This window comes from Luteolibacter pohnpeiensis, assembly GCF_016595435.1.
In the GTDB taxonomy this organism is placed as follows: domain Bacteria; phylum Verrucomicrobiota; class Verrucomicrobiia; order Verrucomicrobiales; family Akkermansiaceae; genus Luteolibacter; species Luteolibacter pohnpeiensis.
The window spans coordinates 1-57,671 of sequence record NZ_JAENIJ010000011.1 but is presented as its reverse complement, the minus strand read 5'-3'; the positions used below and the strand labels follow the sequence as shown (position 1 = coordinate 57,671).

The 57,671-nt window shown below is 51.3% G+C and carries 55 protein-coding genes (1 of these 55 running past the window's edge); 12 read left to right on the top strand and 43 right to left on the bottom strand.

All coding sequences use genetic code 11. The features are described from left to right. Both JIN85_RS08805 and JIN85_RS08800 read right to left on the bottom strand, forming a co-directional pair. Positions 1-147 carry the 5' portion of a hypothetical protein gene (locus JIN85_RS08805; RefSeq protein WP_200269739.1) on the bottom strand. It extends 741 nt beyond the left edge of the window, so the window shows 147 of its 888 coding nt (coding positions 1-147); it begins with the start codon at positions 145-147; its stop codon lies beyond the left edge, outside the window. Further along, entirely contained in the window at positions 140-685 is a 546-nt protein-coding gene (locus JIN85_RS08800) for an RNA polymerase sigma factor (RefSeq protein ID WP_200269737.1), read from the bottom strand. Before JIN85_RS08800 ends, JIN85_RS08805 begins: the two co-directional genes overlap by 8 nt. Positions 686-773: 88 nt before the next feature. Here JIN85_RS08800 and JIN85_RS08795 point away from each other — a divergent pair, with 88 nt between their 5' ends. Both JIN85_RS08795 and JIN85_RS08790 read left to right on the top strand, forming a co-directional pair. Next, positions 774-1,709 (top strand): DUF6807 domain-containing protein, encoded by a 936-nt coding sequence (locus JIN85_RS08795; protein ID WP_200269734.1) that lies wholly within the window; start codon positions 774-776, stop codon positions 1,707-1,709. Positions 1,710-1,724: 15 nt separating this feature from the next. Then, complete coding sequence (locus tag JIN85_RS08790) at positions 1,725-3,140, top strand: Gfo/Idh/MocA family protein (RefSeq protein ID WP_200269732.1); 1,416 nt, start codon at positions 1,725-1,727, stop codon at positions 3,138-3,140. Positions 3,141-3,201: 61 nt separating this feature from the next. On the opposite strand, the gene JIN85_RS08785 is transcribed toward JIN85_RS08790, so the two are convergent. Then, positions 3,202-6,618: an autotransporter-associated beta strand repeat-containing protein gene (locus tag JIN85_RS08785; RefSeq protein WP_200269731.1), complete on the bottom strand. Its 3,417-nt coding sequence runs from the start codon at positions 6,616-6,618 to the stop codon at positions 3,202-3,204. Positions 6,619-7,512: 894 nt separating this feature from the next. Here JIN85_RS08785 and JIN85_RS08780 point away from each other — a divergent pair. The 6 genes from JIN85_RS08780 (at position 7,513) to JIN85_RS08755 (ending at position 12,322) form a co-directional block, all read left to right on the top strand. Next, positions 7,513-8,535 (top strand): permease, encoded by a 1,023-nt coding sequence (locus JIN85_RS08780; protein ID WP_200269729.1) that lies wholly within the window; start codon positions 7,513-7,515, stop codon positions 8,533-8,535. Further along, positions 8,532-9,356 carry a TIGR03943 family putative permease subunit gene (locus JIN85_RS08775; protein ID WP_200269727.1) on the top strand — a complete coding sequence of 275 codons (825 nt, stop codon included), beginning with the start codon at positions 8,532-8,534 and terminating at the stop codon, positions 9,354-9,356. The genes JIN85_RS08780 and JIN85_RS08775 overlap by 4 nt, the downstream gene beginning before the upstream one ends. Positions 9,357-9,442: 86 nt before the next feature. Continuing rightward, the gene (locus tag JIN85_RS08770; RefSeq protein ID WP_200269725.1) at positions 9,443-10,363 is read left to right on the top strand and encodes an ABC transporter ATP-binding protein; all 921 of its coding nucleotides are present in this window, start codon (positions 9,443-9,445) and stop codon (positions 10,361-10,363) included. Then, positions 10,356-11,132 carry an ABC transporter permease gene (locus tag JIN85_RS08765; RefSeq protein ID WP_200269723.1) on the top strand — a complete coding sequence of 259 codons (777 nt, stop codon included), beginning with the start codon at positions 10,356-10,358 and terminating at the stop codon, positions 11,130-11,132. Before JIN85_RS08770 ends, JIN85_RS08765 begins: the two co-directional genes overlap by 8 nt. Positions 11,133-11,309: 177 nt before the next feature. Further along, positions 11,310-11,819 (top strand): gamma carbonic anhydrase family protein, encoded by a 510-nt coding sequence (locus JIN85_RS08760; protein WP_200269721.1) that lies wholly within the window; start codon positions 11,310-11,312, stop codon positions 11,817-11,819. A 35-nt stretch (positions 11,820-11,854) separates the two neighbouring features. Next, a complete protein-coding gene (locus JIN85_RS08755; protein ID WP_200269719.1) occupies positions 11,855-12,322 on the top strand; it encodes a bifunctional nuclease family protein in 468 nt (155 codons plus the stop codon). Positions 12,323-12,328: 6 nt separating this feature from the next. On the opposite strand, the gene JIN85_RS08750 is transcribed toward JIN85_RS08755, so the two are convergent. Next, complete coding sequence (locus JIN85_RS08750; RefSeq protein WP_200269717.1) at positions 12,329-13,039, bottom strand: C40 family peptidase; 711 nt, start codon at positions 13,037-13,039, stop codon at positions 12,329-12,331. 69 nt (positions 13,040-13,108) lie between these two features. Further along, positions 13,109-14,083, bottom strand: a complete 975-nt coding sequence (locus tag JIN85_RS08745; protein WP_200269715.1) for a glycosyltransferase family 9 protein — start codon at positions 14,081-14,083, stop codon at positions 13,109-13,111. A 59-nt stretch (positions 14,084-14,142) separates the two neighbouring features. On the opposite strand from JIN85_RS08745, the gene JIN85_RS08740 reads away from it, so the two are divergent. Then, positions 14,143-14,730, top strand: coding sequence for a DUF4254 domain-containing protein (locus JIN85_RS08740; RefSeq protein ID WP_200269713.1), 588 nt, complete (start codon positions 14,143-14,145; stop codon positions 14,728-14,730). A gap of 29 nt (positions 14,731-14,759) precedes the next feature. On the opposite strand, the gene JIN85_RS08735 is transcribed toward JIN85_RS08740, so the two are convergent. The 8 genes from JIN85_RS08735 to JIN85_RS08700 all read right to left on the bottom strand — a co-directional run bounded on the left by JIN85_RS08735 (position 14,760) and on the right by JIN85_RS08700 (position 22,778). Further along, entirely contained in the window at positions 14,760-15,680 is a 921-nt protein-coding gene (locus JIN85_RS08735) for a glycosyltransferase family protein (RefSeq protein WP_200269711.1), read from the bottom strand. Between the two features lie 118 nt (positions 15,681-15,798). Then, the gene (locus JIN85_RS08730) at positions 15,799-16,758 is read right to left on the bottom strand and encodes a motility associated factor glycosyltransferase family protein (protein ID WP_200269709.1); all 960 of its coding nucleotides are present in this window, start codon (positions 16,756-16,758) and stop codon (positions 15,799-15,801) included. A gap of 25 nt (positions 16,759-16,783) precedes the next feature. Next, on the bottom strand, positions 16,784-17,800 hold the full coding sequence (locus tag JIN85_RS08725) for a hypothetical protein (protein WP_200269707.1): 1,017 nt from the start codon (positions 17,798-17,800) through the stop codon (positions 16,784-16,786). Continuing rightward, complete coding sequence (locus JIN85_RS08720; RefSeq protein ID WP_200269705.1) at positions 17,793-18,815, bottom strand: ELM1/GtrOC1 family putative glycosyltransferase; 1,023 nt, start codon at positions 18,813-18,815, stop codon at positions 17,793-17,795. Before JIN85_RS08720 ends, JIN85_RS08725 begins: the two co-directional genes overlap by 8 nt. Then, positions 18,812-19,927 (bottom strand): hypothetical protein, encoded by a 1,116-nt coding sequence (locus JIN85_RS08715; RefSeq protein ID WP_200269703.1) that lies wholly within the window; start codon positions 19,925-19,927, stop codon positions 18,812-18,814. Before JIN85_RS08715 ends, JIN85_RS08720 begins: the two co-directional genes overlap by 4 nt. Continuing rightward, positions 19,924-20,745 (bottom strand): glycosyltransferase family 2 protein, encoded by an 822-nt coding sequence (locus JIN85_RS08710; RefSeq protein ID WP_200269701.1) that lies wholly within the window; start codon positions 20,743-20,745, stop codon positions 19,924-19,926. Before JIN85_RS08710 ends, JIN85_RS08715 begins: the two co-directional genes overlap by 4 nt. 85 nt (positions 20,746-20,830) lie before the next feature. Further along, a complete protein-coding gene (locus tag JIN85_RS08705) occupies positions 20,831-22,087 on the bottom strand; it encodes a lysophospholipid acyltransferase family protein (protein WP_200269699.1) in 1,257 nt (418 codons plus the stop codon). Between the two features lie 52 nt (positions 22,088-22,139). Then, positions 22,140-22,778 (bottom strand): hypothetical protein, encoded by a 639-nt coding sequence (locus tag JIN85_RS08700; protein ID WP_200269697.1) that lies wholly within the window; start codon positions 22,776-22,778, stop codon positions 22,140-22,142. Positions 22,779-22,933: 155 nt separating this feature from the next. Here JIN85_RS08700 and JIN85_RS08695 point away from each other — a divergent pair, with 155 nt between their 5' ends. Then, entirely contained in the window at positions 22,934-24,499 is a 1,566-nt protein-coding gene (locus JIN85_RS08695; RefSeq protein ID WP_200269695.1) for a tetratricopeptide repeat protein, read from the top strand. An 83-nt stretch (positions 24,500-24,582) separates the two neighbouring features. Here JIN85_RS08695 and JIN85_RS08690 read toward each other — a convergent pair whose 3' ends face one another. The 5 genes from JIN85_RS08690 to JIN85_RS08670 all read right to left on the bottom strand — a co-directional run bounded on the left by JIN85_RS08690 (position 24,583) and on the right by JIN85_RS08670 (position 27,755). Continuing rightward, positions 24,583-25,047, bottom strand: a complete 465-nt coding sequence (locus JIN85_RS08690) for a single-stranded DNA-binding protein (RefSeq protein WP_200269693.1) — start codon at positions 25,045-25,047, stop codon at positions 24,583-24,585. A 75-nt stretch (positions 25,048-25,122) separates the two neighbouring features. Continuing rightward, complete coding sequence (rpsF, locus tag JIN85_RS08685) at positions 25,123-25,410, bottom strand: 30S ribosomal protein S6 (protein ID WP_200269691.1); 288 nt, start codon at positions 25,408-25,410, stop codon at positions 25,123-25,125. After that, entirely contained in the window at positions 25,400-25,996 is a 597-nt protein-coding gene (pth, locus tag JIN85_RS08680; protein WP_200269689.1) for an aminoacyl-tRNA hydrolase, read from the bottom strand. The genes rpsF and pth overlap by 11 nt, the downstream gene beginning before the upstream one ends. Before the next feature lie 110 nt (positions 25,997-26,106). Continuing rightward, positions 26,107-26,706 carry a 50S ribosomal protein L25 gene (locus JIN85_RS08675; protein WP_200269687.1) on the bottom strand — a complete coding sequence of 200 codons (600 nt, stop codon included), beginning with the start codon at positions 26,704-26,706 and terminating at the stop codon, positions 26,107-26,109. A 122-nt stretch (positions 26,707-26,828) separates the two neighbouring features. Further along, the gene (locus tag JIN85_RS08670; RefSeq protein WP_200269685.1) at positions 26,829-27,755 is read right to left on the bottom strand and encodes a ribose-phosphate diphosphokinase; all 927 of its coding nucleotides are present in this window, start codon (positions 27,753-27,755) and stop codon (positions 26,829-26,831) included. A gap of 237 nt (positions 27,756-27,992) precedes the next feature. On the opposite strand from JIN85_RS08670, the gene JIN85_RS08665 reads away from it, so the two are divergent. Both JIN85_RS08665 and JIN85_RS08660 read left to right on the top strand, forming a co-directional pair. Then, positions 27,993-28,874, top strand: a complete 882-nt coding sequence (locus JIN85_RS08665; protein ID WP_200269683.1) for an exosortase/archaeosortase family protein — start codon at positions 27,993-27,995, stop codon at positions 28,872-28,874. After that, entirely contained in the window at positions 28,871-29,605 is a 735-nt protein-coding gene (locus JIN85_RS08660; protein ID WP_200269681.1) for an exosortase-associated EpsI family protein, read from the top strand. The genes JIN85_RS08665 and JIN85_RS08660 overlap by 4 nt, the downstream gene beginning before the upstream one ends. A 54-nt stretch (positions 29,606-29,659) precedes the next feature. On the opposite strand, the gene JIN85_RS08655 is transcribed toward JIN85_RS08660, so the two are convergent. The 25 genes from JIN85_RS08655 to JIN85_RS08535 form a co-directional block, all read right to left on the bottom strand. After that, positions 29,660-31,864, bottom strand: coding sequence for an O-antigen ligase family protein (locus JIN85_RS08655; protein ID WP_200269679.1), 2,205 nt, complete (start codon positions 31,862-31,864; stop codon positions 29,660-29,662). 34 nt (positions 31,865-31,898) lie between these two features. Continuing rightward, on the bottom strand, positions 31,899-33,305 hold the full coding sequence (locus JIN85_RS08650; protein ID WP_200269677.1) for a sugar transferase: 1,407 nt from the start codon (positions 33,303-33,305) through the stop codon (positions 31,899-31,901). A gap of 93 nt (positions 33,306-33,398) precedes the next feature. After that, on the bottom strand, positions 33,399-34,328 hold the full coding sequence (locus JIN85_RS08645) for a glycosyltransferase (RefSeq protein WP_267906640.1): 930 nt from the start codon (positions 34,326-34,328) through the stop codon (positions 33,399-33,401). Beyond that, positions 34,325-35,086 carry a PAS domain-containing protein gene (locus tag JIN85_RS08640; RefSeq protein WP_200269673.1) on the bottom strand — a complete coding sequence of 254 codons (762 nt, stop codon included), beginning with the start codon at positions 35,084-35,086 and terminating at the stop codon, positions 34,325-34,327. Before JIN85_RS08640 ends, JIN85_RS08645 begins: the two co-directional genes overlap by 4 nt. Beyond that, positions 35,055-36,245, bottom strand: coding sequence for a glycosyltransferase family 4 protein (locus tag JIN85_RS08635; RefSeq protein ID WP_200269671.1), 1,191 nt, complete (start codon positions 36,243-36,245; stop codon positions 35,055-35,057). Before JIN85_RS08635 ends, JIN85_RS08640 begins: the two co-directional genes overlap by 32 nt. Positions 36,246-36,279: 34 nt before the next feature. After that, positions 36,280-37,413 (bottom strand): glycosyltransferase family 4 protein, encoded by a 1,134-nt coding sequence (locus tag JIN85_RS08630; protein WP_200269669.1) that lies wholly within the window; start codon positions 37,411-37,413, stop codon positions 36,280-36,282. Beyond that, positions 37,410-38,378 carry a glycosyltransferase gene (locus JIN85_RS08625; protein WP_200269667.1) on the bottom strand — a complete coding sequence of 323 codons (969 nt, stop codon included), beginning with the start codon at positions 38,376-38,378 and terminating at the stop codon, positions 37,410-37,412. Before JIN85_RS08625 ends, JIN85_RS08630 begins: the two co-directional genes overlap by 4 nt. Positions 38,379-38,628: 250 nt before the next feature. Further along, the gene (locus JIN85_RS08620) at positions 38,629-39,675 is read right to left on the bottom strand and encodes a glycosyltransferase family 4 protein (RefSeq protein ID WP_200269665.1); all 1,047 of its coding nucleotides are present in this window, start codon (positions 39,673-39,675) and stop codon (positions 38,629-38,631) included. 23 nt (positions 39,676-39,698) lie between these two features. Beyond that, positions 39,699-40,508, bottom strand: coding sequence for a class I SAM-dependent methyltransferase (locus JIN85_RS08615; RefSeq protein WP_200269663.1), 810 nt, complete (start codon positions 40,506-40,508; stop codon positions 39,699-39,701). A 114-nt stretch (positions 40,509-40,622) separates the two neighbouring features. Further along, positions 40,623-42,152, bottom strand: coding sequence for a hypothetical protein (locus JIN85_RS08610; protein WP_200269661.1), 1,530 nt, complete (start codon positions 42,150-42,152; stop codon positions 40,623-40,625). Positions 42,153-42,284: 132 nt separating this feature from the next. Then, entirely contained in the window at positions 42,285-43,559 is a 1,275-nt protein-coding gene (locus tag JIN85_RS08605) for a glycosyltransferase family 4 protein (RefSeq protein ID WP_200269659.1), read from the bottom strand. Between the two features lie 12 nt (positions 43,560-43,571). After that, positions 43,572-44,564, bottom strand: a complete 993-nt coding sequence (locus JIN85_RS08600; protein ID WP_200269657.1) for a glycosyltransferase family A protein — start codon at positions 44,562-44,564, stop codon at positions 43,572-43,574. 5 nt (positions 44,565-44,569) lie between these two features. Continuing rightward, positions 44,570-45,994, bottom strand: coding sequence for an oligosaccharide flippase family protein (locus JIN85_RS08595; RefSeq protein ID WP_200269655.1), 1,425 nt, complete (start codon positions 45,992-45,994; stop codon positions 44,570-44,572). A gap of 2 nt (positions 45,995-45,996) precedes the next feature. Beyond that, positions 45,997-47,130 carry a glycosyltransferase gene (locus tag JIN85_RS08590; RefSeq protein ID WP_200269653.1) on the bottom strand — a complete coding sequence of 378 codons (1,134 nt, stop codon included), beginning with the start codon at positions 47,128-47,130 and terminating at the stop codon, positions 45,997-45,999. Positions 47,131-47,507: 377 nt separating this feature from the next. Further along, complete coding sequence (locus JIN85_RS08585; RefSeq protein WP_200269651.1) at positions 47,508-48,338, bottom strand: NAD-dependent epimerase/dehydratase family protein; 831 nt, start codon at positions 48,336-48,338, stop codon at positions 47,508-47,510. Between the two features lie 11 nt (positions 48,339-48,349). Then, the gene (rfbC, locus tag JIN85_RS08580) at positions 48,350-48,895 is read right to left on the bottom strand and encodes a dTDP-4-dehydrorhamnose 3,5-epimerase (RefSeq protein ID WP_200269649.1); all 546 of its coding nucleotides are present in this window, start codon (positions 48,893-48,895) and stop codon (positions 48,350-48,352) included. A gap of 3 nt (positions 48,896-48,898) precedes the next feature. Then, positions 48,899-50,446 carry a lipopolysaccharide biosynthesis protein RfbH gene (rfbH, locus tag JIN85_RS08575; protein ID WP_200269647.1) on the bottom strand — a complete coding sequence of 516 codons (1,548 nt, stop codon included), beginning with the start codon at positions 50,444-50,446 and terminating at the stop codon, positions 48,899-48,901. Positions 50,447-50,473: 27 nt separating this feature from the next. Continuing rightward, on the bottom strand, positions 50,474-51,592 hold the full coding sequence (rfbG, locus tag JIN85_RS08570) for a CDP-glucose 4,6-dehydratase (protein WP_200269645.1): 1,119 nt from the start codon (positions 51,590-51,592) through the stop codon (positions 50,474-50,476). Positions 51,593-51,618: 26 nt separating this feature from the next. Continuing rightward, positions 51,619-52,383 (bottom strand): glucose-1-phosphate cytidylyltransferase, encoded by a 765-nt coding sequence (gene rfbF / locus JIN85_RS08565; RefSeq protein ID WP_200269643.1) that lies wholly within the window; start codon positions 52,381-52,383, stop codon positions 51,619-51,621. Between the two features lie 38 nt (positions 52,384-52,421). Then, positions 52,422-53,231: an FkbM family methyltransferase gene (locus JIN85_RS08560; protein WP_200269641.1), complete on the bottom strand. Its 810-nt coding sequence runs from the start codon at positions 53,229-53,231 to the stop codon at positions 52,422-52,424. A gap of 127 nt (positions 53,232-53,358) precedes the next feature. Beyond that, complete coding sequence (locus tag JIN85_RS08555) at positions 53,359-54,366, bottom strand: GDP-mannose 4,6-dehydratase (RefSeq protein WP_200269639.1); 1,008 nt, start codon at positions 54,364-54,366, stop codon at positions 53,359-53,361. Positions 54,367-54,412: 46 nt separating this feature from the next. Beyond that, the gene (cysN, locus tag JIN85_RS08550; RefSeq protein ID WP_200269638.1) at positions 54,413-55,657 is read right to left on the bottom strand and encodes a sulfate adenylyltransferase subunit CysN; all 1,245 of its coding nucleotides are present in this window, start codon (positions 55,655-55,657) and stop codon (positions 54,413-54,415) included. Positions 55,658-55,713: 56 nt separating this feature from the next. Then, a complete protein-coding gene (cysD, locus tag JIN85_RS08545) occupies positions 55,714-56,619 on the bottom strand; it encodes a sulfate adenylyltransferase subunit CysD (protein ID WP_200269636.1) in 906 nt (301 codons plus the stop codon). Positions 56,620-56,732: 113 nt separating this feature from the next. After that, complete coding sequence (gene cysC, locus JIN85_RS08540) at positions 56,733-57,329, bottom strand: adenylyl-sulfate kinase (protein ID WP_200269634.1); 597 nt, start codon at positions 57,327-57,329, stop codon at positions 56,733-56,735. Between the two features lie 69 nt (positions 57,330-57,398). After that, positions 57,399-57,671: UDP binding domain-containing protein (locus tag JIN85_RS08535; RefSeq protein WP_325108781.1), on the bottom strand; the 273-nt coding region annotated here is incomplete at its 5' end.

Below are 57,671 nucleotides of genomic sequence, written 5' to 3'. Positions count from 1 at the left end.
GTCAAAAGCGCGTTCCTTGGCGAACCAATCGCCAAGCTCACGATCTTCGTTTGCGAATTGGAGCGCTTCTACAAAATCTTCGTCAGCCACATCCGCGCCATCTGGGCGGAAGCTGCGGAGAATGAATTTCGCCTGTTCTCTATCCACGTCGTTTCAGTGCCTCCGGTTCGAGTTGTAGGATATTTTTAGGAGCACTGGATGGCTCCGCCGTCATTTGCTTGCGGAGCATTTCCTTGCCCCTGGATAGCCGCGACATGACCGTGCCAATCGGCACATCGAGAATCGCTGCAATTTCTTTATAACTATGCTGTTGGAGGTAAAAGAGGGCGAGCGGAGCGCGGTAGGTTTCTTCGAGTGAGCTCAAAATATCCAGGGCGCGCTGACCGTCCATTTGGCGTTCGGCATCGTCCTCCGGGGCGGCGATGCTGGCCGTGGCGTTTTCGTCCAATTCTTCGTCGGAGAATTTCGCGGCACGCCGTCTCTGGCTGAGGAATTCGCGATGGAGCGTGGTAAAGAGCCAGGTTTTGGCCTTGGAGCGATCCCGCAATTGATCGCCTTTTTCAGCCCAGATGCAGAAGGTTTCCTGCACCAGATCTGCCGCACGATCCGAATCGCGCGTGAGCGAGATTCCGAATCGGAACAACGCTTGGTAATAAGCATCAACTAGATCTGCGAATTCACTCATCCGTTTCTTTGGGAGCAGTTGGGCGCGAGCTTATTCCTAAAATCGAAAAAATGGACAGGAATTCCGATTGGTGACCGTTTGAATGTGAATGAAATGGATGATTTTGCTGTGGGGATTGGCCTCGGGATTCGCTGGTGCGGAGCTCAAGGTGGAGAAATCAGAGGGAACACTGAAGATTTTTGACGATGGCAGCTTGCTCACCGCTTACCGGACCGATTGGAAAGTTCCTTACCTTTACCCGCTGCTTTCGCCCTCCGGGGCCAATGTCACCCGCCATTGGCCGACCGATCCAGGAGTGGAAGGCGAGGAGCATGATCACCCGCATCACCGGTCGCTCTGGTTGTCGCACGGTTCGGTGAATGGCTACGATTTTTGGGCGTTTGAAGATGGTAAGGGAGCGCAAATCGTTCATCAGAAGTTCATTGCGCAAGGCGTTGATGAACAAGGCGCGGCCTACTGCTCGGTGGAGCTGGCATGGCAAGCGGGTGGGAAAACCCAGCTGAAAGAAAAGCGCGATCACCGGTTTTGGAAAATCGGAGAGGATACCTTTGCTTTGCAGATCGATTCAGAGCTCACCGCCGCGGACGGGGATGTTGTTTTTGGCGATACCAAGGAGGGAATGCTTGGACTTCGGGTGGATCGGTCGCTCCGATTAAACGGCCCACTGGCGAAATCCCATATTATCAACAGCGAGGGCATTGAGGACGGAAAGGCGTGGGGAAAACGCGCAAACTGGGTGGCTGCATACGGACCGGACGAGCGCGGCGAGCCGGCGGTCATTGCTATGTTTGACCATCCCTCAAATCTTCGGCATCCGACATGGTGGCATGCCCGGGATTACGGATTGTTTGCGGCGAATCCATTTGGAAAGCACGACTTCGAGGGAAATCCCGACAAGACCGTGGGGAATTACACCCTGAAGCAGGGGAAAAGCCTCAAGTTCCGTTTTCTGGTGTTCATCCATCATGGCGACCTCCAATCCGCAGATTTGCCAGCTGTTTGGACCCTTTTTTCAAAATTCTAAACCCATCGCAACCTCATGAATCGAAGAAATTTCCTCACGGCATCAGCCCTGGCCGGAACCTGGTCCTTATTGCCCACCTTTGCCCGTGCTGCTGGCGCAAATGATGAGCTCCGCATGGCCGTCATCGGATTTCATAGCCGGGGGAAGGATCTCCTGCGCGAGGTGCTCAATTGCAAAGGAGCGAGGCTGGTTGCGCTGTGCGACGTTGATGCCGACGTGCTGGACGGAATGGCTTCCGACTTGGACAAAAAGAACCTCAAGGTAACGAAATTTGAAGATTTCCGGAAGCTCTGCGAATCACCGGAGATCGATGCCGTGGTGATCGCGACGCCGAATCATCTGCATGCTCTGATTGCCGCCACTGCGGCTGCGAATGGCAAACACGTCTATGTGGAAAAGCCAATTTCCCACAATGTGTGGGAGGGGCGTCAGTTGACGAATATCGCGAAAAAATTCGGAGTGATCGTTCAACACGGCTTTCAGCGCCGCTCTGAAACCGCTTGGGAAGAAGCGGTGGCATGGATTCAATCCGGAGAGCTTGGCAAAATGACCCTTGCTCGCGGGTTCTGCTACAAACCCCGGAAAAGCATCGGCAAAGTTCCGGCTCCTGTCGCGCCACCGAAGAGTGTGAATTATGACCTGTGGTCTGGCCCCCGTGAAATGCTGCCGGTGAGACGCCGCCAGTTTCACTATGACTGGCACTGGCAGTTTCCTTACGGGAACGGTGATTTAGGCAATCAGGGGCCGCATCAGCTGGATGTTTGTCGCTGGTTTGCCGGCGATCCGGTTTTGCCGGAGGGGGTGCTTTCCGTGGGCGGACGGTTTGGCGTTCATGATGACGGCGATTGGGCGAACACGCAGATGGTTTGGTTCGATTACAAGCCGGTGCCGATCCTGTTTGAGGTGCGTGGCTTGCCGAAGGAAGGAATGGATTTCAGCAAAGGCATGGACCGCTACAAGGGGCAGGACATTGGCAACGTCATTGAGTGCGAAGGCGGTTGGCTATCCGGCGGGCATGGTCCCAGCTGTGCCGCATACGATCGAGAGGGCAAAAAAGTTCGCGAATTCAAAGGGGGGAAATCCCACATGCAGAATTTCATCGATTCGGTCCACGGCGGAAAAATTGTCAGCTTCCGCGGCGTTGAGTCGGGGCACTTGTCGTCGGCGTTGGCACACATCGGCAACATTTCGTGGCGCACCGGTTCACCGGGTGAAGCGAATCCTTATCAAACGGCGGCTGCGGAAGATGCCTATAATCGCATGATTCTCCATCTCGAGGCGAATGGGATCGATACGGTCGCCGAACCGATTTTGGTGGGTCGGCATTTGAAGGTCGACCCAGCAGCGGAGAAGTTTGTCGGTGAAGGCGCGGAGGTTCCGAATTCCTTGTTGAAGGAGGATTACCGCGCGGGTTTCGAGCTACCGGTTTGATCTCGGCACAAAAAAACCGCCGCCGGCACGGAGCCGACGGCGGGGGTTTTTGGGCTGGGGATTAGTTGCTGGCTTTGAGGCGAGCGAAGAGCTTGCCATCAATTGCGAGCGAAGCCGGAAGCGTCACGGTGACTTTGTCGACTCCAGATGCGAAGCCGTCTGTTTCGACCGTTGTCTCTGCGATGCTGGCTGCAGTCCAGTCGCCATCCAGCGTGGTGCTGTATTCGACTTCTGGGTTGAGGTAAGCGGCAGTGGAAGCACGGCGGAAGGAGAAGACCAGGTCTCCAGCTTCGTTGGTTTCCGCAGTTGGAGCCTCGCTGGTTCCCGAAGTTTCAGGATCGGAAGCGAAGATGAATTCCAACAGGTTCACAATGCCGTCGCCATCTGGGTCCGCATCTTCAGCTGCATCGTCACCGGTGAGGCTGGTGCCTGCGATGAAGGTTTCGTATCCGGTAAGTCCGGTGCCATCGGTGGCTTGGACTTCGATTTGTTTTTCGGTGTCGTTGTAGACCACTTCATAACCTGGAGTCACCGAAGCAAACGTTCCCGTGCGGGTGCCGGTGTAGGTGGCAATCACATAGCTGGAGGAGGTGAAACCACTGCCGGTCGGGGCAACTTGGAGTGCTGCGCCGCTACCGAGGGTCAGGTTGCCTTGAACCACGAGAAGGTCGGTGCCGGTTTCGCCATTCACTGTATCCACGGATGCTCCGTTGACTTCCCATTTGTAGGAGCCGTTCAACGTCGTGTTGCCGAGGATCAGATTGGCGATTGGAAGCTCGTATCCGAGGTCGCCGGGATCGACGGTGCCGTCGATGGTGACGTCGCCAAGGGCGGAGCCGGTTCCGGAAAGGATGCCAGCTTCCTCAACCAAGACCGCGGAAGCGCCGGTGGCACTGCCCGTGGTGGTGCTCATCGGGTTGATGAGGGTCAGGCGGCCGTCTTCCACAACTGTTCCATAGCTGTAGTCGAATGCTTTCTGCGACGGGTTACTGGAATCCGTGTCATAGGCGGACATGTAAGTTGCCTTGATCCCGGAGTAAGTGCTGTCTTGGAGAAGCACCATGTTACCGCCGCCTTGCTTCACGATGCCGTAGCTACCGATAATGGTACTGTCCACGAGGAGGTCCTCGATGGCTTCACCTTCCACCACGTCAAAGATCCAGTGTTGGCGATAAGCATACAGGCTGGCGCAGTTGATTTTGGAGGAAAGCGAGCTCGCCTCGGTGCTGATGACACTTCGGGAAGCGTTCGAGCCGTCGAGGTAAGTCGAGTCATTCCGGTTGTCGACCAATTGGCCTGCACCGCTCAGGTAAGCGCCCTTGAGGAGCAGGCGTCCTTGTGTGACACCGTCCACATCGAGAACTCCGGTGGTCAGATATTGAGTGGAAGCAATCGACATGATCGCCGTTTCATCCAGGCGGATCTGGCCGATGGTTGAATAGCCGTTGATGTAGTTACCACCGAAGGCGTTGGCCTTGGTTCCGGTGATGCGGGCGCCTGGCATGACGTCGATGTAGTAGCTATTCGCAATGGAGAAGGTGTTGAAGTGGTAGTCACCAAATTCAACGGCACCTTCTTCAACCACGAGCTTGTTGTTGTCCGTCGTCGCGCTGGAGTCCTGATAGCCGTAGAGCTTCAGGGTTCCCGCACCCGTCTTGGTAATGGTTTGGTCCCAATGGAATTTGCCTGAGTGGGTGAAGTCGACATTTGAAGCAACGTCAATCGTGCTGTTCGACATCAACAACGGCTTGTGGTTGTAAACCGGAACCACTGTGGTCACGCCATCGACTTCTTCAACAGGTGCGTTCACTTCCAGAGTGGCGTTATCCAGCATCAGCGGACGGTTGTAGTCTGCTCGACCGAATGCACCGGCTACGTTGGTCACCAAAGTGCCGCCTTCGATTGTAACCACGCCATCCAGATAGTTGGGTGAATCGATGGTAAGGGTGCCGGTGCCGGATTTGGTCAGGTCCGCAGAGCCCGAGATAACACCGGTTCCACCGAGGGTGTAATCCAAGGTGCTATTGTTGAAGATCAACTGACCGGGGGTGACGACGGAGGTGACATTCACATCACCGGACTGCGCGGTGTCATCGAACAAGACCGAATCTCCATCGGCGAAGGTGGTGCCGCTGAAATTGGTATTGGTGCCGTTCCATTCGGAATTTGAGGTGGTTCCGGACCAAACGAGCGGTGTCGGCAAGGTCGGGAACGGGATTTTTCCGGTCGTTGTGATGGAACCGTCTTCAGTGGTCCGTTCGTATGGGTACGGATAATACGCATTTTGACCAAGGTGATCGATGATGACCCATGTGTTGTAATCATCACTTCCCTCCATCAACCATTCGACAGGGTCACGACTCTGTTCGTCGTTTGCCGTGGTCATCTGGTAGCTGTTGAACTGCACACTGGAGCCGAAGTCGAAGATGATGCCACCACGGTTGAAATCCAACCATTTGGTGTAAACATCGCCGTCGGTCAGGTGGACCAACGGGCCAGAATTGGAGAAACGACCGCCGCGGTTTTCAATTGAGGCGACGGGGACTTGTGTCCCGTCCATGAAGAACTCGAACTCACCAATTTGGACCGAGTTTGGAACCACGCCACGGAATGCGAGTGGGGTGAACCTAACATAGCGGTATTGCTGGGTTTTCGTCGGGGTGACGCGAACTTCGACATTCTGACTCACCCAGCCCGAGGCATTCGTCGCGGTCAAAGTGTAGGTGGTGGTCTCCGTTGGTTTGACGGTGTAAGCACTGCTCAGATCCGTTCCCAATGAGATATTGCCGGGATTCAGGACAACACTGGTGAGGGCGGTAGACGAAGTGATCGTGTAGGAGAGCGTGACGGACCCGCCGCTGGCGATGGTCGTAGGCGTCGTCGCGGAAATCGATTGGATTGCAGGAAGGGTCGTTGGGCTGGTTAGAGCGAACCCATTTTGCCAGGTGAAATAAGCGTATTTCGACAAGGCGGCATAGCTGCTGCGGGAGTCCAAGGTTTCGAAAAGGATGCCGTCGTTACTGCCTTCCAATTTCCATGCCGTAGGAGTCCGGGAATCATAGTCATTGGCGGTGGCAAAATTGTAGGAATCGATCGGTGTCGCTTCGTCGAAAGTGAAAACGAGAGGGGCCAGCGTGGAGCTGTACCACTTGGTTTTGGTATTATCATCCACCAGATTGCCCGGCCATTCTCCGGTGGTCCGTTCCGAACCATCGGTGACGGTCACGTTGACCGCGTCCCCGACAGGGAGATTGCCATTCATATTGAGCGGCTGTCCCTTATAGGAAAAATTGAACTCGGATAATTGAACTGCCGTCGATGAGGTGGTGTTTACGGCAGTTGGAGTCCAACGATAGATTTTATAGGCGGCTTCCCTCGCTTGGGCGGCGGAGGATAACAATAAGGTGCTTAAGACAGTGGCGGCAACGCTAGGTGCGAAGAATCTGCCACGCAATAAGGAGGACGGTTTTATCTTCATAATGCTGTTCGGTGTCTGATAGTGATTTATTGCGTGAGCGGGTCAAATTTAATTGAAGGTCGGTAATCAATCATGCGCAGATTATCTCTGCCTAAAGTGCCTATGGATGTATTTTTGTTAATGGGTAAGTCGTGTAAATTCAGTGAATCATGGATATTTATTTTTTCGGATGGAGGGTGTAAATTTTTTTTAACTTGATGTGTTTGGTTATGCAGAAAAACTAGATAATTGTATAAACATCGCCTGAAATAGCTGATGAATTAGCGCAGATTGATCATGCGGAGCGTATGTTTTCTGTGCTTGATGATTTCCTATATAACTAAACGTTAGAGAGTTGAAGGATTTCGTAATCGTGTGCCGAAGCCATTACAAAATCCATGGCCAAAATCGGGTTGCCAAAATAGGCGATTATCGCAGAGAACCAGTTCCTGCCGCTATTCGACATTAATCTTGGTTAATATTTCATCAATTGTTGGATAATCCAGGTGTGGAATAGGCATTAATGTGCCGTTTTTGCAGTTAATGCTCATGAATTTATCAAAAATAATTATTTGGATTGGTGTTGTAGATGATAAAACTGATTTATGAGTTCTGGATCATTTTAATTTGCGATGGAATGCATCGAGAAAACCATATTTCCCGTAAAAAGAATCGATTGAATCAGTAATGATTAACGTCTTAATGAGCTTTTAATGCCTATTCACTAGGGATTTGATCAAAAATAGAGGTTTGATTAACTATCTGTTTGTTGGAATCAACCGCGTCTCGAACGCTTGAGCTTCACCGCTTGAAGTCTGCATGTTTGAAAACGTCGGCTCTTTTCGAAATCTGAGAAGCGAGCCGAGTTTGGGCCACCGATTGACAGATCGGGCTTGGATGGCTTTCTTGGACCGGATGTCGCCAGACTCGCAGCAGAATTTCGCTTTGGCGTTTTTGAGCATCCTTTTCGAAGGAGCGCCGTTCATTTTGTTGGGCACGCTGATCAGTGGCGTGATCGATGTTTACTTGCCGGCCGGAACGATGGATCGCTTTCTGCCGAAAAACCGGGTGTTGGCGATTCTCGTGTCCGGGTTGTTAGGGATCGTTTTTCCAGTTTGTGAGTGCGCGGTCGTTCCTGTGATTCGGCGACTGGTCAAAAAAGGCCTGCCGGTTTCGTGTGGACTGACTTACATGCTGGCTGCGCCAATCGTGAATCCGATCACGGCCCTCAGTACATGGAAGGCATTTGAGGGACAGAATGCACTTCTCATCGTTGGATCGCGCTTGCTGATTGGGTATGGTGTCGCGGTTTTGATCGGTCTGATCATTTCCCGGTTTTCGATGCGCTCGATTCTCCGGCCAGGCTTGGTGGATCAAGTCGAAGAGGACACATGCACGGAGGCGGCCTGCTGTGACCATGATCACGAAGATAGCCATGCGTGCGGGTGCGGCAGCAGTTGCTCCGACGACCATGATCACGGTGACCGATCCGAGAGGCGAATTGTGGCGGCATTCCGATCTGCGATGAAGGATTTCATCGATGTCGCCGTGTATTTCACGGTTGGCGTGACGATCACGGCACTTTTCAATACGGGCATCGCTCCTGGCGCGGAGTGGCTTGATCGCTTGGCCAATCATCAGGTCGGCGCGCCATTCGCGTTGATGGTTTTGGCGTTTGTGCTCAGTCTTTGCAGCACCTCGGATGCGTTCATTGCCGCCTCATTGGACAAATTCACCTGGGGGGCGAAGCTCGCTTTCCTGACATTCGGGCCGATGATGGATGTGAAATTGTTGTTCCTCTATCAGACGGTCTTGAAAAGGCGGACCATCGTCCTCCTCGCGCTCGGACTCCTGCTGATCATCGGAGCCATCTGCATCGGCTGGCAGGAATTGGTGCCGCATCGATTTTCCAGCCACGCAATCTCAACCATGAAATGATGAAGGCCAAAAACCGCCGCATTTTGTTTTCGTTGGCCATGCTCATTTGGAGCGGGGTGATGCTCTACTTCTACGCGAGCGGGCGGATATCCAAGTATCTGGCGGAAGAATTCCGCACCATTGCGCTGTTGGGCGGCTTGGGGCTGGCTGTCGTTGGGCTGTTCAACCTGCTCACCTGCGGCCAACCCGCTGAATCGTGCCATGACCATGGTTGTGGCGACTGCGAGGGGGATCACGAGAAAGGTGACATCCATCCCTTGCTGGCATTCGTCCTGATGGTGGTGCCGCTCGGATTATGCGTGGCGTGGACCAAGGATGATTTCACCGGCCAGGCGCTGAGCCGGAAGGGGCTGTACGATGCTCCATCACGGATTTCATCGACCCCATTTCTTGAAAGTCTATCCGGCCCGATCACTCCGGAAACGATGCAAAAAGGCCATCAGATGAATCCGGACGGCTATTACCAATTCAGCCTGATGGAATTGTTTTTTTCCGCAGGAGACCGGGAATTGCAGTCTGCGCTTGAAGGCATGAAGATCGAAACCGAAGGGCGCTGGGCGCTTGAGAAAGTTCGCAATGAAAACGGAAACCGGGCACGACTTTACCGTCTTTTCATGACCTGTTGCATCGCCGATAGCAGGGCTGTGCCGATTGTGCTGGAATTCGAAGGAGCACCACCTGATCTCACTGAGGAAGATTGGGTCAAAGTGGACGGGACCATTCATTTCCCAGTTGAAAACGGGGCCTCCCAGCCAGTGCTTCAGGTGGATCACGCTGAGTCAGCCGAGCCACCGTATGAGGAAACCTTCATGCGGAATTGAGGCGCGGGAGAGCTTACTCCTGCTACACCGGAGCAACGAGATCTTGACGAAAGCTCGATCCGGTTCCTTGGTGACCTCCAATTCCCATGTCAGCCCCGCTCGTCCTATCCGCTCGCAGTGTCGCCAAACGATTTGGTGATTTTGAAGCACTCTGCGCGCTGGATCTGGAAGTGAAAACCGGGGAATGCGTGGGCCTTCTCGGCCCGAATGGAGCAGGCAAATCGACTTTCATCGGCTGCCTCTACGGGGTGGTCCAACGGACCGGTGGCGAGCTGGAGGTATTTGGCATGGACCCAGCTGGTCAAGCTCGGGCGATTAAACGCCGGATCGGAGTCGTGCCCCAGGAAAATGCCTTGGATGAAGGGCTGACCGTGCTCGAAAACATGCGAATTTACGCCCGTTTCAGCGGTTTGAAAAAGGCCAGCGCAGATGAACGGATTCTCCAGTTGCTGGAGCGCATGTCGCTGGAAACCAAGCGGGATGCGACCATCAATACCTTATCCGGCGGGATGAAGCGCCGCCTCACCTTTGTGCGCGCACTTCTGGCGGATCCCGAATTGCTGATCCTGGATGAACCCACGACGGGGCTGGACCCATCGGTGCGTCATTTGTTGTGGGAAACGGTGACCAGCCTTCGGAGCCAAGGGAAAACGATATTGGTAACCACCCATTACATGCACGAAGCCGAGGTGTTGTGCGATCGTATCGTGATTCTGGACCAGGGGAAGGTAGTGGCTGCAGGCGCGCCACGCGAGCTGATCGCTCAGGAAACCCCAGGATATGTCGGAATTTTCTCTGGCGATGCCCAAGAGGATATCCGCCCGCACTTGAAGGCAGATTGGGAATTTTTTCATCAAGGCCATCAATGTTGTGTTCGGGCTCCTGCCTTCGATGATTTGTTAGAGCTCCAAAAAAGTGCTGGGGTCGATGCCCTGCAGCTCCGGCCCGCGAACTTGGAAGACGTGTATCTGAAACTCACAGGCAGCGAATTGAAACAACATGACTGAACCGCTCGTCACTCTTCGGCTAGGCTGGCACGTCGTCGTCCGGAACTGGATGGTGTATCGCAAAGATTTCCTGGCGAACATATCGCCGACTTTGGCGGATCCGGCACTGATTCTGGGTTCATTGGGCCTGGGGCTTTCGCCCTTTGTCGGGCAGATCCAGGGCCACAGCTATGCCCAGTATCTCGCTCCCGGGATGATCGCCACCACCGCGCTTTTCACCGCGTTCTTCGAAAGCAGCTACGGCTTTTTTGTTAGGATGACATTCGAGTCGGTTTTCAAGGCGATGCTAACTACGCCAATTGGCGTAAGTGAAGTGGTGCTCGGGGAGTTCATGTGGGTTTTCATCCGGGCCGCCCTGATGGCATTGGGCGTTGCGATGGTTCTCCTGCTGCTTGGACTGTTGCCAAATCTATGGGCACTGATTGTTGCGCCATTTGTGGCAGGGACTCTTGCCTTGCCATGTGCTGCGATTGGCTTGCTGGCCGCATCCTGGGTCAGGAATATCAATCAATTCCAAACGGTGTATTCGTTTTTGATCGCTCCCATCTTCTATCTCTCGGGAGTCTTTTTTCCAGTTCCGGAAAAATCATGGCTCGCTGCAATCGTGCAATTATCCCCCTTTTATCATGGAGTGAAATTGTTGCAGTTCACAGTATGGGGACATTTTCCGTTAGGTGAAATCCTGATCCATAGCTCCGCGCTCATGGCTTTTGCCGTGGTGCTCGCGCTGTGTTCATTTCATCGGATGGATCGCAAAATGACTTCTTAGTCTGGCCCTAGCAGGATTGGGATATCATCTAACAAACTCCAATGGCGCGGATGTGCGAAATGACAAATGACGTGATCATACCAACGCTTCATCGAAGCATTTGTTAAACAATGGGCAAATATAACAAAACTGCATTTTAGAATTTTGCAGGCGGTTGGTTCGTCGCTAGAATCGCGCATGGCCATCGAATCCATAGCTGGGTTTACACCTTCCATCCACGAGACAGCGTTTATTGCCTCCAGCGCTGATATCATTGGGCGGGTGACGATCCATGAGATGGCGAGTGTTTGGTATCACGCGACTTTGCGCGGCGATATTAACGAGATCGTCATTGGTGCTGGATCAAATGTTCAGGACAATGCCGTCATTCATTTGGCCGATGACTACGGTTGTTATGTTGGTGAGAAAGTCACAGTCGGGCATTCTGCAATCTTACACGCCTGCACGATCGAAGATGAAGTGTTAGTCGGCATGGGGGCTATCATTTTGGATGGTGCGGTCATCGGGCGTCGTTCCATCATCGGGGCAGGTGCTTTGGTGACTGGCGGGACTCAAATTCCACCCGGCTCGCTGGTCCTCGGCTCACCCGCAAGAGTGGTGAGAACTTTGTCAGAAGATGAACAATGCAATGTGAAACTCTGGGCAGAAAAATACATCAACGGCTCCCGCATCTACGCGAACAGGTAATGGTTAAATTGCGACGTTTGCGTAACATTTGATACATGATGCCAGATTTAGTAAGAGTCGAACCCATAGCCTTGCTGCCAACACCAGCAGGCTGCGCTGTCTTTTTAGGCGACGGCCAAAAGTCGATCGTCTTTTACATTGATCCTGCCATTGGCATTTCGATCAATACTTCCCTCAGTGGTCAAATCCCCCAACGTCCGCTGACGCATGACCTGTTTTTGCAAGTCGTCGAAATCTTCGGCGGTAAAATTTCCCGGGCCATCATCATGCGCTACGAAAATGAGGTGTTTTACGCGCGCCTGATTCTGGAAGCGGAAAATGAAATCATGGAGCGCAAGATCGTGGAGTTGGACGCACGTCCCTCCGACTGTATCGCGCTTGCCGTGCGCTGCGGTGCTCCGCTTTTCGTCGTTAGAAAAGTCTGGGATGGCCTCAAAGACATGACCCCTACCCTGGAGCAAATGCGCCGCAGTGGCGATATTGGCGGAATCAGCGACGGGTAACCACCGCTATTTTTGATCCTCGGAGGATGGAGCACTTCCAGCTTCCGGATCCTGTGTTTTTTCTGCTTCAGCTTTCGAAGCGGAAATGCCCGGAGGTGTGCCGTAGCCAACGAATTTTGAGCGCGATGTCTTGCGTGGCAGCCTGAAGTCATACACCCCATAGCCATTCGCTTGTTTGCCACGATAGCTTCTTCCATCTGTCGCGTTGATCATGATCGCGCGACCGTCCGTCTTTTCCGTGCCCAGATACATGGCAACGTGGGTGATGTTGACTGCGCGACCATCCGTCGGCTCGTAGGTCCCGGACCAAAAAAGCAGGTCGCCGGGTTTGAGCTCTTTCAAACTTGGATCGCTCAATTCCGTGGCCGATTCCGGGACGGTATGAAGGCGTTCATGTTTTTGGAGCCAAAGGAACTGAGCGGCAGAAGTGCGTGGTGGTTCTAGCCCGAATTTTCCCATCACGAAAAACATCGCTCCCGAACAATCGAATCCGCCGTCTTCAGGAGTGGAACCTCCATATTTGTAAGGCAGCCATGGGGAGTTTTTGGCAACCTCAATGGCGATGCGAATCAGCTTTTGGCGTTCCTCCGAAAGCTGCTCATATTCAGCCAGATCTGCGGTGCTCACCAGGGCAGGGCGACCGTGTTCTTTCTGTTCCACCTGGGTTTTTTCCGCTTGGGACCATGCCACGACCGGACTGGCCAGTATGGCAGCCAAAATGGGGATCGTTGGACAAAATCGCATCACCCAACATAGCTTAAAAATTGGGTGGGTGCAACTGCTTGCTTACCGGTCCAAAAGTGAGCGCAGTGAATGCATGACCGCTTCGGGCGAAAGATTGGCCAGATTGCCGCCCGCAGCAGTCACGGATTCGTGGACTGGGGAATCGATCGGCCAAGGTCCGAAACGTTGCGGCGAGGTCGGGCCGAAGATCGCAAGCACGAGATTCCCCACTGCGGATGACAGGTGCATGGGGCCGCTGTCATTGCCGATGAAAACGGACTTTTGCCGAGCTAGGGCGAGCATTTCATCGAAGGGGCATCCAGTGAGATTGAGAAATCGATCCTCTGGCACATCGAAATCAGGGCTCTCAGGAGCACCGGCGCACCACGCGATCCGGCCGCCTGGAATCGTTTCGAAAATCAAGCGGGTGAGTTCGTGGAACCCTTTCCACTCTTTTTCCGCGCCACGGCTATCGGTGAAAATCACAAAGGTTTTACGAGGATCACCGGAAAAAAATGAGGACCAGTCGTATGATCCAACTTCCGAGAGATTTAACGGAAATTCGATGTCGGAACTCAGCCCGAGTGCGGTGGGAAATTCCTGCAAAATCGTGACTGCATGATGGGGAGCAGGAGTGGCGGGTAATGGAACTTGCCTGCCATAAAACATGCCGGCGCCTTCACGGGAATCGGACCGGCCCCATTTTTGCGGAGATCCTGCTGCGGCAGTCATCAGTCCGGATCGGAGCAGGCCCTGCATGTCCCAGACCATGTCGAATTGGCGGGTGCGCAGGATTTTGACGATTTCACGAATTCCTCTCCAGCCGAGCTTGCGTCGATAATGGATCACCTCATGGATAAATGGAGCCGATTCCACCAATGGTGCGAATCGATCCCGGGCGATCCAGGTGATCTTACAATCCGGCAATTGGCGCGAAACGGATTGAAGAACTTGCAAAGCATGCACGATGTCCCCAAGCGAGGACGGTTTTACGACCAGTAGGGTTTTGGGCAATGGGTGTACCTCAGTTCCGGACATGGACGCAGGCTTGCTTCCGCTTCACCGGGCTGCAATCGTAAACGCCCGCCGATCATCAGATGACTTTTGACCCCACCGCTATCACGACCCTTCAGACTGAACTCACCCGCCACTGGCACGAGGTGGAACCCGCAGCTGGAGGTGAAGATTTCCTCAAGCTTGTGCAAGAGAATCACCTACGGAATTTCCAGCTCTGGCATGAAGAAGATGTCGCGCGTCGAGATGATCTCGGCTCTGAGCGAGTGCACCAGGCGAAGCGTGCGATCGATCGCTACAACCAGGAGCGCAACAACTTCATTGAGGAAATGGACAAGCTCATGGTGGCGGAATTGAAGCCTGCCGAATCCGGTGTTCCCAAAAATTCGGAAACGCCAGGGATGATCATCGATCGTCTTTCCATCCTGGCACTCAAGGAGTTCCACATGGCTGAAGAAACCGTCCGCGAAGATGCAAGCGCGGAACATCGCGAAAATTGCGGCGCGAAGCTGGCCCGAATTCTTCACCAACGTTCCGATTTGACCCAGTGCCTGGGCGAACTGTTACAGGAAGTCACCGAAGGTCGCAGAACCTTCGGTGTCTATTATCAGTTCAAGATGTACAACGATCCGGCACTGAATCCGCAGCTCTACGGCGGTGCCAAATCGTGATGGAAATCCGCTGACCGCTCTCGGTGTGATCAGTTGAAAAACTCCTCCATCTTGTCCGCTGGAGGCAGGGGTTTGGTGCGTGCCATCACTTTGAAGGCATCGTGCCGGACGTGATTTTTTTTCATTTCCGAGCGGAGCAGCTCCTCGGACATCATGCCGTTGTCGAGGCATTCCTTCAACAACGCGAAGAACAGGCGCTCCTGGCGCGGGTCGGGGTTGGCTTTGTATTTTTTACCGAAGACTTCCTTGCCGAACAGTTTGCGCTGCAAGGCCATGAAGCGGATTTTCAAATTCGAGTCCGCGCCCCGGCTGAAATCGACCGGCAATCCGGTTTTCCACGGCTGTGTTTCGCGGCGTGTGGTGTGCAGCATTTTGGTTTCTGGAGTCAGCACATCCAGACTGTTCCAGACTTCATCGAGATCGCCCACGGTGGAATCGTCCTCTTGGGTCATCGATAACCAATCGACGTAGTCAAGCTCGCCGCGGAACATGCTACGGAAGCTTTCTTCGACTTTCCAGTGCTTGAGCTTTTCGCAATCCATCAGCATCACGCTGGTCTTGCGATCGAAGCCGTTGCCATCTTTGCGTGGCTTGTGGATCAGGCGAACGGCCTTGCCCTCCATGTCCATGTTGAAAAGATCCATGATGTCAGCCACAGCGAAAATATCGGGGTCGATCACGATGGCCTTGCCTTGGTAACCCATGAGTTCCGGCGGCATGAAGCGCGATGGTGTGAAGGACTGAAGATCCTCAAACTGCCATGGCCGCATTTTTCCCCCGCGCAGGTAGGATTTGCCGTCCATTTCTGAGAAATATGGATACTCGTTGATATCCAGGATTTTCACCTCGAAGGCATCCGGGGTTTTCGAGGCGCGCTTCAGCGAATGCTGGCTGACGATCGCTCCTGCGATTTGCTTATGATTGGTGTGTATGAAAACGGTCGGCTTCACTCTTGCTTAATTAAGGTTTGGAAACTTGGTCTGGAACCGGTCCAGCAAGACATTATACGTGGCCTTACCTACCGATCTTCGGATATTCCCACAAGTCGATTCTCGGTCGCGGGGCAGCCTAAGAGGCGAAGAACTCCGTTGGCAAAGGGCAAACCGGTGAGGCGTTCCGCACCCGGATGTCGGTGCTCTTCAAAGCCTCACTCATGATCGCGAACGATGGCAGAATGTAACGGTCATACTGCTCTTTGAGCAGGCTCGGCTGTGGATTGCACTCCTGATAAACCCGGGATGAGCCACAGAGGTCCATGCCGACGATTTCCAGATCCCGCGCGCCCAAGCCGATCATCACCTGCAAAGCGGCAAACACCACATTGCAGCCCGAGAAGAAACCGAGCTCCGGATTTTCACTCCAACCGACCTTCAATTGGGTTTTGGTGCATTCAGGAAAGTGAAATGGGCTACCGGCATTGCGATTCAGGATCAGCAAATCCTCCAGTGGCAAGGCGGGAATGCCATACCAGGAATTGACGCGTTCAATGATCGTGAACGGCCGGTTCGCCAGCTCCTCAGGCGCATTCTTTGCCAGCATGGAAGCGGCGCGGAAGGTGGTAATGAGAGGAACGCCGGGCGCATTTTTAAAGTGCTCGAAGCAGCACTTGGTGAATTGGGGATCGGTGACAACCAACAGGTCTGGCCGGATGCCGCGATCTTTGAGAAAAGTCGGCGCGCCATTGACCGCGACCATCATCCGGCCGGACTGCCATTCGTGAGATTTTGCGCTAGGCCCGGTGGCAACGATCGTGGCCGGTTGGATTGGGGTGCCCAGCAGCTGAGCCAGCGGCACGCTGGTCGCCACCGTTTTTTCACCGACTTGGAGCTGCCAGATATTCTGATCGTCGATTTCAGCGGACACTCCGTAGGCAAGCGGCCGCATGTGCCTGAGCCGGAATGGGAAAAGGCGATGTTCCACCCAGCGCGCGATCGGGCAGGGAAGCGAAGCCGTCCGGTCCACCCAGCGTTGTCTCATCGAGACACTCGCGAGATTGCGCTGGGTTAAATGATGGCTCAGAGGATTCACGGCAGAGGTCAGTTTTGGACTCGCTTCAGAGTTTGACCACAGCGCGAAAATCGTCCGGCAACAAGCAATCTTCGATCCATCGATCCAGATTGAGCCCTTGAACCGCCGGTGCAAAACATTTCACGCGTGCCCCGAAAAGTGCTGAGTAATAGCCGAGGGAAGTCACGGCAAACAGCAGGCAGTCGTCGCCTGTTAGATTTTCTTCGACGGAAAAATCCCGATCTAACAGAATCAACTTTTTGCCGATGGCGGCAGTGATTCTCGATTCGGCCGATTGAAAATGGCACGGAGCGGCGCTGTCAGCGAAGTGGAACTTGATGCGGATCGATGTCATCCCTTCCGCGGCTTCGAGAATCGCATCCACGAGCGCGGCTTCGTAGTCCGCCCAACGGATTTTTCGATGCAAGTAGCTGGTATCCAGAATCGCGTAGAGATGTTTTTCGGTGCTTCCCGTTTTGAGTGGGGGAATCGCAGCCGCCACATCCGTGACCTTTGGCATGCCAGCGAAAGCATGGGAGGAAAGGCGGATCGCCCCGGAAAATTTGGCGTCATCGGTGTCGAACATCGCGCGCTCGGATTGATACGCGGCACCGCTGATGAGAGTGCGGAGTTTGTTCTGAAGCCGCTTCCCGAGGCGTGTTTCTGATTTCTGCCAATTTTTCCAAGCCATCGAGCTGAATCCTTCTTCGACGAATTGGTAGCCGACACACGCGGGGTGGCTGATGACTTCCTGATAGAGCGGCTTCCGCAAATGCGGCAGGTAGGCGATGAACGGTTGGTGGTTCGTGAGTTCCGAAACTTTTTCGCGGAGTGCTTTTTTCCGCTGCTGGTAGCCGGCGCGGTTCATGGCTTTGAAGCAGGCTTCAAGTCCATCAGACAGATCATCAAGGCAGATGCCCCGGCCAGCTGGGCGGACCGATCTGCGGGAAATCGAGCTGATGTTTGTAGCCGGAATCCCTTGTTGGTCCATCGCAGTCTGGAAAACCAGCGTGACCAATGGCGAATGGGTGAGGCAGAGATGATGAAGTTGCGGGTCACTCATGGGACCAGGAAATCTGTTTCAGCATGGCGCGAATGCATGGAGCGTAGTCGATATCGCGGATTTCAGAAACGGCAACTGATTCCGATTCGGGTTTGCCGGGAATGAGCAGATGGACCAGCCCGGAATCGATCAATCCCTGAATGTAGCGGTGGTGGCTGTCCGCAGGATCAAACTGGTGATCTGCCGGGCTGACAACCTGAACGGGTCTGCCACTGGCGATGGCTTCCGTCATCATGGTCAGGCTGTCCATGGTGACCAACACCTGATCCGCCATGCCGAGAAATTCCCGGGTGATTTTGCGAGGCTCACGCGAATACCAAACTGCATCGAAGAGTGCCGCTGGCTCGATGTTTTCCCGCAGTTTGTCCTCAAGCTCCAGGCGCGTGCGGTAGGACGTGCTGACGAGCCACTGAATGCCGTCCCGTCGCCAACTTTGATTGATGTAATCGATGAGATGGTCCCAGTCCGATGCCGAGAATTCGATTTTTCCGGAGGATTCTCCGATGAACAGCGCTTTCAACGGCGCCGATTTTTCCCGCCCGGTGCGGGTTTCGTAGGCGATTTTGCCATTCGCAATGACCTCCGGAGTGATTTCGTTGAAAAGGAGAGGGATGCGAATGATGTCCGCACGCGAGCCATCGGAGTCCGGGCGAAGCGTGCAAGTGACGGAGCCTTGCGGAACCCGGATGGTGCCCTGCACGAAAACCGATGGGCATTGGTAGAACTTGGATAAAAACGCCAATGCGGCAAACGAATGTGGGCCGCTGGAAATGATCAGCTCGGGCGTTTCATCCGGCAGTTCCATGCGCGGGTGAAGTAGGCGAAACATCCACATTTTCCGCTGCATGCGCAGCAATCGCTTCACCAGGGAGCGCCGGAATCGTCGCGGAACCGAACATTGAATGGGCACTTCCGTGACTTCGATTGGGACGAATTTGGCCAATTCCCGCACCAAGCCACGGGACTGCACCACATGCCCCTGGCTGCCTTCATCGAGGATCCAGACTCGTTTCATCGAGGCACGCGATAAGCATTGATCAGCAAAGTCCGATTCGGGAACCCATCGGCGAAAAGCCGCCTGCTAAATTGGCCCGGTGCCATGAACTCGTCGTAGTAGTCCTTCACGTTTTGGCGCATCTCGATGATTTGCTCGCCCGGCATTTCGAGGACGGATCGGATCGCGCTTTCCAGAGATTTCACATCGCTGAAGGAAATGCAGTTTTTCCCGTGCTGCAGCGGTTTGGGCAAATAGGCGGCGTATTGCAAAATCGGAATGGCACCGCCAGCGATTGCTTCGATCAAATTGTGGCACAGCGGCATGCCGACACCGGGGCAGGCGAGGAAGAAATCGGCTTTGGCCAACGCATCGATCCAACGCTTCTGCGGGATTTTCACGTTTTGGGTCTCGAATAAAACGAACGGGTGAAAATCATCTGCGGCAAGCCATGTTTCCGCATCGGTTGGGCGATAGACCGTGTCGCCGGCAGCTGAAGAAGCAGTGGCCAGCATTTCCCGACGGGTTAACAGGCCATAAAAATCTCCGAGGACATCCTTGTCGTAGCGATGTTCCATGGTGTTTCCGCCGAAAAAGATCCGGGCACTGCGTGGTGTGGCGACTTGGTAAGGATGGGGCAGCGCAACCTTGGTGCCGATTTGAGGATGGACGAAAAATGGCAGCTCGATCTCGCTCTCGCTTTGCTTCAGGCGGTGATCGTAGGTCACGCGCACGACTTTTTCCGCGAGCTCGGGGACTGGCCCGCAGGAATCGGTAATCAGGAAGTAAGGCTGCTTCAACTCATCCAGCGATCGGATCACACCCATGCGGTGATGCAGCAGCAGGGATTTTTTCCGGCTGATGACAAAGCTGGATAGGGTGGGGCGATGGGCGGTGAATACGGGGAAGTACCCGGCTTCGATCAAATCCAGGACCATGCTCGCGTAATAGCGCCCACCCACGGAATCGATCGCCGGATTGGCGAAGTCGCAAACCACGATCGGCTCGCCCTCGCGGTGCTCTTTCATCCCGCGCTTCAGCATTTGCCCGAAAGCGCGGCGGTAGGATGGAGCAAGAAAGGGGCGAATGCGGCGGAATGAAGCTTCGAGGGATTTTCCGAAATTGGAACTCATGGATGGGTTTGTTTTTGGATTCCGTGAGGACACCAAGTCCGGCGGGTTTTCACGACCTCATCGCGGATCGCGCGGTTCTTCGCGATGGATTCCGGGGTGTTGTAGCCGCGTTTGTGATCGAGGTGGAGTACGATGGCCCGGTGGCGAATGCGATGGCCGTGAATGCCTGAGTTCACCAGCCGTTCGCCCAATTCCCGATCCTGCCCTCCGTATTGCATTTCCTCATTGTAGCCGTTCACAGCCAGAATATCAGTTTTCCAACCAGAGGCATTGTGCCCGTTCCAGGTCGCATTCACGGGGATCAATCGATCCATGAGCGATCCGAGCCCTTTTGGCAGGCCGATTTTGAAAATGGGCGAGAAGTCATCCAACCCGCGCGATTTCAGGAATGAGACGTCAAACGCCTTTCCTGAATCGATGTCTTCGGTGCTCAGCTCCTGGCTGAGTGACATGGGCAATTTGCAGTAACCGCCGGAAAGAAATCGACCCGGCGCGGCGCAACGATCGTGAATTTGCAGGAAATCCGGGCGCGGGATGCAGTCGCCATCGGAATACACCAGATAGTCCCCGGTGGCCGCGACCGTGGCCTTGTTCAAAATCCGGCTTTTCTGGAAGCCATCGTCCTCCTGCCAAACGTGCTGGATCGGGAACGATGCTCGCTTGCGGAAATGCTCGATCAACTCGCGCGTTTCCGGCCCGGAGCCGTCATCGGCGATGACCAATTCAAAATCGCGGAACGTCTGCTGCAGATAACCATGCATCACTTTCTCCAGCCATCGGGGCTGGTTGTAGGTGCTGATGATTACGGATTGCTTCATGCGGAAATCCCTTACCGCAATGGCCGGGATGGGCCACCCTTTTCGAGTTCGGGGCTGATTGCAAGGTGGATATCTCAGCTTGATCTCAGGTCTTGGATCGAAGCGAAACGATGGAAATGCTTTGCGACTTGGCGGCCTTCACCAGTGGCTCCGGCGCGCGCGATGTCAGGATGTAGTCGATTGGAAGCGGGTGCGCCCGGTCGATGCGGAAAATTTCGCGAGCGAAGGACTTCATCGTGCCACCTGTCGGAGTGTGATGAATGACAGCATCGGCCGGCAGCCAATCGGGTGACGGTTGGCCGGGTGCGAGCACGAACTCGTAGTTCACATCCGGATGGGTCCAGTTTTCCGATAATTTCCAGGATTCCGGAGCACCAGCGAGCCAGAGAAGCGCACGGTGTGGTTTTTCGCCGCAGGGCGAATCCTCCCCCAGCCATTCACGGATCGTGCGTCTGGGGCGAACCATCACCCGCCAGCGTTCCTGCATCCAGAAGACATCGATGGGGCTCACTTTCATGGCTTCCTCGATGCTTTTCATGCAGCTCGCCGTGCTGGCGCGATCCTCTACGGGATGATAGCGCAGTCGCCATTTTCCGGGTGAATCCGTAGTGAGTGACATGGCCAGAACCTCGGTTTTGCTGCGCCGTGCCAGCAGAGAGGGCAGCGGGCTGACACGGGTGAGGCGGCCGAAAAATGGGATTGGCTTGCCACTGAGGCCGGTGCGTTGATCGGCCAAAATACCGAGGACTCCGCCTTCTTTGACGAAAGTGGTGGCCTGGTGAAAACTCTCGAATTTCGAAAACAATCTCGACCCTTCCGCCTCCCGCTGGGCAACGATCCGCTGGTTCAAATACGGGTTGTTCAGGGGGCGGTAAAACGCGCCGATTTGATGGCCTGGGGGAAATTTGCGTTTGATCCGCGTCAGAACTTCCCAGTTTCCCATGTGGGACGGCAGGGTGATGAGGCCTCGGCTTTGCTGAAATGCTTCTTGGGCCACTTCTGGATTATCCACCGAGACGATGCGATCGACTTGGTCGACATTGAGTTTTGCCGTGTGCAGCGCGGAAAACAGATTTGCGCCGGTGCGGCGAAAAATCTGCCGGACCATGCTTTCCAAGGCAGGCAGCTCATGCTCGCCGTAAAACGCGATTCGCAGATTCCGTAGCACAATCTGGCGGCGGGATCGCATCAGCCGCCACGCCAGATCTCCCAGCGTTTCTCCTACCCGAAAAACGGCGGGACCGGACAAAAGTGAAGCGAGCCGCTCGAATGCCAGCTGGGCCAGCCATTCCAGCCGCCACTTCAGGATTTTCGAACGATTTACCGGTGTTTTGCGGGGCACTTCGGATGTTTGGTAGTTCCACTGCCGGTGGCTGGCAAGGCCTTGTTGCGACCTACTCCCCCTCCGATCTGCGCGCCAGGGTGATGGCAAAGCCGATGGAACCGATGAAAATCAGGTAACAGGCGAGCAATTCGAGGTAGCTCACGCAAATCGTCGGCACCGATGGCGAAAAGGCATCTCCCAGAGCGGCTTTCCAAAACCGGCGGCTGCCAATGACCCGATCGAAGACGTAGATGATCAAAAGTGCGGCGCCGACCAAGCCGGATGCGGCGTGATTTCCCATGCTGCCAAAGAATCGGACCACTACCTTTCGGTGTCGCATGGCGGTGATCAACGCACACAGCAGCAGGATTCCGATGACCCAGACTTCCGGAAATTTCCAACCCAGAATGCCGGAAACAAAGTCCTCAATCTCGCCAACAAAGGCTGCGAGCAGGAAAAACGAAAGCATGCGGCAGACCGCGCGGTTGCTCCCAGCATGAGGAAGCGCACCGAGCAAAACCGCTGCAGAAGCAGCCAAAAGCGCCGCCTGCAACAATTCGACGGTGCCGCGCTCGATCGGTTCGTTTTTTTGATTCGGCAGCCAGGCCGGAAACAAAATCGCCACAGACCCCGCACAGATCAGGATCACCCGCCCGAGAGTTCGCCGCCATGAAGGCTTCAGCGGATTGATCATGTTTGCGTCGGCCATGGTGGGATTTGCTAAGCGCTGGCTGCCCGATTGGCAAGGCTGGTGGCGCAGATCACAGGTTCAGACCGATCCGTGGCAGAAGGATTCCGTCTTGCATTCCGAACCGCAACCAGGCTTCATGAAGCAGGAAATCGGTTTGGTTTTCGCTCCCACCCATGCAGTTTCATCGATCATACGCCCTGAGTTCAGGTGCGCTGATGGCGACTACCGCTGTCGCAGCCGCAGCTGACCCGGATTTGGCCGTTTTGGCGACGGAATCGTTGACGGCTATGCAAGGAGGTCAGTGGCAGGAGGCTCATGCCTTGCTGAAACGGGCGACAGATCAGTTTCCCAAAAAAGAAGCGTTGAGCCGCTTCGGGCCTCAATTTGGCGTGATCTACTACCGCAAAGGGCTGTGTGAGATCAAAATGGAGCGCTGGCAGGATGCGGTTGCCTCGTTCAGCACCTGCTACAAGGACTTTCCGAACCGGAATGGGACTGATAATCCCTATGAAAAGCTCGCCTTGCTGAAATGTGGTGAGGCGGAAATGGGTGCGGGTGAATGGAATCTGGCTCTCCAGCAATTCACCAAATTCAGCGAAGAACGGGTGGCGAATCGCGACGATTACCCGCGCGGCGCATTTTTCATCAATCAGGCCGTCTGCCATTACCACCTCGGACAAATCCCGGAAGGGAACGGCAACCTGGAGGTCGCGCTGCGGAACCGACAGGTATTTCCCACTCCGAGCGCGGGAATCATCACTGGCGTCGATTTATTGGTATCGGCTGCCATCAAAGGCGGCAACGAACCTGCTTTGCTGGATTTTCTCCGTAAAAACCGCACGGACCTGGCAGGTGACCTCGTTAGGCCGGTGGAATCGCAGCAAATTTTCATCAAGCTTTCGGCTGATGCGGCAGAGGCAAATTTCGTGGAGTCTGCTGCGATCCTGATCAGCTTGTTACCTGCAGCCGATGGTTCTGCTGATGAATCCATGCGCTTGGCGCGTTTGAGCGTTTCCGCCTTGATTCACGAAAAGTCGCAGGATTTGAAAGCAGCCTGTGCCGACTACGCCGAAATGGTGTCGGAGTTTCCGAAGGTGCAGAATCGAGAGTCGAACTTGCTCAATTTGATCCGCTTGGGAGCTGTGGCCGAGCAGCCTTTGGAAGAACGGGCGAAGGTATGTCGGCAATTTCTCGCCGAATTTCCGGATTCCGATCAAGTGCCTGCCGTGAAGCAGAATTTGGTGGCGGCCTTGTTCGACCAAGGTGACTACACCGCCTGCATCGAGCTGGTTCCACCGTTAATCCAAAGCTTGCCCGCAGATGGCGAGCGGATGGACTTCTGCACCCATGTGCTCGGCGCTTCCTACTACTACAAAGGGAATTACGATCTGGCGGAACCGATTCTGGATGAGCATGTTAAAAAATACCCGCAGAGTCGTTATGCCAGGCCGACCCGGTTTTTGCAGGCCGTGACGGCTGCTGCATTGCGCGAATGGCAGCGAGCTGGGGGATTGCTGGATTCCTTCGTGAAGGCATACCCGGATTTTTCCGCGAATCCGCTTCTGCCCTTTGCGCTGTATGAACGCGCGGTGGTGCATCACGCGGAGCGCGAAGATCAGGCGGCGTTGGCAGCGCTTGAAAAAATCGGTCGCGATTATCCCCAAAGCAACGTGGCAACGGTTGCAAATGAGCTGATGCAGGAGATTCGCACTCCTGAAACCATGCCGGGTGATCAGTGAGCAAATCCTGACAAAAAAGCCCAGGGCTGCATCATGGGACGCGCTCCTGGGCTTGGAAAAATGGCGAGTATCGCGGGTTCGCTTTAGAAAGGAATGTCGTCGTCCTCGGTGAAATCGTCCGGCGGCGCAGCTGATGCGCCTTGTGGGCGTTGCTGAGGTGGACGGGCTGTTCCGCCCATCATTCCGCCTGCAGGAGCGTTGCCAGTTCTGGCTCCGCCATCGGGTAAAAACTGGAGCGATTCCGCGACGACTTTCAGTTTGCTGCGCTTTTGCCCGGTTTGCTTGTCATCCCAGGTGTCCATTTGCAGACGACCCTCGACATAGGCTCCGCGGCCTTTCGTGAGATATTGCTGCGCCAGCTCGGCTTGCCGACCCCAAAGGGTGATGTCCACGAAGGTGGTTTCCTCCTGTCTCTGGTTCTGCTCGTTGTTCCAGACCCGGTTGATGGCGAGGGCGATGTCCGCCACCGCAGTGCCCTTGGGCGTGTAGCGCAGTTCGGGATCTCGGGTCAGATTCCCGATGAGCATGACTTTATTCAAATTGGCCATGACGAAGGATTGCTTTGGGGGTTTTTACAGCAGTTGGGGAGCGGGAGGCATTAACCATCCCGCCCGTCCCTAGCATCAAGCGATACGCTGATATTGCTGAAGGTGAACGGTTTCGTTCAAGCTGAGGCGGCTTTTGATCTTGGCGATCGATGCAGGCTCCACGGAGAAAGTGAAATCAACGTAGTGACCGGCTTCAAGGTGGTTGGAAGGGTAAGCGAATTCGCGGCGACCCATGGCGTTCACGTTTTCGATTTTTGCGCCTTCGGTTTCGAGATCTTTCGAAATGGAGGTGATGGTGTCTTCAACAGTGCCATCGATGGCCTTGGCGTTGAGAATGATCAGACCTTGATATTTACGGCTCATCAGGATTCGGAGTGATGGTTGGTTTGGCTCGGGTGTGAAAGCGGTTCGCCGCGATGGCGATGCCTTGGGAACGCGCAACCTGAACGGCAGAAAGCGCGGTGGCAAGCGTGTTTTCGAGCAACGGCCGCTCATCGGGCGCGAACTTGCCCAGAACGTGCCCCACCATTTCCCCCGGCTGGCTGGCTCCGATGCCGATTTTCAATCGCGGGAATTGATCGGTGTGCAGATGCTGGATGATGGACTTGATGCCATTGTGTCCGCCGGCTGACCCTTTTTCGCGAAACCTCAGCGTCCCGAGTGGCAGTGACACATCGTCGTAAACCACCAGCATTTGATCCGGCTGCCATTTGTAAAATGACAGGATTTGATGAATGGCGCGGCCGCTCAAGTTCATGAATGTCTGCGGTTTGAGTAAAATGGCGCCGTCGCCGGGGATTTTGGCGAGATGACTTTGCCATTTCGGCACCGACTGAAAAACCGCGCCGGAACCGGAGGCGAGCTGGTCCAGCAGCATGAAGCCAACATTGTGCCGGGTTTCTTCGTACTGGCGGCCGGGATTTCCCAATCCGACGATGAGATTGAACATGGGGGAGCTTGTGATGCGTTGAATCCGCGGATCAAGGGTGGAAAGAAAAAACAAAAAACGCCCGGGTCGCACAGTTGGCGGCCCGGGCGTTTTGAAAAAAAATCGTCGAATTAGACGGCAGCAGCTTCCGAAGCTTCTTCGGAAATCGCAGCACCGGTCTTGCCGATGTGAGCCACGACAACGTCACCAGCGTGAGTCGGAGTGACACCTTTCGGGAAGCTGACTTCGCTGATGTGCAGGGAAGCGCCTTCGCCCATGCCGGTCACGTCGATCTCGATGGTTTCAGGGAGATCGTTTGGCAAGCAGGTGATTTCGATCGAGTGCACGTATTGCTCAAGGATGCCGCCGGCTTTCACGCCAGGCGCTTCACCGTTGAGGTGAGCAGGAATGTGCGCGGTGATCTCGGTCTTTTCGTCGATCGCCAGGAAGTCAGCATGCAGAGGAGCACTGGTGATGGGGTCGTGCTGAACGGTTTTGAGGAAGGCGAGCAGTGTGCCTTCACCTTCGACGTTCAGGTTGATGAGAATGTTCTCCGAGCTGCTGTGAGCCAACAGTTCGTTGAAAGTCTTGAAGTCGACTTTCAGGTTCTTTGGCTCAGTGCCACGTCCGTAAATGACGGATGGGAGCCAACCTTCGCGGCGCATTTGTTTGAGGCGTCCGGAGCCGCTGCGTGCGCGGGGAGCTGCTTTAAGTGATGTCTTCTTGGCCATGACGGAAAGGGCGTTGGTGTTGAGCTGATGCCGGAGTTTGGAAACCGGACGGGGCGCGGTGTGTAGCGGGTGACCGCGCGCTTGTCAAAAATTTGTTCGCGGCGATTTTTTAAAATTTCTGATTAGACGCTAAAGAGGGAGGTAATCGACTGACCGCCGCCGATCCGGCTGATGGCCTCGGCCAGCAGGGGAGCGATGCCAACAGTCACGACTTTTGGCCCGCTTGCCTGCGGAACGGAATCGGTCGTGATCAGTTCCTCAATGGAGGAATTTTTCAACCGCTCGTGGCCGATATCGCCGAGAATTGCATGCGAAACGCCCGCAAATACCCGTCGGGCACCGTGTTTATGAAGGATATCCGCTGCCGCTGTGAGCGTTCCGGCAGTTTCGGTCATGTCGTCGACCAACAGGACATCGCGACCTTCGACCTCGCCGATGACGTTCATCGCTTCCACTCGAGTCGCAGAAATGCGGTGTTTCGCGACAATGGCGAGCTCGGCGCCGAGCGCGTCCGCGTAGGCGCGGGCCATTTTGACACCGCCGACATCGGGCGAGACCACGGTCAGGTTCGAAGCGTCCGGGTGACGCTCTCTAAGATGGGAAATGAGTGCGGATTTTGCGTAGAGATGATCGACGGGAATATCAAAAAATCCCTGAATTTGCGGAGCGTGGAGATCCATGGTGAGGACCCGGTTCACGCCGGCGGAGGTGAGCAGGTTGGCTACGAGCTTGGCGGTGATCGGCACACGCGGTTGATCTTTCCGATCCTGGCGGGCATAGCCGAAGAACGGCATCACGGCGGTGATCCGCTCCGCGCTGGCGCGGCGTGCGGCATCCACCATGATCAGTAACTCCATGATATTGTGGTTGGTAGGAGGGCAGGATGGCTGGATGATGAACACGTCAGCCCCGCGGATGTTTTCGTTGATTTTGACGAATGTTTCGCCATCCGGAAAGGCCGTCACATGGACGTCCGCAAGCGGTTGTCCAAGGTTTTCGGCGATGCGTTCTGCGAGCGAGCGATGAGCGGTTCCACTGATAAGTTTCATGAGCAAGTCGGGCGGGGCGGGAGGGATTGTTGACACGGCTGAGCCGGTCGGCAATACTTTGCGCGATTTCCTTTCCGAGAACTCAACCCATGGGCGATTTTGTCTGACTCTCCTTCAACAAATAGGGCGCCCTCTCAGGACGCCCAGCATGCCAATTCTAAGTCTCAGCTCAGCTGGGGGCTGTTTGAGTGGGGTGTATTGGTCGCATCTGCTCTGATTGTCCTCTGGTTTTTCGGAGTGACGCCTCGCTACAACGCCAATCGCGATCAATCCCTTTTCGTTTGGCTCAAAGGCGCTTGGAACTCGGAAACCGGTTATGAACACGGCCCATTGGTGCCACTCGTTGCGATCGGGCTGATCATTTTTAATTTCAAGGCGCTTCGTGCATCTGTCGGGAAGGGGAGTAACTGGGGCTTGGCCTCAGTATTCATCGGCGCTCTCCTCTACACGGTGGCTTATCGGACCTTACAGCCGCGGATAGCAGGTGGTGCCTTGCCCTTCGTGCTTTGGGGATGTGGCCTTTACTTCTGGGGATGGAGAACATCACGATTGCTCCTTTTTCCGCTGTTCTTCCTTTGGCTGGCTGTGCCTTTGCCATCATTCCAGCAAGCGACGACTCAGCTTCAGATGCTGGCGACTTCACTTGCCCATCATGGGTCGAGTTTGTTCGGAGTAGAAACTTATACTGAGGGCTCGAAGGTTTTGCCTGTGAAAGGGAATTGGGAGCCACTGGATATAGCGGGTGGCTGTAGTGGGATTCGCTCACTCATGGCGTTGATTATGGTTTCCGCTGCATGGGCCTATGTGGCGAAGATGGCTTTTTGGAAGCGTGGGGTGTTGTTTTTTATGGCGTTCCCATTGGCAATCATCGGGAACGCACTGAGAGTGATCTCGATATTCGTGATTGCGGAGTATGGTGATGCGCAATGGGCCCGGACAACATGGCATGACTGGTCTGGGTTGCTGCTGTTTTATCCGTTTTCGCTATTGTCATTATTTGCTGTCCATTCCCTTTTGGAAGGAGGGCTCCCATGGAAGCAAAAGGGTGGCAAGAAAGTGCTCAGACGTGTAGTGATCAAAAATGAGCAAGCCCCAAATTCAAATCTAACAGAGGCATGAAATTCAGGCTATTGATCCTTCCCTTATTTTTAGCCGGAACATTATCGGCTGTATACTTACTGCCTCAAGCTGGTGCAATTGCCCAATCTGCAATTAGCATGTCTCTCCCCAATTTTTCTGGGAAGTGGGTATTAAAACGTATTCCGCCGAGTCAAAAGGAGCTGGAAGTTTTAGCCAAAGATACTCAATTTGCGAAAGCGATTTGCCTGAAGCCAAGGCCTGGCGAATGGACATCGGACGGCAATCCAGTGTGTGATCGCGTCGATTTATCGATTGTATTATCCGGATACGATCTGAACAATTCAATTCACCGTCCTGAGCGTTGCATGCCTGCCCAAGGACATACGATTCTCTCTTCCTCAGACGTAAAAGTGAACTTGAAAGATGGTAAAGAAGTTACCATGCGCCGACTCTTATCCGTCCAAAGGGTAACCACATCGGATGACCGGAAGCAGGGTTTTGATTTAAATTGCGTAACCTACTACTTCTTCGTCGGCCATGATCAGCTGGTTTATGACCATTTGACTCGGACTTTTGTCGATATGAAAGATCGGCTGGTCAGGGGGATGGATCAACGTTGGGCTTACGTCTCAAGTTCCATGTGGTTTGGAAAAATTCCTTATGCCGGTGCTGATTTGACTGTTACGGAAGCCGAGGCAGATCAAAAACTGCAGTCCTTCCTAACAGACTTACTGGAAGAGCAGATCGACTGGGATCAGATCAAATCCTGATTGGTGTGCCTGGTGTTACCCAGGGTCGCGGTCTAACACCACTGGCAGAAATGACTATTTAGCGTCTGCTTTAGCGGGTTCGATTTTTGCCCCTCTCAAGAACTCGATCGATCGATTGAGATAAGAGACATATTCGCCTTTTAAATCCCTTGGAACCTTGTTGGGTATCGGGGCAGCCTTAAGATAATTCAAAGCTTCCAGGTAATCACGTAGTGCAATTTCTGGATTTCGTTTCGAATAAGCGGTCTTGCCCTCATTCATCAGGAGCACACCAGCTTTCCATTTTGCATCTGATGGAATCGGGATTTCCGCAGCTGCTTTGTAGTAGGAAAGAGCATCTTGAGGGCGATTCGCCGCTTCACTGCTAGAGCCTTGGGCCAGCAATGCATCCAGCTTGATTTTCATACCTTCATAATGTCGCATGAACCATCCCATCTCTTTTGCAACCATGCTGACCTGTTGAGAAGCATCAGACGCGGAAGCAAACGCGGCATCGGGGTTGCCATTCGAAAGTTGCCGCTCTGCTTTTTGAATCAAATGTTGTGCGTAATAGTAGTAGGATCGGAAGCTCGATTCCATTCCGCCTTGCAGAAAAGCCGCCCGCTTGAATTCGTCCTCGGCAGCGTGGTCGTCACCTTTGAAGCTTAGTAGATTGGCTCGATTGACTGTTGTAAGTGGATCGAATGGATGAAGATTTTCTGCCTTGGTGTAATCTGCCAACGCCTCGGTCAGCGATTCTCGCGAAGCGGCGGAACCTGGGGATTTTTCCATTTCGCTTTGATGCAGCATTCCCATTTCCCGGTAAAATACGGCCTCGGGTTGAATCGTGGCAGCCTCCTTCAACGCTTTAAGTTTCTGGTCAGCTGGAACCGAATCTGGTGGGGCGGTAAATGTCGGCCACATCACCGTCAAAACCTGGGTGGCTTTCCAAGATATAGGAATCAGGAATGCCGCGATGCCCAACGATAGCACGGTGATGATCGATTTCGAAATCGCAGCACTTTTTTTAATATCAGCAGGCGGTAAGTGCGAGGCGCGCGCGAGACAGATTCCTAGCAACATTGCACCTGGCAGGAGATGAAAAACGAAGGAGAAGCATGACTGGACAAACATCCCGCTGAATCCGGCGAATCCCCCCACCCAAAGTGCTTCTGTAGAAACTGGGTAAACAGAAGACAGGTCACTGAATAAACAGCGAAGAATCGCTCCAACTAAAATGGTCCCGATGAATCCGATCAAAAGCAAAACTCCTACAAGACCATAGTCGGTTGCAGCTTGCATGATCTCATTATGGACCTGTTCGGGCCTTCTGTCCGAATATCCATAAGCTTCATGGTCCCAGGCGCGGAAGCATTCCCAACTGAAGCTTCTGCTTCCCCCTCCTTGGATCGGATGTTCTGAGATGCAGGTTACTGCAGTGCTTAACAAGTAAAGACGGATTGGGTTATCAACGACGGCCTCAACTTTGGATGAAAATCGTTTTTCCTGAGCGTCGGACAGTCCACGATAGGCAAAATAACCAAGTGCTAAGAGAATTACGGGAAAGGAGAGTGCGATCGGAATGAACCAAGAGCTATTCCGCCGTTTACCGACGATTAGGGCCATTCCTACAAAGCTCCCTGCACCTAGGCCAGCTGCTAAAATTCCACCCCGGGATCTTGTCCAGTAAACGGCAAATAATCCGGCCAGCGCGATTAATCCCCAAATGGATTTCGTAATAGCCCCCTGGCGACCGAAGAGAGCTGCGCCTGCAAGAACTAGTGAGGAGCCTACTAGGAAATTGGCCCCATCATTATAATGACGAAAGAAGCCAGCTGGCAAATCTGTGCTGCGCGTTGGAAAAACCGGATTATAGCTCGGGTCACCAACCTGTTTGATGATAATGCCGACACTGGCAAGTAGAAGGCCCGCGATCGTCCAAACGAGAATCCTTTCCGCCATCACGGAATTCGAAATCGTTCGAGTTACGATGAAAGACCCCGCCGCACCGCCTAACAACATGAGGTCTGCGATCGCGAATTCATGCACGGGGGAAGCGAAAGCGCGCCAAGTAAACCAGGCCACCATCATTATCCCGAATCCAAGTAAACCTGGAAGTGACAGACGTTCCTGTTTCTTCCAAACAGCAGGTAAAGCAGATAAGATCGCAAGTCCCAGAACAAAAAGAGCTGGACCCCAGGTCCAGCTCCGCATTTGAGGGCCAATTACGACTGCCAGGATTAAAGAAATCCCCAGCAGCACGGTAGGTATGATATTCATCGGGTATCCAACCAGGTTTCTTCAGCAGTGGTGGTTATTTTGCACCTTTTCCTAAAAGGACGGCAGGAATGGTTTTGACTAGAATTTTGAAATCCAACCATAGGGACCAGTTATCGATATAATCGAGGTCCATTTTAACCCATTCATCGAAATTCGTGATTTTGTTACGTCCCCCGGCTTGCCAAACACAAGTGATTCCAGGCTTCATGCTAAGTCTCCGACGGTGCGAAATCTCGCAAAAGGCATCGACTTCATAAAGAGGAAGTGGTCGAGGTCCAACCAAACTCATATCTCCTAACAGAACATTCAAAAGCTGCGGGATTTCATCGATACTGAGTTTTCTCAGGAACGCACCGAATGGAAAAATTCGCGGATCCCGATCAAGTTTGAACACCGGGCCATCCATTTGATTTCCGTGGTCTTCCTTGATTTTTTGGAGCAGCTCCTCGGCATTGGCAACCATGGTGCGGAATTTCCACATACGGAATGGTTTTCCGTAAGAACCTGCTCGCATCTGGGAAAATAGCACAGGAGCGCCTGGACTGGTGATCTTGATTCCGATGGCGGCGACAATGCAAAAGGGGAGGGCGAGAGTAAGCAAAGCGGCTGCTCCTACGATATCGATGAGCCCTTTGAACATCAATTCCCAGGAGAGCTCCGGGGTTGACCGGAGAACGAGCATCGGCTTGGAGCCGACAGCATCGAAGACAGGTCTAGCAATCTGAGACCGGATAAATGAAGCTGAAATCCATGCTTCGACGCCTTGGAGCTCGCATGCTTCTACAGCTTGGGCGACCTTGTCGAACTCGGTGTGTTTTGCAGAAAAAATCACTCGCCCTACGGATTCTCCCTTTAAGAGCTGGAAGAGGTCGTCGACCGATCTGCTTGTTAGATCAAATCGATCCACAATGTTCCAACTGGACAAAACCTCCGGGTCCACTTGATCCAAAAATTCTTCAACTCCTTCCTCAGAGCCAGCAAGTAAGATGCGCTCTTTGTCTGATTCCCTCAAAGATTTGCTATTCAGCCAGACTTTGGTTAGGCGATCTCTTGCTAGGAGGAGAAGGAAAACGGCTATGAGTCCAGTTCCTAAAATCAATCGGCGTGCATCGATCAATTTGGCAAATACTGCAATCATGCTGATCAAAAGCCCAATGACTAAAAGGGCTTGAATTAATTGCCAAACCGCGGCTCGCGTGGTTTTCAAGCGGAGACGGTTATAGAACCGGAATCTTTCAAGGACGAGCGGTGTAAATGGCACTGCGATAAGCAGGACCCAACGCATTGACTCCCAAACTGCTTCATCCTCGACACCGAGGCCCATGTAGCCACGGATTACATCCCGTATTTCTCCTCCGATCCAAAATGCAAGCCAAACGAGAAATGCATCGAGGAGCTGGAGAACTTGGGTTACAAATGATTCTTTTCGGCTAAGAGCCATGCGAAATGAAATGGTTCAATATAGTTAGTGCAGCGGGATCATGGATCAAATTCCTAACGGATCAATGCAGGAGTGCTGACAGAATTTGCCTTCTCAGGTGGTGGGAATTTTTCCCAGTTTTCCTTTCCAGCCGTCTGAAATGGCGCGTATGAGCAGGGGAATCCTGCCTGGGCCGTCGATCAATATGGCAACTCCCAAGTAGCTCAAAGCCATCATGAGTGCTTTCAGATTGCCTGATTGCTTTTTCTTTAGCCAGACCATGTTGCGAACTTTGTAATGGAGTTTCCAGTCCGGGAGTTTTTTTTCAAAGAACAGATTTTTTCCAAGAAATGACCACTTCAGGAGGTTTTTTGGACCTGGATGATCCATGATGGCGTTTTTCACCAATTGGAATCGATATCCAGCCTTTCCGATGCGCCACGGGTATTCCTCATCTTCACCCCGAATGAATAGTTCACCGTTTACAGGTCCAACATCTTCATAGATTTTCCTGGTAATGACTGCACCGGTCCAAGCGGCGGTGGTATTGCATACCAATTGATTCGGTAAATCTTCCGGCTTCCATGCCAGCTTCCAATTTCGATTCTCATCAAAAAAGGGAAGTGGCCAAGTTAGGCGACTTGTTGCGGGATCCAGTTGCTGAGCGTGCTTTACAATTTCAGGTTGAAAACCGGATTCATGGATGGCTTGTAAGGCACCTTTTTGCGGCCATGAGTCGTCATCCAAAATCCAGGCGGCATCGACTCCAGAGTGAAAGGCAATCTCCATGGCCTCTTCAATTCCTCCAGCATTTCCTCGGTTTGAAGCCATGTGGTGAAGGTTCAATCTGAATGGGAGGTCTGTGATTTTTGTTAGAGCTTCTATGGTTCCGTCAGTTGGATCATTAATCGCAACCACGACTAGGTCGGGAGGATGTGTCTGTTGGGCTAGGGATTCCACGCACCGGAGTGCGGTTTCCGGCCGGGACATGGTTGCGAAAATTGCAGCGATTGATGCTTCCTTAGGTGAATCCGATGATATCATTCTCCTTCAAATCCTTTGTCGCGTTCATCCATCGTTGGATAAATCATGGTGATGATGATGTCTTTCCCGTCGATCGTTAGACGACTCAGAGTCGACGGGAATACATGTTTTCTGTTTTTGTCGTCCACTAGATCAATTGAAATTGGGCCTGGTGTCGCACCAGAAACGAGGTCAAGATAACGTTGGATTGAACGACCCTTTTCTGATGCTGAGTGGAAGAATGAAAAATAGGGCTTTCCTAGAATATCCGCGTCGTCAAAGAGAGCTAGAGCTGCGTTGTTGATCCCAAGAATCCAGCCATTTTCATCAGACGTGATCGTGGGGATGCTCAAGTGATTTATGAATCGGCTTGTTTCCCGACGCGTGATATCTTGATTTTTTTTAAAGCGTGACAGCATGCATGCCATTGTTCCTGCGGTGATCGAACTGACGGTGCGCGTGGCCAGCATCGCAACGGCGTTGCCTTGAGCATTTGTCCAGCGCCCCATGCCTAGCCACAAGCTAGCGATGACACATCCTATATAAATGGTGGTCCAAAAAACCATCCATCTCCGATCAACCAAAATAGCGAATATGAACAAAGTCAGGATTGATGTCATGGGCACGACACTGAAGCCGCTGAAAACTCGACGATCCGCCCATAGGACGAAAATCAACCACGCGGCCGGAATGAATTGATTCCAGATCCACTGTGGGTAACCACTCCGGCGCTTTGGGCTATTCCGATCAAAGGAGTCCTGCTTTTCGGTAAACATCATCGATCCGGTCGAGCCATGTTAGTTTATTGTAATCGCTGTTGAGGCGATTGAGTCCTGTCAAACCCATTTGGCGGAGGTCCGTTGTATTTGAGAAAGCCCGCTCTAGTGCGGTAGAAAGGGCTTCAGGGGCGTTAGGGTCCGCTAGGAAGCCGTCCTCTCCATCACGAATGATTTCGGGTAGAGCCCCGATCGAATGGGCAACAACAGGCCGTGCTTTTGCCCAAGCCTCCAGAACGACCATTCCAAAGGGCTCCTGCCAAATTGATGGAACAATTGAAAAGGCAGTTTCTTTCCAAACTTCGGCTTGAGCATTTCGAGCGAGAAATCCGGTGAAAACAACGTTCTTGAGATTAAGTTTGATAGTCAGCGCCTTGAGTGGCTCCATTTCGGGGCCATCACCCATGATAACCAATTTGCGGTCTGGTGAGATCTTTGTCCATGCGTGCAGCAATCGGTCCACACCTTTTTCGGGAGAAAGTCTGCCCACGAAAAGACCATGCCCGTTTGCTGGAAATGGAGGAGGAGAAACGCCAGGGGTAGTCTTTAGAAAATGGGGAACCACGTCGATTCGATCGGAGGGGATTCCCATCTGTACATGAATATCCTTCTGTGCTTGGCTGATGGCAATCCAGCGGGTAATCCTATCTAAAACTTTTAGTCTTGATCGCGAATAGGCAAGAATTCCTCCCATCACCGCAGTATGGGCGAAGCTGTCATGCCATGTCCTGTCACGAATGGCGGGCCAGAAATTGCCATGGATGCAGTCACGATTTTCCTTGCCATGGTGGAACATGAATCCGTTGGCGCAACCTAATTTGTAGTTATGAAGGTAGTGAATAATCGGAATGCCCAATTTAAAGGCTAAAGAGTAGGCTCCTGGAGAAATCGACGGAAAAACATTATGGATTTGCCAACAATCGAAACGGCCAATCTTTTGGTATTTATCGAGAGTTTTTAGGATAGGATAATTATAAAAAGCGCGAAGTGGAACCGTAAATTTACGTAGCAGATTACCACGTGTTAACTCCTCGGACGAATTGATGAAGTATTCCAGATTATGACGAGCTTGTAAGGCGTCACCAATGCGAAACACACTACCTTCCTCACCACCATAATGGAGGTAGCGGCTGAAGATTTGGAGTACGTTTAGGCGAGTCATGAATGCTCAGTATTCGATTGAGATCAATGAGGTATTATCGTTTGACTGCACCGTTCTTAAATAGAGCGTTATCATAAACCCGAAAAATTCCTTCAAGTGAGTTTCTCCACGAAAATTGTTCCGCGCGCTCGTGGGCGGCATCGATTTGTCGCTCGGGAACCCCTTCGGTTGAAAGCCTTGCAAGAACAGTGGCTAACTCTTCAGGTGAAGCTGGATCAAAGTAAAATGCCAAATCACCTCCGACTTCTGGAAGGCTGGTCGCATGACTCGATACAACAGGAACTTTTGCAGCCATGCCTTCCAAAACAGGTAGGCCAAATCCTTCATACAGCGAAGGGATGACCAACACGTCCAAGGTCGCGTAAAACCTGAGAATATCGGCGTCCGAGATCCGGCCAAGTTCGATCAGGTTGTTCGCACCTATTTCGTGTCGAATCTCATTTGCGAGAGAAGGCGGTAGGGGAGAACCGGCACGAAGAAGAACGATAGGCCGCTTAATTCTAGCTTTTAGATGGGCGAGCGCAGCAGGGAAAATTGTAAGGTTTTTACGACCGAGGATACTTCCGATGCTGCCTATTATGAAAGGATTAGGTTTTTCGACGATTTGTGGCAGATGGATTTTCTCACAACAATTCAAAGGCATCTCAACGCCTCCGTGGACGATGATGATTTTTTCCGGCGGTATGCCTAGTAAGGTTTCGATCTCGGACTTAGTATAAGCAGAGACTGCAATGAGAAAATCCGCAAGCTTAGCCGCTAGAACCCACGACCTGAATCTTTCGATTTGGGCTGGGCCAAGTTGATCCGGATAACGCAGCGGGATGAGGTCGTGGACAGTAACTACTTTCGGGATGTCTTTTGGAATGCTGGCTAACATATCAGCCCAGCTATGATCTAGAACATGGGCAATGGTTCCCTTAAACTTACGTTTGATTATGGCAGGATAGCCATAGTTTCGATGCCAATAGCGCAGGGCGCTGCCGCGAAGTCCTCGCGGGAGTGTGATATCTGACGGTGTGATAACGGAATGGATTCGGTAGCGGTCGTCAGATTTTTGGCAATCGTGAAGTGCCTGCCAAAAGCGGCGCATTGAAACGCCGCCGTATGACGGGTGAGCTGGTATCCAACCGATGTCAGTCTTGTTGGGCTGTGACTCCGGTGTGATCATGGTATACTCTCTGATTGCTTGCGGGCGATTGCTTGTGAATAAAAATTGCTCAGAGTTTGAGCGTAAGAGTCGGGTGTCAGCGCTTCACCGATCTCCTGATGGGGCTTCTGCATCATTCCAGAATCAAAATCATCCGCCAGAACATCAACCATGCGATCCAAGTTCCATGGCAAGAGTCGCCCGTTCTCGGGTTCCCGAAGAATCATCTCGCTGCCTGGATGCGGGGTGAGATATAGCCGGATTCCCAGAGCTGCGGCTTCGATCTCGACCAGTGAGAAAGCCTCAAAAAATGATGGAAATATTAACGCGTCCGCCGCAGAAAGATGCTCTTCAGTCGCACTGACCAAGCCTGCAAACACGACCCCTTCTCCATTCATTCGTTTGCTGGCCATGCGGCTCCTGATATCGGAAATGGTCGATTCGTTTCCACCTAAAACCAAAAGTCTGATGGATCTACCGGAGGACCGGAGTTTGTCTACGGCTTCAATGGCATTTAGCAATCCTTTGCGGACGAAGTGGCCGAAGGAACAGAATGCAAGGATGGTCTCGTCTTCCGAAAATCCATAGTGTTTTCGCATCGCAGCGCGAAAAGACGATCGTTTCTTTGTATTGAATCTTTCAGGGTTGAACGAGTTTGGCAGGAATCTGAATGTCTGGCCGAGTCCTACCGCTTTTTCAATTGGGTCGGCAATTCCACGGCTTACGCACCACCATTCACCTGTAGAGCCAGGTCGTAGTGCTTGTCGTTCCCCGCGTATTGCCAAATTGATGAACAGCCGCTGTTTAGCGGGAACCTGCATCTCATCAGGGTGATGATTGATAGCTTCCTTATAGGCTAAATTCCAGAAATGGATATAGCGGCTGTCAGCTACGGGGAGATGTTCTCCAGTACATTGTGTGAAAGTGCCAGAGAGGTAGTCAGGTGGCAGCTTACGGTAGGCACGCCAGGCCATCGTTCGGAACATTGCGCACTGAATCGGCCAGAATTTTGTAACCTTGGGAAACTTCCGCCATTTGACCCAAGGAAAATTCAATTCGCATTCCATCGACCAAATTTCAACCTCGTGGAAATGCTGTGGCAAAATCTGCTCTGCGGCTTGGAGCCAAGCTCGCATGCTCGGCGCTCTGCTGTGGCAAAGAGGGTCTACAATTAGAAGGCGGTCAATTTGGCCCATGGAGTAGAATAAATTCGGAATTTATAATCTTTCCAAACGATCATTTCGTCATCAACTCGCGAAAGGAATCAATGTAAAATCCCGGGCGCGGCAAGTAGTCAGCCAAGCTGGCTTTACTCGACTCGCATCGACTAATGTAATCTTCACTGCTCATATTCGCCGCTGTTTCCAGCGCGGTAGCCAAACTTGGAATATCTGAAGGAAGACATTTTAGAGCAGTGCTCCCGGCTGCTTCAGGTAACCCGCCGATATCACTCACAATCGATGGCACTCCACAAGCTCGTGCTTCAATCGGTGAAAGACCAAGGTCCTCTGCGAACGCAGCGGGTGCGACATTCCACCGGGCATGAGCCATCCTCTGTATTTTCTCTGAATGGTCAACAAATCCGGGAGTTTCAATATAGTCGGCCACTCCTGAGTTCTTAATCAAGATAGAAACTTCTTCTTTCAGGGGACCTGCTCCCATCAGAGTGAGCGGATGTGTGGAATGATCAATTCGCGCAGTGGCGTAGGCCTGAACTAATTCTTCAATACCTTTTTTCGGAACCCAACGAGCGATGAAGAAAAACCCTTTTCGCAGTTTTGGATCAATCCACTCATCGGGAAGTTGCGAGACGGCAGGCACGATTTTACTATCTGAGGATAGCTGATTTCCTTCCCAAGTTTCCGCAACGAATCGAGAAATATACCATCTAGCATCTGCTAACATGAGTGCCCGCAGATAAATATCCTTATGTTCAGGCCATCTTTGGTTTTCGATTGTAATCGCCAATTTCTTTCTGAAGAAACGGGCTGGGAATGTTGCATAGAGAAGGGGGAAATGACAATTAACGATGTCTGCCCACAACAAACTCCGGATAAAAGAAAGATCCGGTTTTCCCATGATTCTCCATTGAAATGGGCTCGATGACAATTCTGTGGTCAGTCGCTCATCAAGGGTATAGCCAGGCCGTAATCGGAAAACTACACTGACCTCGAAGTTGCTATCACTTACAACTTCAGAGGCGATAGCAGAAGTAAACGCTTCGATCCCCCCGTAAACGCCGCAAGTAGGGGCAACCATCAAAACTCTTGTCTTGCGTGACATATAAATAGAGAAATAAGTTTATACTAGTCTTTAACTTTCATCCAAAGCCAGATTTGACCAGGGTATCGCCCTTCATCTAGAGCAATTTCAGCTTGTCTGTCACTTAATCTGTCAAATTTTTGGATGGTTGATCTATACAATTCAATATCCCGAGTTTTAGATTCAAATTCTTCAATATAATGTGTGTCGCCAAATCTAGATTTCAGCTCCATAACAACATCACGCACACTGAAATTATCGAATTTATGACATTCAACTAAAATGTTTATTATCTTTAATTTAGGTGCGAGCTTAGGATTGAGAAGTTGAATTTCATAGCCTTCTGTATCGCAAATTATTACCGAATTAATTGCTGTGAGTGCTTCTAATTCAGAATGAGAGCAATACTTCTTGATCTCTAGATTCGTGATATTGTTGAGTTTAGCGAGTTGACGCTGCCGGAATCTAGCGATTGGGTCAGTGTCATAAGTAATAATTTTTGATTCGGAAAGTCTATAGGCAAGGCCTACGGCGTAATAGCCTTCAGCGGCGCCGATATCTACAATAAGATCGTATTTTGAATCGATGATTTCCTCAATTACTGATCGAATTTCCAATTCATAGCATCCAATCCATTTTGATGTAATAGTGCCCCAAATAGTTTTATTATAATATTTTAACCCTTCGAATGGACCACTCAAAACCGTAATATTTTCATTGTTGAACAATGTATTTGATACCAGATTTTGTGTGTCACCTAATCTTTTTTTGCAAGCTATAAAAAATCGCACGCTAGACATCACTGCGAATAGACTTGGAAAGGAAACTCTGATCAAATTCTTTAATTTTTTCATGAATTGATAGTGTGATTTCAATTTGTCTTGCACATTGTCTGCTATTATTAATGTTGCATCAACTTGAGATATTCTGGTGGTTATTCTAAGTTGATTTAATTCAACGATTGTAGATTACGCGCGATAAGTTTGTTTTGTAGTCTCAAGTGAACCATCTTGAGTATTTTGTGCACTTATTTGAATTTCATCTGAAGTAGAAGTGCTGAAAGTCATCTTTCTGACCACAAATGCTCCAGCAAATGCAGACCAAATCGCCAAATTATATGGTGTTGTTGTAAAATTGTCGCCTCCCGCGGCCGACATCAAACAAATAGGAACCGTAATACCTAACGATAAAACACCGATCGACTGATGCCAGCCCTTTGGTAGTCTCCAAACCAATCGATGTAAATTCAAAGCAATGGCACCACCTACCAATATCACTGCACCGAGTCCCACAGCACCTACGCGTATGAGAATTCGGTTGATCATGTCGTGGCTATAATCTTTTGATGCTACACCTGTTGCTTCAAATCCTCCCTCGTCATTCGTTCCAAATAGGGTCCAGCTGTCAGCTCGTCCAAGTCTTTCCCACCCTCTCAACCGGTCGGAAAAGGTGCTGACCTTTAAAACTTCACTACCCCATTTTGTTGAATTATTCGCAATAATTGAGTTTACCTTACCTATACCCTCATTGAGTAACCAATTAGATTTGTAAATTGCAATAATGAATGTAATGCCAATCAACGAATAAATCAGAAAAGTTCTTCTTGGGGTTCTGTAGAAGAATATAAACAATCCAAAGATAAATGGTGACAAAAGCGCTGAGCGTTGGGTGGAAAATACTAATGCTATAAATAATATAACTGAAATAATAGCAAATACACACCTCGATTCTTTAATTTTGATCGCTCTCCAAACAGCAAAAGTTACGTAAATGCACAAACAGCCTAATGCGCTAGCGGAACCAAAAAAACCGAATACTCTGGGATTCTCAAACATTAGCATTTGACTCGTATGCACGGGTGAGAGTCCTGACATAGCATATGTCCACTCGATATTATTGAATCCGTGGAAGTATTGCCAAATCGCCCAGGCTGCACTTGGAACGACAATAATTACCTGGAATGACAAAAATTTAATCCAGTCCTTAACATCTTTAAATAAAGCATAGCATAATGGGACGACAGTTGTGTAGGCACCTGCTACTGCAGCATTATATGCCTTTTTTGCGAATGAACTTCCCCCACCAATAGCTCCACCAGAAAGATAGTAAATACTCAAAGCAAATCCGATACCGTAAAGAGACCAGCCTAGCCATGTCATGCGAATTTTTCCGAAAAGAAGTTGAATAATCAATCCGAAATTAAGAGCACATATAGTCAAAATAGGACCAATGAGAATTTCTTGAACAGTCGTCATAGAGACAGCGCCATAATAGACTCCTATTCTTTTGATTTGATCGGTATAAATGGCCTGTGCTGCTAATGCAAAAAGGCCAGCCTTTGGATTAACTATGCTGACTAAAATTGCAACAATAGTAATAAGTTTACTGAGGCCGGCTATACCGCCTGTGGGATTCATCAATATGGAAATACCTGACCAAAGTGCGATAATAATACCTATTATCCCAAAAAATATTGTTGTAAGAGAACGGCTATTCACGTTATTAACTGTTTGATAAGTTTCTTGCTCTCAGAATCTGTACAGGATTTTCAGATATATAAGATTTTCTTGGAAATACTGGAACCATTAGACTTTGTTATTAATGAAAAAGAGTTTATCCGAAAATGAATTCTAAAAACCAGCCGAAATATCGAGTCCTGATTTTCTCCATGCATCCACAGTTCTTTGAGCTGCCTTCTCCCATGTAAAAGATTGGCATCTGCTGAGAGCTGAATTTCTCAACGAGATTCGGAATGGCTCATTTAGAGCGACTTTTAGCATTGCATTGGTAATTTCGTCGCAATCAGTGGGATCGACAAGGATCCCTGAATCGCCTACGACTTCAGGAACCGAAGTAAGGTTTGATGCTATGACCGGTAAGCCACACGCCATTGCCTCAAGTGGAGGGAAGCCGAAGCCTTCGGCGAGACTTAAAAAAATAAGAGAAATTGCCGAAGAATATAACGCGGAGAAATCTGAATCCTGAACAGTGCCAGTGAATCTGACATAACTTCTCCACTCACTCTCTCCTAGATTCAAGTCGAATTCGGAAGGTAAATTCCGTATTTGTCCAACTATGACTAAAATGATGTCTTCATTACACAACTTGCGGAAGATTTTCATTGCTCTCATAATGGAAATGAGATTTTTTCGCTTTAAATCTCCTGCTTGAGCGATGAAGTACCGTTGATCGGATTGAATTGCGAGCTTCTTCCGCCATTTTGAGGCATCGCCAAGATTGGGATTTGGTTTGAATGCATTGTCTAAACCATTCTGAAACCAATGAACTCGCTCTTTGTCTAATTTAAGAAAATTCATGAGTTCATCTGCGGTGTATTTGGATACACAGATGAAATGTGCACCTTCTTTTGAGAGTAATCTCAAGCGTAAAGATGCTGACTCGGTGTTGCTAGGTGTTGAGAATTGAGGGTGAGTAATGGGGATGATGTCGTGAACTAAGGCAAATTTGAGCTTGTTCGGTATAAACTGTTCGGCACGAATATTGTAATCGAATTGAATCAGACTGATTTTGTCTCGATTAGGATTTTTAATCCAAGAATTTCGAGCTCGATGACAATTATACCTGCGCCATAAATTGAGCTTGATTTTGGAAAAAGTATCCTGTTTATAGCCTCCGTATGAGTCTCCAATTTTAAGCTGATTCAATATTAGAATTTCAGAATTAGATGGCTGCTTTTCAAGTGATAGACTCAAATCAATACCTTCCCTAGCAAACATCGCGGAACACTCGATACCGAAATTAAACGAGGTATAGCGGACAGTTTGCGGAAGAAGTTTTTGAAGAGCTATTCCTAGACTTCTTTCGACCCTTCCCAAGCCGAAAAGTGTTTCTGGAGGAGCATGCCACATTCCGGCCCAGTATGAAATATCTACCGCTTGGAACATATGCTACATCTATCAGCGTTCGCCTCCAAGGAAACCCCTTGTCCTGCGAATTAATATCGAAAAATGAATTGCCAGTTTTAGACCAAAAATTTTCGAAAACATATCCATCCATGAATTGTGGAAAAAATTTCTTACATCACTCGGATAATGTCGAAAAACATAATTAAGCATCTGATAGCCGATCATTGCACCGCCACTTTTATGAAATCCTCCCCTGAGGATGATACCTCTTGCAACAGCACTTCCCCAACAGCATACGGCTTGTTTTGCTTTAGATGTCGAATCATTAGATAGTATCATTGCGGATAGTGCCTTCCACGATCGGAATCGACTTTCTGCTGCTTCTTTCGAATTTTGACGGCTCACACTTGAGGCACCAGTCATCCGATAGGAGGCAAGAACTTCATTGATGAAGCAGACTTCTTGATCTGCGAGTAACACTTTGCCAAAAAAGTTCCCATCCTGATCCGCTTTGAGAGTTTCATCCCATCCACCGATCTTATGCCATATTTCTTTAGGTATCAGCCAACAATGAGGAGCGAGAAAGCCTTGTCCCAGCCATTGATCTAGTATCATTTCGCGGCTGCTGGTATAGTTTTTCCAGAATTTTGCGACTGGGATGACTGGTGGTTTTTCACAAAAATGATATTGCCATGCGCAGCCAGCGATAGTTCCGGGTGGCGCATTAGATAAAGCGATCATTTGCTTCTCGATTTTCTCGGCATCCATAAAATCGTCGGCGTCGAGAAATTGGAGATAGTCACCTTTCGAGATTTTTGCCCCTAAATTTCGGGCATGGTTGCCTCCTTGATTTGCTCCGGATCGATAAATCACTCGATCTCCAAAAGATTGGATTATTCTGAGGCTGCTATCAATCGAGCCATCGTCTATGACAATGATCTCCTTGTTCCCCCATGTTTGGTCCAGTGCACACTGTATTGCCTCCTTTAGATGCTTCTCTGCATTGTAACAAGGAATGATTATTGAAACCATTGGTGTGTGCATGAATTTTACGAGAGTGTTTTTTTGCGTCGTAGCCTCAAGAATTGACAAACAGTTGGTATCTTGCTGCGAAAAATGATCACTGCCACGCTCAGGGTGATCAATCCCACAAAAATTGCGGAAATTGCTACGGAAAGGTAAGGATTCGCTAGAGTATTGAATTGTGAGAATATGATCCCTCCAATTGGGATTACCCAGAGTATTGAAGTATTAAACAACCACTCCCGGAACGATCCACCAATTGTTGAAATAGATAGTCGAACATTAGGATAAATCATGATAAGATTTGCTATAAAATATCCAAGTGCGACTCCCTTAACTCCAAATTTGAGGCCTGCAATAAAACCGCAAATTACTACCGCTGTATTGATGACGCCTATCCAGAAAAATCGGTCATTCCGACTGCTGATCATATAACAATTGCCGAGTGGATTGATTAAACACTGCAGCATCCCTAATGGAGCAAACCAGAATAGAATATCTGAAACCTCATTCCATCCATTTCCAAGGTACCAATTGATGAGTTGATTTCTTTCAATCCAAAGAAAACTCATTCCAGCAAACACGATGAGACCTATAGTAGAGAGAAAGCCATAAAGTTCAGTGCGACAAGCCTCAAGATCATCCTGATGTTTGGACATGTAAGGAAGTATGAGTGGATTAAAAAGTGAGATCACTTGGGAGATAGGTAGAAGCATCAAGCGATATGCATTTGAGTAAATTGCGAGTGGTGCTGTCCCGAGGTAGCGGCCGATTAAGAGATCATCGAGCCTCCGTGCCCAGTAATTGATTAAGGAAAAACCGAGTAATCCACGTGTATACTGCGCCATTTCGGGCAAAAGCGCCTGAGACCAAGCGAATCGAATCGGTCTGCAGAATGGGATTAAAAATAAGACTTGAGTGATTGCTCCGAAAAGTGCCGCAAGGGGAAACGTCCATAGGCCAAATCCATTTGCCAGCAACAGAACAGAAAAGGGAACTGATAATAGCTGAGGGATCGATCCAGCGAGAAACAGTTGTTTAAATGAACCGTTGCGCCGAAGCTCCGCATTCCAGACACTTGCGAGTCCGCCTAGACCATACACGATCGTCAGCGGCAGAAAAAGTTTCCATTGTTCCGATATTCCAAGTAGCCGACAAACAGGAATGCTTCCCACCAGTAGGATGAGGCCTACCGCCACGCCGAGTAGGCCACCACAGCTACTGACCATCGAGCGAGTGGCTTGCTCATAGTTTTTGTGGCGGATGACGTATGGGCTTAAACCCCCATCCTGAAAAATCGCAACAAAGCCGACGACGACCTGGATTAAAGCCCATGTGCCGATTTCTTCTTTGGTTAGAGCACGTGCGACGTACGGGGTTACGAAGAGTGGACTACTGAGACCGATAAATCGTCCAAGTAGAAGCCAAGTTGTATCTTTGAATTTACTCAAGGCTAATTTCTATCACTAAGAATGAGTTCTCGGAAATTAGAGACGAAGGTTTCCCTGGAGAAATGTACATCAAATGCGCTACTTCCATTTTCAGCTATTTCGTCCAAACAAATTTCCTGCCTAACAATGGCTCTAAGCTTGGCGGCAATTGCTTCAGGGTTCAGGTCAACAAAGATTATTTGGTCATCATTCAAGAACTCTCGAACTCCAGAGCTTTCGCCAGTGAAAACTGGCAAGCCGATTGCCAGCGCTTCTACAATTTTGTTAGATATCACAGCTTGTGATTTGCGTGACAAGCCAAAATGGCCCAGTGCAAGATCACAATGGTCAACCAAGTGGGATGGCAAAGTTCCATTGGAAAATGACAAGTCGGTTCTGTATTTGATCTTAGTTCCTGCTCTTGGGTGTGCTTCGAGCAGGCCCTTCACGTAAGGAGTTGCTGTATTACTGCCGATAAGTGTGAGCTCAATGAGTTCTAGATCCGCGTCGCTCAATTGCTCCATTCCCCGTAAGAATTGATCGAGCCCGTGCAGTGGAGAGAATAATGCCCACCATGCGATCCGAAGCTTCCGGGTAATTAACTTTTTCTTAGGATGAGCTAATCTATCCATAGTCAATGGCAGAACCCTGATTTTCGAGTTTTTCAATTCCACCCCTGCCATGGATGCGGTCAGTTTAAGTTCTGATATGACCGGATGAATTAAAATGTCGGCTTTGCTCAATGCTGCGCGATCGAATTTGATGCAATTGATATCATTTCCAATCCAGCAACTTGAACCGCCGTCTTCCTCTAAGGTGGGAAGTGCACAAACGTAATAATCAACTATCAGTTTCGATCTGAGCAAGCTATTTAAAGCCCAAGCATAGTTGATGATTGAGTAGTTCATTGGTGGGACATAGATGATGGTTGTGCCCCTGCCTTGAATGTAATCTACAACAAAGCTCGCAGTCTTTAATAGGAAGTCTGCTATGTAGCCTAGTGCATTTTGGCGAGGTCGTGTTGCTAGCGGTGAAAACTTGACATTGAATTTGATGTTTGGGTCACCCTTAGCCAAAAAATGAGATACCCATTCTCCTCGATTAGCGCCTTGCAATCTGCCGATAATTAGGATCTTGACGGGACTTTTAGTTTTCATACCTCTGTGAGACGAACTCGGTTGAAGCTAAAATAAATCGCACGAGTGACTAATTGATGTTGGAAGTTTTTATTCGGCTATTTAACCATCTGGTCGATATCTTTATTCACGCTGGCAATGGGATTCCACTTTGAAAGGTTTTTTGCCTTTTCGACGTTTGCGACGTGAAAGTCCTGATCCCTCGTGTTTCGTCGGAGTCGATGGTATTTGAGCCCATTATGTTTGATTATTTGAAAATGGCATCATATGTTGATATGAGGCTATAAGCCGGGGGGATTATATAATGGTATACCTTAAGTCGTCTGCTCTCTCGATAAATTTCAGAATAGTCCTTTTGAGCGATTTGAGATTCTATCTAATAAGACTTGCGACACTGATCAGACTAAGGGGATGTAGCGCATGATTTCTCCGTCGCGGTATGGCTTTGCACCAAAATGAAGAGTGCCGCTCGCATTCCAGGTTTTCCACCAATGCTCGGCGAAGTTTCGGAGTGTCATTTCTTCGCCGGTGCCCAGGTTCATCACCAACGGAATGCCAGGCAGTGGTTCAAGATCAATCGCCGCCAGAAGTTGTGCCGCAACTTCGGTGACGTTGATGAAGTCTCGTACCTGTTCTGCCGGAGTCATTTCGAGAGATTCGCCGGCCAAGGCTGCCTTGCGAAGTGATGGCCAGAGGCGCCCTGGGTCTTCACCTTCTCCAAAGACCTGAAAGATTCGGTGAATGGAAAGTTTGATTGAAAGTTCTTGTGCCAGCGAGTGGAATGCAACCGAGGCCGCAGCTTTCGAGGCGGGGTAGCTCAGTGTGGGTTCCAGCGGGGCATTTGGTGGGATTTTGTCGTAACGTTCTCCGGATCGACCGTATTCAAAGCAACTTCCAGCAATGACATATTTTTGGATTCCCGCCACGGAGGCGGTCCGTATCATCTGAATAGGCTCAATGACATTGTGCTGAATACAGGCCTCAAGTGTGTCATAAGGGACGTTTGCTGAATGAGCGGCCAAGTGCACCAGTGTGTCGGATCCTATGAAGTCTGCTGGCTGGAGATCAGGCATTGCCTTGTCGAGCCAGACGGGTGCTTTCCCTAATGGAACTCTTGGAACTGATGCTGGACTACGTCTGAGGGCGATGATCTCATGGCCGACAGCGTGAGCCTGGTTGATAAAATGGGAGCCAATGAAGCCAGTGCCGCCAGTAAGGAATATCTTCATAGCCAGCTAAATCAAAAAGGGCTTATAAAGTCCGCAAACGGTGGATGGTCTAAGTCGCGAGTACTTATTTCCTGAACTGAATCTGTTAGATTAGGCCAGGAATAGCCGAAACTGTCCCAGCGAATGCCGCGATCACTTTCGGATGCATGGACGGCATCTGTTTTGTAAACGAGGCAGGATTGCTCCTGCAAAGCGACGAAGCCGTGAGCAAAGCCGACCGGGATATGGACAATATGCCGATTTTCGGCGGATAGATCGAAGGCGACGCTCTGCCCATAAGTCGGTGAACTTTTTCGTAAATCGAGCAATACATCCAAGACTTTGCCGGTGATGCAGTAAACGATTTTTTGATGGGCGTGTGGTGGAATTTGGAAATGCATGCCGCGAATGACACCGCGGGATGACGTCGAGAAAAATTCCTCTCGCAACATAAGGTGGATACCGTGGGCTGCGAGCTGGTCTTCGTGAAACGGCTTTACGAAATTTCCACGGGCATCCTCAAACACGAAAGGTTTAAGGATTTTGACCCCTGGTAGTGGCTCGGCGATCAATTCCATGGATTAAGCAGCTTTCGATTCAGTAAAATCGCAAATCACCTTCACCATGTAATCGATCATCTCGCGGGTGAGGCCGGGGTAGGTTCCGAGGAACATGGTTTGGTTCATGATGCGATCGGCGCCTGTTAGCTCGCCAGCGACGCGCATGGCTGCAGGATTGTCACGGCGGAGTTGCACAAAGGCAGGTTGGCGGACCAGGTTACCGCCGAAGAGCATGCGGTTGCCGATTTTGTTGGCATCGAGGTGCGCTGCGAGTTCGGTGCGGGTGAACGGAGCGTCCTCCTTGATCGTGATTTTGAAACCGAACCAGGAGCAGGAGGTCTGGCAACCACTGTCATCCCAAGTGAAATCGGAAATCGGCTCACTGGCTGGATCTGCAGGAGGATTCCAGGCCGTTGCGTGGGTCGGCAGCGCGAAATCGATGTATTTTTCCAAACCGTGGAGGCCGCGGCGAAGCAGCTCCCAGTTGATTTTGCGTGCTTCGATGAATTCCGGAAGTCGCTTGATTTGAACACGGCCGATCGCTGCTTGTGGATCGAGTGGCTTCAGGTTGAAGCCGAGGTGGGAGTAGATGTATTTGTGATCGTAGCCCTGCGGTAGTTCGCCGAGCTGCCACTGGAATCGTTTGCCGCAGGTATCGTCCTTGCCGGAGGCACACCAGCAGTCACGGCCCCAGTCGCGGAACGATTCGGCATAGGTTTTGAGTGGCGCGCGGCGAATGATGTTCACGGCTCCACCTTCGCCCATCGTGAGGTGGTGGGGAGGGTAGAAAGATTGGGTGGAAATGTCGCCGAATGATCCGGTCGGTGCGGTGAGAATTCCGTCCTCGATGCGGATGATAGCGTGTTCACCTTTATCCGCGATTTTGAGCAAGTGATCGAGACCCAGCTCTTTGGCTTTCCCAACGGGGAGCGAGTAGGTGCACCCGAGCGCGTCGCAATTGTCCTCGACCAACCAGAGGTCGTGTTTTTTGCAGAACTCGAGAACGGTTGAGAGCTCGAATGGATTGCCTAAAGCGTGGGCCATCATCACGGCTTTCGTTTTGCCTTCGCTGAATGCGGCTTCCAGTAGTGAGCAGTCGGCGTTTCCGGTGAAGGTTTTCGCATCGATAAACACCGGCACCGCTCCTGCCTGGATGATGGGAGCGACGGTTGTAGGGAAGCCTGCGGCAACGGTGATGACTTCGTCGCCGGGGCGGATGCGCTTGTGGTCGGGAAGTTTGTGCGTGGTCAGCGCCGAGAAAGCGACTAGGTTCGCGGATGAACCGGAATTCACGAGCAGGCAGTGTTTTACGCCCATGAATGCTGCCAATTCTTTTTCCATGGCTTCACCCTCCGGGCCGAGCGTGAGCCAGAAATCTAGGGTCGAGGATACGGCTGCTTCGACTTCGTCTTCATCGAAAACGCGGCCGGCATAGGGAACGGTGGTTTGCCCGGGGATGAAAGGCGCGTGGGCCGGATCGATCCCGGGGCGGTTGGCAGCGTGGGCGAGTTTGGAGAACTCGCGGGTGAGGCGAAGAATTTCGGCTTTAATTTCTGCGGCAGAAGACATGGGAGGGAAAAGACAGTAAGGTGAAAATTAGGGGTTGTTGGCTGGTAGTGCCCAAACGAGGGCCTTTTTTGCTGCTGCAGATTGATATTCGGAAATTTGCTTTCGCGTGAATTCGGCTGGATCTGCGCCATTTGCCTCAGCTTGGTACCAATCAGCCGTTTGGGCGATGGTTTGTTCGAAATTCCAAACTGGTTGCCATTGAAGGAGGTGAAAGGCCTTGTCAGTTGCGAGGTTCAGCTTTGAAGCTTCATGTCGCGCATTCGGGTCCGATGCGTCAATCCAGCCACCATCCACGTGGCGGAGCAACTCTTCTACCAATTCGGAGACAGTTCGGTTGCTGGTGAGGTTCGGGCCGAAGTTGAAGGCAGAGGTTAGTTCGCGTCCTGGTTCGGCAGGAGTGGCGAGGGAAGCGGCAAGCCAAAGGTATCCGGAAAGGGGCTCGAGGACGTGTTGCCAAGGGCGGGTTGCGATTTTATTACGAACAGGAATTGCCTCGTTTTTTCTGAGCGCGCGGATGCAGTCGGGAATGATGCGATCCAAGGCCCAATCACCGCCGCCGATGACATTTCCAGCGCGTGCGGACGCAAGCTTAACCGCGCCATTTCCTGGGAAAAACGACGACCGATAGGATGCGATGACAATCTCTGCGGCGCCTTTGCTTGCACTGTAGGGGTCGTGACCTCCCATCGGGTCTTCTTCGCGATAGGCATGCAACCATTCACGATTTTCGTAGCATTTGTCGGTAGTGACGGCGACAATCCGACACGAAATACCAGCTAAACGCACTGCATCGAGCACATGAGCGGTGCCCATGACATTGGTCGCAAATGTTTCTACTGGGATATCATAGGACAGCCGGACCAAGGGTTGTGCGGCCAAATGCAGCACGATCTCTGGCTGGAAATCGGATATGATTTTTACAAGCCGTTCACGATCGCAGAGATCCCCACGGTGATCAGCGACAAGCCGTTCGGAGAGTTTGAGTTGATCGAAAAGGATTTCATGGGGCTGCGGATCGAGCGCGTAGCCGACAACTTCCGCACCGAGTGAAAGTAGCCACTCGCAAAGCCAAGATCCCTTGAAACCGGTGTGACCGGTCACAAAAACCCGCTTGCCTCGATAGGCGCTGGTTAAATTGCTGAGCATGATTGTGGAATTCAGCGAGTCCGTGGTCACCACGTTTTCCATGGAGCCTTGCGGTTTTCCCAAAGCTCCTCAAGTTCGTGCTTGTCGCGCAGCGTATCCATCGGGCGCCAGAATCCATGATGGCGGAAGATTCCGAGCTGACCCTCTGCAGCTAAAGATTCGAGCGGTTTGCGTTCCCAAATCGTGCTGTCGTCGTCGATGTAGTCAATGACCTTTGGATCCAATACAAAGAACCCACCATTGATCCATGAGCCGTCTCCCTTAGGCTTTTCAATGAAGGAACTGATCTTATCTCCTTCCAATTGAAATGAACCAAATCGACCTGGCGGCTGCACACCGGTCAAAGTCGCGAGAAGCCCGGATTTTCGATGGAACTCGATTGAGGCGGGAATGTCGATATTTCCCACTCCATCGCCGTATGTGCAGCAAAACGGGCCGTCCAAATAGGGAGCGATTCGTTTGATGCGCCCGCCGGTCATCGTTTCATCGCCGGTATCCACGATAGTGACGCGCCATGGTTCGGCGTTCTTCTGGTGTACTTCCATCGAGTTATTCGCCATGTCGAAGGTAACATCGGACATGTGAAGGAAGTAGTTAGCAAAATACTCCTTGATAATATATCCTTTATAGCCAGCGCAGATAATGAAATCATTGATGCCGCAGGAACTATATATTTTCAGAATATGCCAAAGAATGGGGCGGCCGCCGATTTCAACCATCGGCTTGGGTTTTACGGATGTTTCTTCGCTCAATCGGGTGCCAAGTCCGCCGGCTAAAATAACTGCTTTCATGACTGGAGGGGAAATTAGAGTCTAGAGCCGCGATGTTATCACTTCGCGGAAAATAAAATACGGAACTTTGAGAAGCGATGGCTGTCAGTGATTGTTTTATAGCCGAATTCGGAAAGTTTTTTAATGACACCAGCATGGAGCTCCTCACCATGGGTTTCTAAGATAATTGCCTTCGCGTGGGAAAGTGCTTTATCCATACCAGTCAGGGCTTTTACCTCGAAACCCTCAATATCCATTTTGATGAGATCCGGAAGTGGTAAATTCCCATCAACGATATAGTCATCGAGCCTCCAAAGCTGCACGGTGTATGTTGTGGCGTCTTTTTTGAACTCTTCGCTTGGCGCAAAGCCTTGTCCGCCAGAACGAGCTTCTGAAGCATAAAACACGGCTGAACCATTTTCGTCTCCTGCACCGATAGGGTAAATTACACCCAGATTATTCTGTGTGTAATTTAATTTTGCGTTCTCAAATTCTGCTTTCCCTGGTTCAAAGCCATATATTTTAGCTTTTGGGAAAATGGAATGCATATAGAGAGCTGCTAAACCGGCATTCGCACCGATGTCGTAAATGGTATTTGGTTCCCAATCTAACTGGGTTAAGTCGATATAGTCGTCGAAATAGAAAATTTCACGAAATATAATCCAATCTGTAGGTAGATCTCGGACGATTGCGGAAAAGTTACCTCCTTTGCCCTTCAAATTGTAATGGATTCTAGCAGATTGACAATTTTCGTTAGCTGCCCGAAGCCAATTAAATTGAGCTTTTATCAATTGAAATTTTGTTCGGGTATCGGCTCCCAACTGGATGCTTCTTTTTAGGAGGTGGACTTTTCTGCTAAAATAGTTCATTTGGCTGGGTTTGAATAGTTATAAGAGGAGTGGGTATGACCTCTTATTTATTCCAAATTGATTTGATTCGGTATAAAAGTTTTCGAATAAGCGAAGTTTTTTCCGATTAGGGGTGAAATTGTCGAGCCTATTCCAGCTCGTTAAGCATTTCTTTAGCAACCAGAATTCCCGTGACCGATGGCTTCCACCCTAAGGTTTGCCTTATACGGCTTGCATCTCCCATCAATAAATGGCTGTCGACTGGTCTAAAAAATTTGGGATTTACCCGTAAAAGCACTCTCTTTGATTTCGAGTCTACAGCTTTTTCATTTTCACCACTACCACTGAACTCAAGTGTTATTCCAGCGCGGCTAAAGGCTGAAATGGCAAAATTTCGAACGGTTGTAGATGTTCCTGTGGCGATGATGTAATCGTCGGCTTTATTGTGTTGGAGAGTTCGCCAAATTGCATCCACAAATTCTGGAGCATAGCCCCAGTCCCGCTCAGAATCCAAATTTCCAAGTTCAAGAATCTCATCAGAACCTCTAGAAATTCTCGCTACCGTAGAAACAATTTTTTTGGTGACGAAGTTTTCGCCGCGGCGTGGAGATTCGTGGTTATACAAGATGCCATTGACGATGAACATGCCATGGGCTTGCCGATAGACTTTACAAAGATTGGCAGCAAAGGCTTTGGCGCAGCCGTATGGGTTGACTGGTCTGAATGGAGTTTCCTCTGTTTGAGGTGAGTCGGCGGGCACACCGAAAACCTCCGACGATGCTGCGTGAAAAAATCTCGGTGGATTTTTTAAATCTCGGCAAATTTCCAACAATCCCAACGTTGCAATGGCGGTCTCCGCGACGGTCGATTCCGGGATTTCAAAACTCAACCCGACGTGGGATTGCCCCGCAAGGTGGTAAAATTCGTCGGGCTCGATTTTGTTAAAGATCCGCCTCAGCGTTGTTTGGTCACCGAGGTCAGCATAGTGGAGTTCCAGCTTTTTGCCCTCGCTTCGAAGGTGCTCGATCCGTGCCCGGTTGAACTGGCTGGAGCGTCTGACCAAGCCATGAACTTCGTAGCCTTTTTCAAGTAAAAGCTCGGCCAAGTAAGAGCCGTCTTGGCCGGTGATTCCTGAAATGAGGGCGCGTTTCGACATGAATGATAACAAACAGGGAAACCGCCCCCTATTCCAAGGATGAAAGTCAAACAATCATCCCCGCAGCCACGGTTTCATTCGTGCCTGGATCGATGAGAATGAATGATCCGGTGGATCGATTGCGGCGGTAGGAGTCGTGCAGCAAAGGTTCAGCCGTTCTCAGGGAAATGCGGCCGATATCGTTCATGGTGAAACTGTCGACGCCCTCGATTTTGTGGAGGGTGTTGATGTCGACGTGGTATTTGACCTCTTGAACGATGGCTTTGGTTTCCTTGGTGGTATGGCGGAGAATCAGTTTTGCCCGGTTGGCCATCGGTTTATTCGAGAACCAGCAGACCATGGCTTCGATGTCCTGACTGACTTTCGGCGGGTTGTTGGCTTTGACCAGCATGTCACCGCGGGAAAGGTCGATTTCGTCGGTGAGAGTGAGGCAGACGGATTGTGGGGCGAATGCCTCGCTGCGTTCGCCTTCCGGACTGTGGATTGCTTTGACCCGGGTGTTAAATCCAGATGGAAGAACAGTGACTTCATCTCCTGGCTTGAAAACTCCACCTGCTACCCGGCCTGCGTAGCCACGGAAATCGTGCCACTCATCGGACATCGGACGGATCACCCACTGAACCGGGAAGCGAGCGTCGACATGGTTTTCATCGCCGCCGACATACACATTTTCGAGGTGATAAAGGAGCGATGGCCCTTCGTACCACGGCATGCTTTCTGATTTATCGACGACGTTGTCGCCATTCAGTGCGGAAATTGGGATCGCGGTGATGCCAACGATGTTGTCGAGGCGTGAGGCAAAGCTGCGGAAGTCCTTGATGATGCTCTCGTAGACCTCTTCCGAGTAATCGACGAGGTCCATCTTGTTCACCGCGACGACCAAATGCTGGATTCGCAACAAATTGGCGATGAATGCATGCCGTTTTGTTTGCTCGATCACGCCTTTGCGCGCGTCGATCAGGATGATGGCCAGGTTGGCGGTGGAGGCGCCGGTGACCATGTTCCGGGTGTATTGGATGTGGCCCGGGGTATCGGCGATGATGAATTTGCGTTTCGGCGTGGCGAAATAGCGGTAGGCGACGTCGATGGTGATGCCTTGCTCGCGTTCGGCTTTGAGGCCGTCGGTTAGAAGGGCGAGGTTGACGTGCTCGTCGCCGCGACGTTTGGAGGATTCCTCCATGGCTTCGAGTTGGTCTTCGAAGATGGATTTGGAATCATAAAGCAGGCGGCCGATCAGGGTGGATTTGCCGTCATCTACAGAGCCGGCGGTGGTAAAGCGAAGAAGGTCCATGGAAGAAAGTGGGTGGTATTTCAGAATTCAGTTTCGGGAAAAGAGGGCTTCAGGTTTTAGAAGTATCCTTCCTTTTTTCTGTCTTCCATGGCGGTTTCGGAACGTTTGTCATCGGATCGGGTGCCGCGCTCGGTTTGCCTTGCGGCGGCGACTTCGGCGATGACTTCGTCAAGATTGGAGGCGGGGGATTCGACTGCGCCTGTGCAGGTGGCATCCCCGATGGTGCGGAAGCGGACGGTGCGTTTGCTGACAGGTTCGCTATCCTGCGGTTTTAGAAATTCGGTGACGGCGAGGAGAGTGCCGTTGCGTTCGAAAACTTCACGTTCGTGCGAAAAGTAGATCGATGGCAGAGGGATGTTTTCCCGTTGGATGTACATCCAGATGTCCATTTCGGTGAAGTTGGACAGGGGGAAGACCCGGAAGTGCTCACCTGGATTTTTTCTGCCGTTAAAGAGATTCCAGAGTTCCGGCCGTTGATTTTTTGGATCCCACTGGCCGAAGTCATCGCGGTGGGAGAAGAAGCGCTCTTTGGCACGTGCTTTTTCCTCGTCGCGCCGACCACCGCCGAGAGCGGCGTCGTATTGGTGCTTCTCGATGGTGTCGAGCAGGGTGACCGTCTGCAGTTTGTTGCGCGAAGCATTGATTCCGGTTTCCTCAACGACCCGGCCGGTATCGATCGATTCCTGAACCGAGCCAACGACCAGATTGGCACGGATCATTTCCACAAATTCGTCCCGGTAAACCATGGTCTCCGGGAAATTGTGGCCGGTATCTATATGGACCAGCGGGAATGGCATGCGGGCAGGCCAGAAAGCCTTGCGGGCGATCCAAGCCATCACGATCGAATCCTTACCGCCGGAGAAAAGTAATGCGGGGTTTTGAAACTGCGCAGCAGTCTCGCGGAAGATGAAAATGGCCTCTGCTTCGAGCTGGTCGAGGTGGGAAAGCTGATAATTCGGCATGAGCGGATGGTTCTGTAGCTGGGAGAGCTACGGGAGGTAAGGCCTCCATGACACCCGGTCAAGGAATTATTAGTAAGATGGGTAATTTGGTAAGGATTGAATCTTTCCGTCGATCACTGCGGTGGGGTGATCCGATGACGGATTTTCTCCAGTAACTCAAAGGCGGAATCCTCGATGCTGGAATTTTCAGTATCGATCGTTAAATCAGGGTCTTGTGGCGCTTCGAATCCGCTGTCTTTTCCGGTGAAATTGGCAATTTCGCCTTTGGCAGCCTTCGCATAGAGCCCTTTGACGTCGCGTTGTTCGCAGGCTTCGTAGGAAGCCTTGATGTAAACTTCGAAGAGGTCCTTGCCGAGAATGCCGCGAGCGAGATCGCGCAGCTCACCTTTCGGGGTGATTGCGGAAACAAAGACGATCGCACCTTGCGAAACGAAGAGTTTCGCGGTTTCTGCGAAACGCCGGATGTTTTCTAGGCGATCCGAATCCGAGAAACCCAGGTCGGAATTCAACCCGGTGCGGAGATTGTCTCCATCAAGAATGACCGTAAAGCGGCCTTGTTGATGGAGAACTCGCTCTGCTGCGTTGGCGATCGTTGATTTGCCGGAGCCGGACAGGCCACACATCCAGATCACGATGCCACGTTGGCCGAGGAGTGATTCCTTATCGTGTCGGTTCAGAAACCGATGAAACTCTGGATGGATGTTGGACATGGCAAACCTTCGCTCAAGGAGCTAAGATGGAACAAGAACGGGTCCTGTTCCACCTCATAAATCAACAGCTCAGCCCTTGCCGATGACGAATGCGTCGAAGCCGTGGGCTTTGAGGGCGGCGGCGGGGAGCACCGCGCGGCCGTCGAAGACGAAGGCGGGCTTGAGCATCAGATCGTAGATTTTTGGCAAATCCAGGGTCCGGAATTCGTCCCACTCGGTGAGGGTCGCGAGCGCGTGAGCTTTCTCAGCAGCTTCGTAAGGGGTCTTGGCAATGATCACGTTGCTGTCGAATAGCTCAGGGTCGATGCCGACTTCTAACAAGTCGCGGCGCATCGTGGCTGG

Excerpts from the sequence above, each read along its gene's own strand:
- JIN85_RS08800 (WP_200269737.1), bottom strand. The coding sequence starts at position 685 with ATGAGTGAATTCGCAGATCTAGTTGATGCTTATTACCAAGCGTTGTTC.
- JIN85_RS08795 (WP_200269734.1), top strand. The coding sequence starts at position 774 with ATGAAATGGATGATTTTGCTGTGGGGATTGGCCTCGGGATTCGCTGGT.
- JIN85_RS08790 (WP_200269732.1), top strand. The coding sequence starts at position 1,725 with ATGAATCGAAGAAATTTCCTCACGGCATCAGCCCTGGCCGGAACCTGG.
- JIN85_RS08785 (WP_200269731.1), bottom strand. The coding sequence starts at position 6,618 with ATGAAGATAAAACCGTCCTCCTTATTGCGTGGCAGATTCTTCGCACCT.
- JIN85_RS08780 (WP_200269729.1), top strand. The coding sequence starts at position 7,513 with ATGTCGCCAGACTCGCAGCAGAATTTCGCTTTGGCGTTTTTGAGCATC.
- JIN85_RS08775 (WP_200269727.1), top strand. The coding sequence starts at position 8,532 with ATGATGAAGGCCAAAAACCGCCGCATTTTGTTTTCGTTGGCCATGCTC.
- JIN85_RS08770 (WP_200269725.1), top strand. The coding sequence starts at position 9,443 with ATGTCAGCCCCGCTCGTCCTATCCGCTCGCAGTGTCGCCAAACGATTT.
- JIN85_RS08765 (WP_200269723.1), top strand. The coding sequence starts at position 10,356 with ATGACTGAACCGCTCGTCACTCTTCGGCTAGGCTGGCACGTCGTCGTC.
- JIN85_RS08760 (WP_200269721.1), top strand. The coding sequence starts at position 11,310 with ATGGCCATCGAATCCATAGCTGGGTTTACACCTTCCATCCACGAGACA.
- JIN85_RS08755 (WP_200269719.1), top strand. The coding sequence starts at position 11,855 with ATGATGCCAGATTTAGTAAGAGTCGAACCCATAGCCTTGCTGCCAACA.
- JIN85_RS08745 (WP_200269715.1), bottom strand. The coding sequence starts at position 14,083 with ATGTCCGGAACTGAGGTACACCCATTGCCCAAAACCCTACTGGTCGTA.
- JIN85_RS08740 (WP_200269713.1), top strand. The coding sequence starts at position 14,143 with ATGACTTTTGACCCCACCGCTATCACGACCCTTCAGACTGAACTCACC.
- JIN85_RS08725 (WP_200269707.1), bottom strand. The coding sequence starts at position 17,800 with ATGAGTGACCCGCAACTTCATCATCTCTGCCTCACCCATTCGCCATTG.
- JIN85_RS08720 (WP_200269705.1), bottom strand. The coding sequence starts at position 18,815 with ATGAAACGAGTCTGGATCCTCGATGAAGGCAGCCAGGGGCATGTGGTG.
- JIN85_RS08715 (WP_200269703.1), bottom strand. The coding sequence starts at position 19,927 with ATGAGTTCCAATTTCGGAAAATCCCTCGAAGCTTCATTCCGCCGCATT.
- JIN85_RS08710 (WP_200269701.1), bottom strand. The coding sequence starts at position 20,745 with ATGAAGCAATCCGTAATCATCAGCACCTACAACCAGCCCCGATGGCTG.
- JIN85_RS08700 (WP_200269697.1), bottom strand. The coding sequence starts at position 22,778 with ATGGCCGACGCAAACATGATCAATCCGCTGAAGCCTTCATGGCGGCGA.
- JIN85_RS08695 (WP_200269695.1), top strand. The coding sequence starts at position 22,934 with ATGCAGTTTCATCGATCATACGCCCTGAGTTCAGGTGCGCTGATGGCG.
- JIN85_RS08690 (WP_200269693.1), bottom strand. The coding sequence starts at position 25,047 with ATGGCCAATTTGAATAAAGTCATGCTCATCGGGAATCTGACCCGAGAT.
- rpsF (WP_200269691.1), bottom strand. The coding sequence starts at position 25,410 with ATGAGCCGTAAATATCAAGGTCTGATCATTCTCAACGCCAAGGCCATC.
- pth (WP_200269689.1), bottom strand. The coding sequence starts at position 25,996 with ATGTTCAATCTCATCGTCGGATTGGGAAATCCCGGCCGCCAGTACGAA.
- JIN85_RS08675 (WP_200269687.1), bottom strand. The coding sequence starts at position 26,706 with ATGGCCAAGAAGACATCACTTAAAGCAGCTCCCCGCGCACGCAGCGGC.
- JIN85_RS08670 (WP_200269685.1), bottom strand. The coding sequence starts at position 27,755 with ATGAAACTTATCAGTGGAACCGCTCATCGCTCGCTCGCAGAACGCATC.
- JIN85_RS08660 (WP_200269681.1), top strand. The coding sequence starts at position 28,871 with ATGAAATTCAGGCTATTGATCCTTCCCTTATTTTTAGCCGGAACATTA.
- JIN85_RS08655 (WP_200269679.1), bottom strand. The coding sequence starts at position 31,864 with ATGAATATCATACCTACCGTGCTGCTGGGGATTTCTTTAATCCTGGCA.
- JIN85_RS08650 (WP_200269677.1), bottom strand. The coding sequence starts at position 33,305 with ATGGCTCTTAGCCGAAAAGAATCATTTGTAACCCAAGTTCTCCAGCTC.
- JIN85_RS08645 (WP_267906640.1), bottom strand. The coding sequence starts at position 34,328 with ATGATATCATCGGATTCACCTAAGGAAGCATCAATCGCTGCAATTTTC.
- JIN85_RS08640 (WP_200269673.1), bottom strand. The coding sequence starts at position 35,086 with ATGATGTTTACCGAAAAGCAGGACTCCTTTGATCGGAATAGCCCAAAG.
- JIN85_RS08635 (WP_200269671.1), bottom strand. The coding sequence starts at position 36,245 with ATGACTCGCCTAAACGTACTCCAAATCTTCAGCCGCTACCTCCATTAT.
- JIN85_RS08630 (WP_200269669.1), bottom strand. The coding sequence starts at position 37,413 with ATGATCACACCGGAGTCACAGCCCAACAAGACTGACATCGGTTGGATA.
- JIN85_RS08625 (WP_200269667.1), bottom strand. The coding sequence starts at position 38,378 with ATGTTCCGAACGATGGCCTGGCGTGCCTACCGTAAGCTGCCACCTGAC.
- JIN85_RS08620 (WP_200269665.1), bottom strand. The coding sequence starts at position 39,675 with ATGTCACGCAAGACAAGAGTTTTGATGGTTGCCCCTACTTGCGGCGTT.
- JIN85_RS08615 (WP_200269663.1), bottom strand. The coding sequence starts at position 40,508 with ATGAAAAAATTAAAGAATTTGATCAGAGTTTCCTTTCCAAGTCTATTC.
- JIN85_RS08605 (WP_200269659.1), bottom strand. The coding sequence starts at position 43,559 with ATGTTCCAAGCGGTAGATATTTCATACTGGGCCGGAATGTGGCATGCT.
- JIN85_RS08600 (WP_200269657.1), bottom strand. The coding sequence starts at position 44,564 with ATGCACACACCAATGGTTTCAATAATCATTCCTTGTTACAATGCAGAG.
- JIN85_RS08590 (WP_200269653.1), bottom strand. The coding sequence starts at position 47,130 with ATGAAAACTAAAAGTCCCGTCAAGATCCTAATTATCGGCAGATTGCAA.
- JIN85_RS08585 (WP_200269651.1), bottom strand. The coding sequence starts at position 48,338 with ATGAAGATATTCCTTACTGGCGGCACTGGCTTCATTGGCTCCCATTTT.
- rfbC (WP_200269649.1), bottom strand. The coding sequence starts at position 48,895 with ATGGAATTGATCGCCGAGCCACTACCAGGGGTCAAAATCCTTAAACCT.
- rfbH (WP_200269647.1), bottom strand. The coding sequence starts at position 50,446 with ATGTCTTCTGCCGCAGAAATTAAAGCCGAAATTCTTCGCCTCACCCGC.
- rfbG (WP_200269645.1), bottom strand. The coding sequence starts at position 51,592 with ATGCTCAGCAATTTAACCAGCGCCTATCGAGGCAAGCGGGTTTTTGTG.
- rfbF (WP_200269643.1), bottom strand. The coding sequence starts at position 52,383 with ATGAAAGCAGTTATTTTAGCCGGCGGACTTGGCACCCGATTGAGCGAA.
- JIN85_RS08560 (WP_200269641.1), bottom strand. The coding sequence starts at position 53,231 with ATGAACTATTTTAGCAGAAAAGTCCACCTCCTAAAAAGAAGCATCCAG.
- JIN85_RS08555 (WP_200269639.1), bottom strand. The coding sequence starts at position 54,366 with ATGTCGAAACGCGCCCTCATTTCAGGAATCACCGGCCAAGACGGCTCT.
- cysN (WP_200269638.1), bottom strand. The coding sequence starts at position 55,657 with ATGGACCTTCTTCGCTTTACCACCGCCGGCTCTGTAGATGACGGCAAA.
- cysD (WP_200269636.1), bottom strand. The coding sequence starts at position 56,619 with ATGCCGAATTATCAGCTTTCCCACCTCGACCAGCTCGAAGCAGAGGCC.
- cysC (WP_200269634.1), bottom strand. The coding sequence starts at position 57,329 with ATGTCCAACATCCATCCAGAGTTTCATCGGTTTCTGAACCGACACGAT.